The following is a 57,671-nucleotide window of genomic DNA, read 5'->3' on the forward strand; positions in this document are numbered from 1 at the left end:
ATCCGCATCGAGTCGGGAAAAGTCCGGCTGCCGAAGGTCGGGTTCGTGCGGTTCACACAACATCGCCCGTTCGAGGGCGTCATCCGGTCCGCGACGGTCTCGATGACAAGGACAGGCAAGTTCTTCGTCTCCATCCTCGTCAAACAGGACGATGAACCACGGATCCCAGCCAAGAACAAGGTCGGGATCGATCTTGGCCTGGAACACTTCGCCGTCATGACGAACGATGCGATGGTCTCCGAAAAGGTCGAAAACCCTCGCTTTCTCCGACAATCCGAAGCAAAGGTCAAGAAGGCACAACGCGCGCTGTCGCGAAAAAAGATCGGGAGCAAGAATCGTGAGAAGGCCAGGTTGATCCTCGCCAAGAAACACGAAAAGATTGCCAACCAACGCAAGGACTTCCTTCACAAACTATCGAGACGGATCGTTGACGAGAACCAAGTCATCGTCGTGGAGACATTGAAATCGAGCAACATAATGAAGAACCGACGCTTAGCCAAATCGGTTGGCGATGTCAGTTGGTACGAGTTCGTCCGTCAACTCGAGTACAAATCAAACTTCTTCGGACGAACGCTCATCAAGGCAGACCCTTGGTACGCATCCACTCAGATCTGTTCCACTTGCGGCGTGAAAGGTCAGAAGAAGGCGATGGATGTCCGTGAATGGACATGTGCCTGTGGCGCGCATCATGACCGTGACATCAACGCGAGCATCAATCTGTTGATGCTGGCAAACTAAAACGAATTCCTTCAGGGTGGGAACCACCCAACGAGCTTGGTAAACAACCGTGGCTGGTAAGAGCACGGTCTTCCCAAGAAGCTCCCCCTACAATTTGCGAAGCAAATAAGTGGCGAGTAGTTCACTCCAATCCCATTATACCTTATTTTCTGTCCCGATTCCTACCCGACCGAACGGGACGAAAAAACAGAGCGACACGCGGTCGCCCTGCTCCTCTTCACTTCGTCGAAATCAGTTTCGTATGGGCGAACTCGTCATGCGGCAACTCGAGATCTTTATTCGACTTCATCTGTTGAAGTGCTCGAATGAGTGGGATCCCAAGCGTCGCCGGATAGACGACATCTTTATAAAGCGTCCGTTTGATGACCTGCTCAAAGGAGAGCGGGCGTCCGTCCGCACTCACGACTTTGATTCCGACGACTCGGTCTCCAAGTGTCTGACCGTTTTGGTATAGCATACAGTAAACCTCTCCGGCCATCGTCACAACGGTCGGCAAGTAATACCGCTTCACTTCCTTGTCGGGCCATAACTTTTTACGGATAGCCTTTTCAATCAATTTGGCCGGCGTCTGAAAGACGACTTGGTCGATTTGACCGGCGACGGCTCGTTTCCAAAGTGGGACTGCCACAGCAATCATCCTTTCTCTCGGTTCTAGCCTTTTATTTCCTCTTTTACCGGCTGACGAAACCCAGAGAACGGACATCCGCTTCGTGCGAACAAGTTCGGCGTTTTGATGATGTTGTCGTAATGTTCATGGAAGACGTGCGTCGTCGCAGGTGATAGAGGGGAGATGAGCCAGCTCCACTGCCCGGTGACGTCACGCCCCGCTTCCCGTTCGTTCTTTTCGAATCGTTTGAATTGTTTGGCGGCGGTATGATGATCAACAATCGTGACACCTGCTCGCTCGAACGACTGGATGACGGCGATATTCAATTCAACGAGCGCGCGGTCCCGCCAAAGTGAACGCTCTTTCGACGTATCGAGCCCGAGCGAGCGGCCGACGAGCGGCAACAAGTCATAGCGATCGGTGTCTGCCAAGTTGCGGGCACCGATTTCTGTCTCCATGTACCATCCGTTGAACGGCACGGACGTAAAACGGAGACCGCCGATTTCAAGTTCCATGTCAGCGATGGCCGGAACGGCATGCCATTTAATCAGACGACCATCAAACAAGTCAAACTCCTCGTGAACGATGTCGACTTCGAGCACGGCATCATGCGGCAAGTCATATAAACGAACATCCTGACCGTCCGTAATCATGAGCGGCAAAAGATCAAACGGGGTGCCGGCCCCGACCCATCCGAGTTGTTCTGCCCGTTTCGTCATCGGCACGGACATCGGGTCCCCGATGATTCCGTCCGGTGTCTCATATCCGGCGTACCGAATCAGCTGCGTGTTCAACAGTTTGAACTCGTTCGGAAGAACCGTCATCGTCGAGCGGATTTTCCCACCGTTTGTGGCGAAATGAAGATGTTCCACAAGTCGAGCGTAGACGTCATCAAACGTTTTCGCATCCCGAGCATCGATCACATGAAGCGTCTGCCAAAACAATCGTCCGATGCAACGGTTCGAGTTCCGCCATGCCATTTTTGCGCCTTCACACAACTCCTCCGTCGTCAACGAATACGTACCCGTGCGTTCAATTTCTTGTTCGATTTCTCGCAAACGTTCGGAAGGATCGTCTTGCCACTGTCGCATCCACTCGCTCGCTTGTTCATACAAATTCATGTCTTAAGTCTCCTCATTTATTCTCTCTTCTCCATCTTAGAGAAAAGGAGACCTTCGTTTCAACTATCCGTTCTCGCTCGTGACAGGTTACGTCGTTACGAGCCATCTGCTTGATGCACGAGTTGCATGTAGTCGGAGAGCGTTTCATCCCCTGTCACTTCCGTCTCTAGGGAAGTTAGTTGTGCTTCGACCGTCGGACTCGATTCGTATGCAGCGGCATATTGGTAAACTCCATTCGTCACTTCCGTCATCCGACGCAAGCGAACGGGTAAATCCGCTCCAGACGCGAAACGAATGATGAACTCGACCTCGCCATCTAACGGAAGACGGAGCGCAGCGTAAAAATGAAGATGCTGGTCCGAACGCGATGTCAACACAATCGAAGAGATTCCGACCGATACGGGTTGCTCGCGAATCGTCGTGATGGTGATTCCTGCTTGAATGTAGCGATTTGTCGCCATCTCGTGATCATCGAGCGGATTGGCGAGCAGTTTCCCAGTATGCATCATCTTCTCGAACACCTCTCCACGGACAGGTGGACTGAATAGATACCCTTGAATCGTTTTGCATCCGAGTTGACGCAATAGTAATAAATCATCCATCTGTTCGATGCCTTCTACGACGACTTCGAGATCGAATTCTTTTGCCAAGACGACAAGACTATGGATGATGGCGCGGGCTTGCTTGTTCTCGGATACGCCGTGACCGAAAATCCGGTCAATTTTGATCGTGTTCACTTGGAATTGTTGCAAATAGGCAAGTGATGAGTACCCTTTTCCGAAGTCGTCGAGAGCGAGCTGAATCCCGAGTGCTTTCAGTGAGGAAAAGACGTTCATGATATGGTGCGTTTCATCCAGTTGCGACGTCTCGGCCACTTCGATTTCAATCCAATTTAACGAGACATCATGTCGCCGACTTGCTGCTTCGAACGTATGCAGCAACTGCTCGTGATACAAGTACTTCGGGGAGACATTCAACGAGATGGGGACCTTTTTCGGTAACGTCGCCAAGTAGCGAAACACCTCATCAATCAAATAGTCCGTCAATCGAATGAACAGATTGCTCTCTTCAGCGAGAGGGATGAAGTCGAGCGGAGACACCACACCCCATGTTGGGTGATCCCACCGCATCAATGCTTCCGCTCCCGTGATTTCTCCCGTCCACGCATTCACTTTCGGCTGATATAAGAGATAGAATTCATTTCGGTCAATGGCGTTCGGCAAATCACGCAACAATTCGAACCGCTTCAACTCGTCGAGATTCATGTGGGAGGCATACAACGAAATGGGAGACGCTCCCGACTTCTCGGCTCGCCCCATTGCCATATAACTACGGCGAATGAGTGTCGTCTCATCATCCGCGTCGTTCGGATAGCGACTGACCCCGACTTGCATATTCGGGTACACGGAATACGGTTCGAGTTGAAAACAGTATTTGGATAAAGTCGTGAGTCTCTTCCCGATTTGAAACAGCTGTTCATCCTCGTGATGACCCGGCATGATGACGAGATACGTGTCCCCGTCCAAATGACCGACGACTGCTTCGTCCGGCACACTCTGGAGCAAGCGATGACCCGTTTGAATTCGCCATTCATCGCCATATTCATAACCGAAAGCTCGATTGATGTCCCCAATTCGATTGAACGTGACCGTGAATAGGACGAATGCGAGCTCCGTCTGAATCAATCGAGTGATGGACTGAAACATCGTCTCGCGGTTCGGAAGATTCGTCATTGGGTCGAATTCAATCAGTCGAAGGACTTTCGCTTCTTGTTCCCTTACTTCGGTCAAATCGCGAATCAACGCCTGAAACCCTCGCACGCGTCCTGTCTCATCGTACAGATGCTGACGGAACTCCTGAATCCATTTCTGCTTCTTCCCGACAAAAATCCGATATTCAAGCTGGACTGGGGTCTCATGACGCGTTTTCTCATTTGCGCGATTGACCTTTTCCAAGTCATCCTGATTGATAACGACTTTCCAATAATCCGGATGGGCATTGAACTGTTTCACCGAAAAACCGAAGATGGTTTGATACTGCCCTGTCGCAAACTCGATTTGGCGCGTGTCGTAACTATAATCACAAATCGCCATGTCCGAAGCCTCGCAGACGCGACGCAACAGTTCATCTTTATCGGTCAATTCATGCTCGATGCGTTGTTGATCTTTCGTCGAAAAAAGAACGTACGTGAACACATTCCGTTCGAGAGACAGTGCACCCCGTACCGTTACAGGTAATTCTTCACGAGTCACCTGATGAAGAAGACGAATCTCGATCGCGAAGTCTGCCCCTTCTCCGGCTGTTCGCAATGTTCGAATCGCTTGTGTGAGTCGTTCCCAGTCATCAGAATGGACGATGTCACGAATTCCGTCTAGCGTCATATCCTTCAAGCGTCTTCTCGAAAGACCAAGGAATGATGACACTTGCGAAGAAAAAGAAAACGTATCCTCACCAAGATGTGCCTCGATCATCATGAGTCCTGGCACTTGTTCAAGCAATTCGCGTCCTACTTTCATAATGGCATAACGATTTTGCGTCTCCCATTCCGCGCTCATGTCTTTGACAATCCCATATACGCCTTGAATGAGTTGATCTTTATAAAGAGGGGTACACGTGACCGCAAGCTTTCGCTTTTGCCCCTCGTATGCTTTGACTAGTTCAAAATGAACCGTTTCTCCGACTAACGCCTGCCCATGATAGGGAGCAAATTCTTCTGACTCCGCCGGAGAAAGGGCGAGATTGTCAAACAAAAGTCCCATCTTTTCGTTTGAATCAATCAAGCGACCGTTTGTATCGAGTACGTAGATGGCATCAGGATATTGTTCAATCAACAGGGAGTCCACATGAAATGCAGGGATTGCTCCTTTAGAAAGGATCTCCGTGTCGTCTCCATTGACGCGATGAATCCACTTCTTGAAAATCGCCATACAATCTCTCCTTTCGAAAGAGATGGAAATTCCAAACGTAAACTCTCGTGTCCATACAAAAAGACTAGTTTTTAAAACATTAATTACCAAATACCCATAATCGTGCCATACGAAAACCCCACTCTTTTACAAGTGGGGTCAATGAATTAGTTACGCTCGAGGACAAACGTATGGTATGCAGGGACTGTGACTCTGCCCGTCGTACGTTTGATTGTCTTCGTTCCAGCGCGGTCCCCGTCGACAATCACGTTCCACGTTCCTTTTGGAAGTTTCACGGATACAGCGTTCGGGTTTGCGTTATGTGTGATGTACAAGTCGTTCTTTTGTCCTGGTGCGTCTTCATCAATCAAATACGTGATGACGTTCGCCTCAGACTTGTAGAATTTCAAGAAGCGCTTCACATCAACCGCTTTCGTCATGCGGAGACCAGGATTTGCTTTCCGCATCTCAATCAAGCCTTTCATGTATTGGACGTCCGCCTTACGGTCGGCTGCCCGTTTCCAGTCGAGCTGATTGATTGAATCCGGTGATTTGTACGAGTTATGGTCTCCTTCTTTCGTACGCATGAACTCCTGACCAGCGTGAAGGAATGTCGTACCTTGGCTCGTCAAGAGAATGCTTGAAGCGAGGCGGTGCATGTCTGTACGCACTTCTTCAGAAGCGTCAGGATTCGTCAACTCCAACTTGTCCCAAAGCGTATGGTTATCGTGTGCTTCGACATATGTGATTGCTTGCGTCGGTTCTTTCGTGAACCCTTTGATCACGTCGTTATACGTGATTTCCCCGACGATACCTGTCTTCACGCGGTTCTCCATACCTTCTTTTCCATTGATGAAGCCATTGTCTTCATCATAGAAGACGCTACCTTTCAATCCATCACGGATGTTGTCATTGAAGTGAGCAACACCAGGCATGTCGTAGGCGTTCTTTTGGTTTGCTTTGAGTTCGGCGTCAAGTGGCGTGCCGAGATCCCAGCCTTCACCGAAGACGAGAATCGATTTGTCGACTTTATTCAATTCTGCACGAACTTTGTTCATCGTATCGACATCGTGAATTCCCATCAAGTCGAAGCGGAAGCCGTCCCAATGGTATTCTTTTGCCCAGTAGACGACTGAATCGACAATAAGTTTTTGCATCATCGCACGCTCAGACGCCGTATCGTTCCCGACACCTGTTCCGTTTGCGAAGTCGCCACCTGCCGTATAACGGTAGTAGTAACCCGGTACGATTTTGTGAAGGTTAGATGCCTGCGCGTCGAACATGTGGTTGTAGACAACGTCCATGACGGCACGTAAATTGTTGTCATGTAAACCTTGAATCATTTGTTTCATCTCTGTGATTCGTACTTTTGCATCATAAGGATTCGTTGAATACGATCCTTCTGGCGCGTTGTAGTTTTTCGGGTCGTAGCCCCAGTTGTATGTCGCCATCGGGTTCGTTTCGTCAACCGATGCCGTGTTGAAGTCATAAACAGGGATGAACTGGACGTGTGTCACGCCAAGGTCTTTGACGTGGTCGAGTCCCGTCTTCGTCGCTGTTTTCTTCCCGTTCTCGATCAAGCGAGTTCCTGGTTGAACGACACCGAGGTATTTGCCTTTATAGCGGATTCCTGAATCATATGTGTTCGATGTGACATCAAAAATCGAGAAGTCGCGGACGTGTGTCTCATAGATGATGGCGTCCGTTGCGTTTTTCAACTTCGGCTTCATTGAGTTCCAACGTTTCGGATCTGTTTCTTTCAAGTCGACGATGACCCCTTGGTCACCGTTCACACCGACAGCTGTCGCATACGGATCGACCGCACGAACTTTCCCTGTCGCATGTGTCACTTGATACGTATACCCGACACCGTCGAGGTCGCCACGTACTTCAGCCACCCACGTGCCACGTTCCCCACGTTTCATCTGGATGACTTTTTTCAAGTCTTTGTCGTTCGCTGGTCGGTCTTTCGGCATGTTCCATAGCTCGAGCTCGACTTGTTGAGCCGTCGGTGCCCAAAGAACAAATTGTGTTTTTGATTTTTGGTATGTGATGCCGAGTTTTCCATTATAGGCATACTTCGCATCAAACTCTTTTGAACGAAGTACTTTTCCTGCTTGAAGCGTCTGTTCACCAAACTCAGGATGTGAAGCTTTGATGACTTTTGCTAAATCGATATCTTCTTTGAATTCAATTGTGACTGACTTGTCACCAGCCTTTGTGATGGCAGCGACAGTTGCACCATCTACCGTCACTTCATCGATGAACGCATCCGTAATGACGCGGTTCGTCGTGAGCGTTGCTTGACGGAACGTGTCCGCCGAGAATGAAACGAGTTTCGGTGAGCGATCGATTTCAGGCTCTGAATAGTAAATCGTCGAATCTCCTTCAACGAGCCAAATTTCTTTCGCTGAACCAAGAACGAAGCGGTCTTCCCCGTCTTTCTCCGTCCATTCTCCTTTTTTCGTGATCAAGCCCATAAGCTTTTTCGACTCCGGATTGGCGAGCTTGACGTTCGTCACGCCACCGAATGCATCCGTCTCGTCAAACGCGATGCTCTGACCGTCCCCACCGTCTGGCCAAGCCCATAGGCCCCAGTCCGTGTATGTATTGTCGTAACGGAAATAGTGAACTTTCATATCGATCTCCGTTGAAGCCGTCTCCCCGTCCGGGTTCGACGTATAAATCTTCGAATCACCTGACTTGATCCACACTTCTGCGACACCATCTTGAATCATGTCGCTCGTGATGAAGCGGTCGTTCTCTGACCCTTTATCTTTGTCCCAGTTGTCCGTTCGAACGATGAGACCAATTTTTTCAGGTGAATCGACCGGGAATTCGTAAGCCGCCACCTTTCCGAATGCATCTTCCCCATTAAATGTGAATCCTTTGTTCGGGAAGTAATCTGGGCCATTCGCCCAAAGCCATAAGTTCCAATCTTTTTCATTATCCGGCGCCTCTTGATAATGGACGACGACGAGTGTCGACTTCCCTTTATCTAAAGCGGACGTCGGCATCGGAAACATTGACAGAATTAGTGCAAACGTTAGCACAACTGCCCATACGGGTTTCCATTGCTTTTTGACCATGAGGGTCCCTCCTTGTAGCACTATTTTGAGAAAACGCTTACACAAAAATTGTAAACGGTTTCCTTTATCGAAGCAACGTTATTTTAGAAAAGAGTCAATTGGCATCATTCTTCTCACGGATTGTCTAAGGACAATGAACTAAAAAGACGGATGTCGCTCCTTATGGCACAATCCGTCAAAGTTTATTCCATTCCTCGAGTGACTCCAAATACCACCGATAGCTTATCTTGATTTCTTCGTCTGTCAAATCGGCTGGCAAAAGCGAACGTGGCACGAGACCCGTGAACTTGGCGCCTCCGACATGCGCAAAAATATAAGAGCCGACTTGCTCCGACATGTATCTCGTCAAAAAGCCGGTCACATACTTTCCATCCTTGCTCTCGAAGACGATGTCGAGTCGACGTCCTTCCTGTTCATCGATGATCAACTGGTTGTATCGCCGATGTTCTTCGTCCTTATGCTTATACACCGTCCCACGTCTTGCGTTGTCATCAATCTCCCACTGATGGTCTTTTCTCTCTTTCGCCGTGAAGATTTTCTCGAGTATTCTTGGGTCATCAATCGTTAAGCAACAAAAGATATGTTCATACGAGAGTTGATCGTCGTTTACCAAATCCATGATGTCCGTCTTCGGGATCATTCTTGCCTTATAGCGCACCATCACGCGGCGGACGACCTCTTCTTTATCAAAAATTAACCACTGCTTCCGACGTTCAAACTTTTCATGTAGTATCTTATAATTCATACGACTCACCTCACATTTCAGCATATCAAAAAACGACGCCCGCAATGGACGCCGCCTTATTTAGTTCCCGTATTTTTTGAACAACTGATAGTTCTTATTCCCGCCTGACAAGTTGTAGACGTCGGTGAATCCAAGGTTACGAAGCACGTTTTGCGCCGCGTTTCCTGTCACTCCACCGTTACAATAGACGACGGTCGGCTTGTTCTTGTCCATCTCTTTCGCAGCTTCGCGGAGGTTGCCGAGTGGGACGTTGACTGCACAATCGACACATGCCTTCTCGAACTGTGCTGCTTTCCGCGTATCGATGATTTGCATGTCTTCCCCTGCATCGATTCGTGCTTGGAGCTCGGCCGGTGTGATGAGTCGTGCCGCCTTATCGATACTGTTCGACAAGACCATCCCCGTATACATGACCGGATCTTTCGTCGTCGAGAACGGTGGTGCGTATGCGAGGTCAAGGTGGAACAAGTCATCCACTTTCGCCTTCAGGGTGATGGCCGTGACGAAGACGTCGATCCGTTTGTCGACTCCTTCAAACCCGACGATTTGAATGCCGAGCAATTGACGCGTCGAACGGTCCGCGACCGCTTTGATCGTCATGTCCTTCCCACCCATGTAGGCAGGCTTATCCGGTTTCGTGTTATGGAGCACCTCGATGTCAAATCCGTGTTCGCGTGCTTCCTTCTCGGAAAGTCCTGTCTGCGCCACCGCGAGTCCGAACACTTTGAAGATACCCGTGCCGAGGATACCGCGATGTTCGAGATGACCGCCCGTGATCACGTCCCCGGCGGTCCGTCCCATCTTGTTCGCTGTCGAACCGAGCGGGCGCCAAATCGGTTTTCCCGTCACGATGGAGAAGCTCTCCGCGACGTCTCCAGCCGCATACACGTCCGGGATGTTCGTCTCCATACGTTCATTGACGGCAATCGCTCCCGTCTCACCTAGTTCCACTCCCATGTTCATGGCAAGTTCGACGTTCGGACGTACTCCGACCGATAAGATGACGAAGTCAGTCTCGATCGTCTTGCCGCTCTCCGTGACGACACGTTCCACATGTCCATCACCGACAAGTTCCGTCACCGTCTCCCCAAGCATGAGCTCGATTCCATTCTTCTCGAGATGTTCCTCGACGCGGCACGCCATGTCTTTGTCGAGTGGTGGCATCACCTGCGGCACGCGTTCGATGATCGTCACGTCCACGCCACGAAGCTTCAACTGTTCGGCCATCTCCAAACCGATGAAGCCGGCTCCGATGATTGTCGCATGTTTCGGGTTCGTCGAATCGACGAACGAACGTGTCGCTTCTGCATGCTGAATGTTTCGAATCGGGAAGACGTTATCCGACTTCACACCCGGAATCGGTGGGATGATGCTCGTCGCCCCTGTGGCGAGGACGAGAACATCATACGAGTCCGTGAACGTGTCACCAGTCTCCAAGTTTTCAACCGTCACCGTCTTTGCGTCCTTGTCGACCGTCGTCACGTTATGACGCGTCATGACGTCGATGTTGTAGCGTTTCTTGAAGAACGCCGCGTCACGTGGTGTCAAATCGTCACGTGATTCTACTTCTCCACCGACGTAGTACGGAATGCCACAACCTGAATACGAGATATCATAATCCCGGTCGTAAATCGTAATCTGTGCGTCCTCGTTATTCCGACGCGCTTTCGCTGCGACCGATGTTCCGGCAGCAACGGATCCAATGATGACTAGTTTCATATAACCCACTCCTTAATAAAGTAATAAGCTGATATAGAGGCCGAGCAATGTGATGGCCAGTGTCGGAATCGTCAAGATGATCCCGACTTTGAAATACTCACCCCATCCGATTTTAAGGCCTTTCGTACGGAGCACATGGAGCCAAAGAAGCGTCGCAAGTGATCCAATCGGGGTGATCTTCGGTCCAAGGTCGGACCCGATAACGTTCGCATAGATTAAGGCTTCCCGAATCTGTCCTGACGTATACGTCAAGTCGATGGCGAGCGCATCAATCATGACAGTCGGCATGTTGTTCATGACCGATGACAAGATGGCAGCCAAGAATCCCATCCCGAACGTCGCACTGAATGCGTTCACTGCGAACCAATCAATGAAGTTGGCGAGTACTTGTGTCAGTCCCGCGTTTTGTAATCCGTAAACGACGATATACATCCCGAGCGAGAAAAAGACGATGGCCCACGGTGCACCTTTCACGACTTGAGTCGTCTCTACCGCAGATGATCGATTCGCCATCACGAGGAAGAACAAAGCGATGACACCAGCGACGAGTGAGACCGGGATTCCGAATAAGTCACTCGTGAAGTAACCGATAACTAGCAAAGCGAGTACGACCCACGACAAGCGGAACATCGTATGGTCTTTGATGACCGACGCCGGTTCGGCCAACTGAGACGCGTCATATTGTTTCGGGATGTCTTTTTTGAAATAGAGATACAAGACGAGCAGACTACCCGCGACTGCGAACACGTTGACGAATACCATCCGTGCCGCATACTCGGCAAACCCGATATCGAAGAAGTCAGCCGAGACGATATTGACCAAGTTGGAGACGATGAACGGGAGACTTGCTGTGTCGGCGATGAAGCCGGACGCCATGACATATGCCAACACGACCGCGTCCGGAAGTTTAAGTGCTCGTACCATCGCTAAAACGATCGGTGTCAAAATGAGCGCGGCCCCGTCGTTCGCGAACAATGCCGCGACGAGCGCGCCGAGTAAGGTGATATAGACAAATAGCTTCACGCCACCGCCTTTAGCGATTCGTGCCATATGTAAAGCGGCCCATTCAAAAAATCCAATCTCATCTAAAATGAGTGAGATGATGATAATCGCGATGAACGTAAACGTCGCGTTCCAGATGATTCCCCATACCGTTCCGACGTCATCGAGGTTAACGACGCCTGAAAGGAGGGCGATGACGGCCATCCCCATCGCCGAGTAACCGATGCCGAGGCCTTTCGGTTGCTTGATGATGAGAAAGAGCGTCACCAAAAAAATTAAACTAGCAATCCACTGCACAATGAGTTCCTCCAATAATCTCTATTTATTCTTTTAGCAAGTTGGTTGTAAACCGTGCAACACGAGCGTAATGCCATCTTCTGTCGATTCGACGTCGAGTGTCACGTTTTCCGCCATCGCCTCAGCATCCTTCGCAACGGCAAACGTGAGCGTGTCGAACTGCTTCACCTCGTCTGTCTCTTCTGGTGTCGCCACGACTAGACCGAGCGTCGGTCCACAGCAACCTGCCTCTGTGATGATGCGGACAGATTTTGTTTTTTCCTCTTCAAGTGCCGTCTTCAAAAAATTGATTGCTTCGTTTGTGATGTTCATTGTATTTTCTCCTTTAGCAATTTAGATAGCGCCGAGTATCCGACTGGCAGTTGTTCTTGCCATGCGAGAACCGTAGGACGCGGATAGTTGTTCACGCGCTCTAGCCAAATCGCCTCGCTCGCGACTTTCGATGTCAGCAGTTTGCTCGTGACGTCGAGTGGCGTAAACGATTGATTGACGACCCAAGCGAACGGTTGAATCGCTGCCCGTTGTAAGTCTGACGTTAGACGCTCCGCTTCATATACCGGCGTCGCCTCAGGCAGTGTCGTGATGATGACGTGCGTTTGTTTTGGGTCACGCAGTTTCGGTAGTAACGTTCGGACCGCTTCCGGAACGACGCCGGTCGACCGTTCGAGTTCGCGATGATAGCTCTCCGTCGCATCTAATAACAGAAGCGTATGTCCCGTTGGAGCTGTATCGATGACGACGAAGCGGTCTTTCGCTTTCGCCACTTGATCAGCAAAGGCACGGAAGACGGCGATCTCTTCCGTGCACGGTGAGCGCAAGTCCTCTTCGAGCATCAACCGTTGCTCATCGTTCATGTCTCCGGCTTCCTGGAACACATCCGCCCGATACTTCTCAATCTCGGTTTTCGGATCAATAGCATCGACGGTGAACGTATCTGAAACGTCCGCTCCAATCGTGAGTGCAACGTGCGCGGCCGGGTCTGTTGTCGTCAAATGAACAGCATGTCCTCGTTCGTGAAGCGCGACAGCAAGAAGCGAGGCGAGTGTCGTCTTCCCGACGCCACCTTTCCCCATCGTCATGATCACGCTTGGACCGTCAGCTTCTACTTCGTCGACGAGTTGGTCGATTGAGCCGTAACGACTCGTGTCATAGCGTGCATTCGAAATCGTGACTGGCATCCCGACTACAAAACGTTGGAGCGCTGATATCCCGACGAGATTTTCATATGCATACGGAAGCGTGAACGTCTCAAGATCGACGATTCCGTGCGGGAGAGTGTCGAGTGCTTGTTGTTGGCGTTCGATGAACCGCTTCGTGTAACGGTCTGTCCCTTCACCTGAGTCGACGACACCGTTGATGATGAGCTGCATTCGCTCGATGCCGATGGCGCGAAGTTCTGTCGCGGCACGTGCTGCTTCGACGAGTGTCGACTTCTCGGGACGAGCGACGAGCAATAACGTCGTCTCATTGTCATCGATGAGCGTCTCGACGGCTCGTTTGTACTGCGCTTGCTTATCCGCAAGACCAGCCAATGGACCAAGACAAGACGCACCCGTCGTATTTGTCTCTAAAAATTCATCCCATGCGCTCGGTAGGGTTAATAATCGGAGCGTATGCCCGGTCGGTGCCGTATCAAAGATGACATGGTCGTATCGTTCCCGTGCCGCCTCGGACGTCAACAGCTCCGTGAATTGATCGAACGCCGCAATCTCTACCGTACATGCGCCAGACAACTGTTCTTCCATCGATTGAATCGCAACGTCCGGTAAAACGCCCCGATACGGACCGACCATGCGTTCCATATACTGTTTTGCCGCCTGTTCCGGGTCAAAGTTGGCAATCGCAAGCGTCGTTCCTGTAACGAGACGCGGTGTCTCATCGAGCTCCATCTCAAAGACGTCTTGTAGATTACTCGCCGGATCGGTCGAGACGAGTAAGATCTGTTTTCCACGATTGGCGAGCGTCAAGGCGAGACTCGATGCCGTCGACGTCTTCCCAACGCCACCTTTCCCGGTCAAAAACACATAGCGGGTCGGTTCAATCGTCTGAAAATCAAATGGCTTCACTGTGAGCATCTCCTTATTTTTTGAGTGAGATTCGAACTTTCGGTTTTTCTCCATCTTGTTTGGCGAATGCGGCAATTGGTAATCCTGTCAACTCCGCCATCTCTTCATTTGACAAATAAGCGCCCCGCTTCACAATTTCTCCGTCGACGAGCGTCATCGGGAGCACGTCGAGCCCGTTCATGATTTCATCTTGGACGATGGCATTCTCGACGAATCGGTTCGGTTCCGATGCGAGATTATAGCGCGACACATCAAAGCCGCGTTGTTGTAACACGTAATGGATGGTCGCCACCCGTGTCAGTTCCGGGTCGATGGACGGTCCACACAATCCCGTCGGACAACACATGGCTGGTTCGAACACTTCAAGTTTCATCTTCATCTCTCCTTAAATGGCACAATTCGGCTCACAATCACAGCTCGGCTCATTCGTCTCTAAATTCGCTAATAAGCCGGTGACGAGCGGATAAAACGGACTCGTCTCGTTCAATCGATAATGAATCCACTGTTTGTCCCGACGCTCGAGCAAGAGCCCCGCCTGGCGTAACATCTTCAAATGGCGACTGATCGCCGGTTGCGAAATATCGAAACAATCGACGAAACTACAGGCGCACTGTTCGCCTGCTTCCATCTGTTTCAACATCGTCAATCGGGTCGGGTCACCTAGCACTTTGAGAACTTTACTTAATTCTTCCACGGTATACATGACTACTCCCCACCTTTCATATAACTTTTCCGTTATATAACCTATACGTTATGAAATTACCATAGTTTTTCACACGAATCAATTGTCATTTTGGACTAGATTCGGTATGATGAAACACGTTGAAAATGAACGGATTCCATTATTTTGATTTTCGTGAGACTCGAAAATCAAATCATTTTATACAGAAAGGTGTGTTCTTTTGGAAAGATTGAATACGTTGAAACATGAATGGTTCGGAAACGTCCGAGCCGACATTTTAGCCGGGATTGTCGTCGCTTTGGCGCTCATCCCGGAAGCCATCGCCTTCTCCCTCATCGCAGGGGTCAACCCGATGGTAGGGCTTTATGCCTCATTCATCATCGCCATGGTCATCTCAATTGCCGGAGGTCGTCCAGCCATGATTTCCGCTGCGACCGGTGCGATGGCGCTCGTCGTCGTCTCGCTCGTCGCCGACCACGGTCTGCAGTACTTGCTCGCTGCCGGTATTTTGACCGGAATTATTCAAATCGTCCTCGGTTATCTCGGCATCGCCCGCTTGATGAAATTCATTCCCCGTGCCGTCATGGTCGGTTTCGTCAACGCGCTTGCCATTTTGATTTTCCAAGCGCAGTTGTCAAACTTTGAAGGGGAAAGCTGGATCATCTGGGCAATCGTCGCGGCGTCACTCGCCATCATCTTCTTGTTCCCACGTGTCACGAAAGCAATCCCTGCGCCGCTCGTCGCCATCGTCGTGATGACGATTCTCGCGATCACGCTCGGTCTCGATACGAAAAACATCGGGGACATGGGAACGATCTCGGCGACACTTCCGGACTTCTTATTCCCGGATGTGCCGTTCACGCTTGAGACACTCATGATCATCTTGCCGTACTCGATCTCACTCGCGTTCGTCGGCTTGATTGAATCGCTCTTGACGGCCCAAATTGTCGATGACATGACAGGAACGGACTCGAATAAGAACCGCGAGTCGCGTGGCCAAGGGATTTCGAACATCATTGCCGGATTCTTCGGTGGGATGCCAGGATGCGCGATGATTGGTCAATCGGTCATTAACGTCTCCTCAGGTGCGCGCGGTCGTCTCTCGACATTCACCGCAGGACTCGCCCTCTTCATCATGATCATGACGATCAGTGATGTGCTCATGCTCATCCCTGTCGGCGCGCTCGTCGGTGTCATGTTCTTCGTATCGTATGCGACGTTTGACTGGGGCTCGCTCAAAGCGATGCGTACCGCTCAAAAGTCAGACACGGTCGTCATGCTCGTCACGGTCATCGTCACGGTCTTCACGCACGACTTGTCACTCGGTGTGCTCGGTGGAATTTTGACGGCTGCGATTTTGTTCGCTGCCAAAATTTCGAAAATCGACCTCGGTCGCCACGTCACGTCGCATCGCGTAGACTATACTGTAAACGGACAATTGTTCTTCGCCTCGACATCTGAATTCGTCAACCAGTTTGATGTGGCAGAAGACGTGGAGGCAGGTGTCAACCAGGTCACCATCGATTTTGCGAATACGCATCTTTGGGATGACTCGGCCATCGGCGCCATCGATAAGGTCGTCTTCAAATACCGTGAAGTCGGAATCGAACCTGAACTTCTCAATTTGAATAAAGACTCTGAAAAACTGCTCAACACGCTCGCGCTCCACTTGAAACAACAAGACGGAAACGCAGGGCATTGATTCGGCATTCCCCCGCTTCACCAAATCACCTATACTAAATGTAGAACGTGCGAAAGAGGAGGAGTTTTCATGGGAAAGGTATTTTTAGCGGCAGATGGTTCTGCCCACTCGAAACGTGCGCTTGAAAAGGCGATTCAACTCGCAAAGGCGTCTAATGCGTCGATTGACATCGTCCATGTGATCAGTGCGAAAGAATCCAAAGAGGCCGCCCTCAACTCAACGGGCAAAATCGACTTGGAAACGAAGCGGAAGCAGATGCTCAAACCGTTATTCGATTTGACGGAAGCTGAAGGCATTCCATACGAGTACATCGAACTCCGTGGTGAGCCGGACGTCGAACTCGTCAAATATGCGAATCACGAACCATATGAATATGTCGTCGTCGGATCGCGCGGCTTGAACACGTTCCAAGAGTTCGTGCTCGGAAGCGTGAGTCATAAACTCGCCAAACGTGCACTCGCTCCTGTCATCATCGTTAAATGATTCATCTTCCCCGTCTCTTCGCGAGATGGGGATTTTTTGTGTCTCATACAGGGGACGCCCTGTTCGTGTAGAATGTGTTAAGGACAGTCTATTTACTAAAGGAGGTTCTCGCTATGGACATCGCAAACGACCCGAATACACTTTTTCTCATCCTGTTACCTGTCCTCATCCTGCAACTCATCTTGCTCGTCGTCGCTTTGATTGACTTGTTCAAACGGGACGTGACGAACGGCCCGAAATGGGTATGGCTCCTCGTCATCGTCTTCATCAACATTCTCGGCCCGATCATCTACTTCTTATGGGGACGGACGCCGCGATGAAAGTCACACGGTTAACCAAACGATTCGGTTCCTTCACGGCCCTCGATGATGTCAGCTTTGAGCTACGCCCAGGTTGCACCTCGTTACTCGGAGAAAATGGTGCCGGGAAGACTACCTTGTTGAACTTGCTCGCCCGCGTCACGAACCCGACGAGTGGCGATATGAGCGGACATGACCAGATTCGGGTTGGCTATTTGCCACAACGCCCTGCCCTCTATCCGTCCCTCACGCCTGTCGAGACGATTCGCTACGCTGCTGAATTGACGGGAACGAAACACATTGATCCTATCCAACTATTAAAACGCGTCGGTCTTGAGCCGGTCGACCGTCCAGCCTCGAACTTATCGGGCGGGATGCGTCAGCGTCTAGGCATCGCCCAGGCACTCGTCCATGACCCTGAATTACTGTTACTCGACGAGCCGGTCTCAGCTTTAGATCCACGCGGTCGACGGGAAGTACTCGACTTGTTGAGCGACTTGAAACGAGAGCGAATGATTCTCTATTCGACACACGTCCTCCCAGATGCTGAAGAAGCGAGCGACTGGGTGCTCTTGCTTCGACAAGGTAAACTACTGATGGAAGGCACGGTGACCGACTTGCTCGGATCGAAATCCACGATTGAATTACGTCTCTTCGACGACCCGACGAGCGGGACAGATTGGAATACGCTAGCCGGTGTGCGTCGTGTGACGAAGAATGGCTCGACGTGGACGTTCGAGTCGACGGACCGGGATATCGCTGAACGTGCAATCTTGAAGCGAATCCTTGAACTGAACGTCACCGTCCAATCGTTACACGTCGGGCATCCGTCACTTGAGTCCTTGTTCTTGGAGGTGAACGCCTGATGCGCACGGCAATTTTCAAACAAGAATGGCGGGAGTCTTGGGCGAACAAGCGAGTCATCTGGATTCCGATCGCTCTCATGCTCCTCGCCTCCATGCAACCGCTCACGCTTTATTTCTTACCAGATATCCTCGCTTCCGGCGGGAACTTACCGGACGGTGCCGTCATTGAAATTCCGACACCGACACCGGAAGAAGTATTGATTTCTGTCAGCGAACAGCTTCGCCAAATCGGGCTCCTCGTCGTCTTATTGTCGGCGATGCATACGTTCAGCCATGAACGGACGAACGGGACCCTCGCCTGGCTCAAGTCGTTACAAATCCCGACGTCGCGCATCGTCGTCAGTAAATGGGGACATTACGCCCTACTAAGCGTCGGCAGCATCTTGCTCGCACAAACGACAGCTGCCTATTATACGGTCATTTTATTCGACGCATTCGATGGGCTCGACTTTCTCATATCGACCACACTCCTCATCTGTCATTTTGTCGTTCAGTTATCAATTTTCTTCCTCATCGCCGCGATGTTGGAAAGTGGTGTCGTCGCGGTCGTGTTGACGCTCGGTCTTCATTTCGTCATGTCGCTCCTCATCGGTTGGGTCGACCTCGATTGGATGCCTTGGATGCTCGGTCCGCTATCGAGCGAAGTGCTCCTGACAGAAGTAGATTTCATGTGGCCGCTCGTGACCGGAATGCTCGTCGTCATCCTCTCGCTTTATGTGGCGTCGAAGCGTCTTCGGTTTATGTCCGATTCATCATAAATTTTCTTGCAAAATGAGTCTTTCGCCACTACTTTTTATTGGATAAAAAAGGTATATTTCTTTTGTGCTAGATACACGATTTGGAGGCTCGATCGTATGAGATGGAAAACTTACACAAAAATCAGTATAGTCGTTGGCTCGTTGGTAATGTTACCCTTGATCACCCATGCAGAAGGTTCATTTGAACAAAGGAACGTTGGCATCATCTATACTTCAAATGATGGAAGTGTGTTAACAGGTTGGCAACAAATCGATGGAAATACTTACTATTTAAATGAGAATGGGACTGTTATCACAGGTTGGCAACAAATCAATAACGCTACATACTTTTTCGAGGCAGATGGCCGACTCGTCACGAGAACGGTATCGATTGAGGGAAAGACCTATCACTTTGCCGAAGACGGTAAACTATTGACCGGTTGGCAAACGTTCAACGGACAAGTCTACTATTTTGATGCGACAGGTATACCCATCCCAGGGTTCCAATCGATTGATGGCAAACGCTATTATTTTTCGAATGATGGGATGCGACTATCCGGTTGGCAACAGATTGCCGGGGCAAAGCATTATATCTTTTCAGATGGGACGATTCGTACCGGAGTATATACGCTCGGTGGAAAATCGTATTTCCTGCTGAATGATGGTAAAGTCGCGACAGGATGGCAGACACTTGGCGCGCGTCGCTATTATTTCGGGGATGACGGTGCACGTCGTCAAGGATTAACGCGTATCGACAATCAAGTGTATGGACTCCATCCTACGTACGGTTATCTCCTTTCAGGGCTATATAAAATTGACTCGCACTACTATTTATTTGATACGAGAGGGAAGCGGCAATACGGTTTGCAAAAAGTGAATGGCAAGACGGTTGGATTTCATCCAACATCCGGATATCGTTTAACAGGAAAATTTAAAATAGGCAAACACACCTACTTTTTTGATTCAAACGGTATCCAACAAACAGGATGGAGGTATTCAACAAGCTATGAATACTTTGCACCTGCATTGACTAAAAAAACCGATTGGCAGTCTATCAATGGAAAATGGTATTTTTTTGATTCAAATGGCCGAATGTATCAAAATAAACGAGTAGGGAATGCTAAATTTGATGCAAAAGGTGTCTATTCTCGTACTATGCCTGTCTATAAAATGAATGTTCCTTTATATCGTCAGTTCCCAATGGGTTATCCATCCGGATGCGAATTTTTCTCGCTCAAGATGGCCCTTGAGAAGAAAGGGCGCGTCGTCAGCGCCTCCACACTGTATCGTGAAATGCCAAAAAGTGTGTGGAATGCACGATATGAGAATCGTTCCTATCGTTGGGTCGACCCGAACGTCATGTTTACTGGGGATCCTCGCAAGAAACTCAGTAAATATAAAAATTACGGAATCTATCCAAAAGGCATGGTTGGCTTCGCAAGTAAATATCGTCCTGTAAAAGATGTGTCTAACCAAGGAATCAGTTCAATTGAACGAGAATTGTCGATGGGCAACCCGGTCATCGTCTGGGCGAGTGTCGATTTCAAAAAACCCTATGGTTACTTCAGTTGGTACACATCCTCGAAGAAAAAATATACGGGATTCACTAATTATCACGTAATGCTTGCGACCGGGTACGATCAATCAACTTTCTATATCAATGACCCCTATCGCGGACGTCTTGTCGTTCCTAAAGCAAAAGTAAAGGCCGTGATGGGCGCAACGGGTTGGAAAGCCCTATCTGTCAGATAGAGTCGTATGATTTTATAGGAGTATTCAAAAAGATGAGTTCGCAGAAAATGCGAGCTCATCTTTTTGATGCATGCTATACAATCGAATTCCCACCATTAAACCAATCATTCCTGACTATCTGAGTATCTTGGTAGTGAATTGACGGGTATCATACTTCATGCTCTTTCACGAGCACACGAAAACGCGGTCGGACAGTCAATTCGATTGACGTCACGGTCCGCTTCCGGTCTTCCGCGAGGACGATCAATAGCTCCGCATGGTCACGACGGTCTTCTAAGATTTCGACCTTGCTGACGGTCCGAAGCAACTGATAGTAAAGGAGTTCCCCGTCTCGGTCTTTCACATTGATTTCAAACTCGTGATAGCTCGGGGAAATTTTAAAGTAGAACGTCTCCTCTTTTTTATTGGTGAATCGAAAAATCGACTCGTCATAATAAAACGGTAACGTCGAATCCATCCGTTTCGGTTCGACTGTACAAAATGCAGACAGTACGATTTCGTCCGGGAATAACGCCCCCTCATGTTTATTGAATTGCCACCCTTTCATCCCAATCCCTCATTTCAACACAATAATTATCTGAATAATTAGATTATTGCACATTTTAGTCGATTCTGACAGGTAAATTCGTGACAACCCACGAACACCTTTGTGTAGAATGATGAGTCTTTCACATGAGAAAGGAGTACATCTATGTCGATCATCTCGCTCGAGCATGTCACGAAACGGTTCGGTGACACCATCGCCTTGAACGACCTTAGTCTGAAGGTCGAAGAAGGCGAACTGTTCGGCCTCCTCGGTCCGAACGGTGCCGGTAAGACGACGGCCATTTCCGTCATGTTGAATCTATACGAGGCGGATTCGGGATCCATTCACATCTTTGGACAATCGATGCCAAAAGACGAACTGTCCATCAAGCGACGTGTCGGGATCGTCCCGCAGCACGTCTCCGTCTATGACCAGCTGACCGTGTATGAGAACATTCAATTCTTTGCCGAATTGTACGGATTCAGTCCAAAGGAAGCGAAACAAAAGACCGAGGCCGCGATTGCATTCGTCGAACTCGATGCCCATCAAAAGAAACGCCCACCTGAACTGTCCGGCGGTCTCCTCCGCCGCCTCAACATCGCATGCGGAATCGTCCATGAACCAGAACTCATCTTCATGGATGAGCCGACCGTCGCCATCGACCCACAATCACGAAACACGATCTTAGAGAACATCCGTGAACTGAACCGTCGTGGTGCCACCATCATCTATACGTCACACTACATGGAAGAGGTCGAGCTGCTCTGCGACCACATCGCCATCGTCGACGAAGGAAAAATCATCGCTGAAGGGACACAAGATGAGCTGAAAGACCGCGTCATGACGCTCGAGACAGCCCGCATCAAAGTTGATGCGCTCACGCCTCATCTGCTCGAACGGCTCGATGCACTCGACCACGTCCAAAAAGTGCAATATGAGGAACCGTATATCGACGTGTCGCTCGATAAAGATACACCGCTCGCTCCGCTCCTGGATACGCTTCATCAGGAACATGTTCACTTCACGTCCATCACGGTCGACCGTCCTTCCCTCAATACCGTCTTTTTGGCATTGACCGGGAAGACGCTCCGAGAATAGGAGGTCCTTTCATGTGGACATTTATCAAATATGATGTGAAACAGCGGCTCCGAGATCGTGCGACACTTTTTTGGATGCTCCTCTTCCCGCTCATCCTTATCTTCGGACTCGGGACGATGCTATCGGCTGTCTTCAGTGACACGTTCAAACTCCCCGTCACGAACGTCGCGTATGTCGAAGCATCGACCGACCAGTATCGAGAACCGCTTGAGAACTTTTTGAACGACGAAGACATTCAGGCGTTCATCCGTCTCGTTCCTTATGAAGACATCGCGTCAGCCGAGCAAGGCGTGAACGACGGGGATGCCGACGTCATCTTACGACTCGATGGCAGTGACATCACGCTGCTATACGAAGAGCCGACGACCGTCGAGTTTGACGTCCTTGAAGCCATTCTCGGTCAGTATACGGCAATCGCCAACCAACAGATCACGCTCGCAGAGTCCGGTCTATCGGCCCCGTATGAGAATGAGGCGTGGCTTGATACGGAAAGTGTCGATTTGGAGGGGCGGACCCCGACATCGCTTGAATACTTCACTGTCACCATCTCCATCATGACCGCTTTGTTCGGGTCGTTTTATATCACGGCGATGGCAAGGGAAGAACAACCGAACACAGGTAGCTATCTACGGATTCAAGCCGCTCCTGTCCGAACGGTCCAATATCGGCTCGCACGGACGTTCAGCCGCTACGTCATTATTTTGCTTCAGCTCATCTTGTTGTTCTGGTTCAGTCATTTCGTCTATCGGACGTTTGATTTGGCAAATATCCAGTTCGGTTATTTAATTCTTGCCTGGCTCGCCTTGACCGCGTACGGGGTCGCCATCGGGTTTGTCATCGTCAACCTGCCGAAGTTGAGTACGACGACGAAAGATGCGGTCGTCAACGGCTTCGTTGCCATCATCATGATTTTATCAGGGGGCTACGTCCCCGGATTCGATCAAGTGACGCTTAACTATGCGCCGTGGGCCGCGTATGTGTTCATGCCGATTTTCATGCGCGACGGGATGCTCGCCGTCATGCTTCGGGGAGGCGATATGAGCGTTTATTGGGAAAGTCTCGGTCTACTCGGCATTCATTTACTTATTTTCATCGCACTCAGCTATCTTCTGTCGAAAGGGGTGAGACGTCATGGTACTCATTAGGCACGTCGCCAAACGGATGCTCCGAAAGAAAGGGCTCTGGGTATTCACGTTTGTCTCGATGTTCGGGTTTGCGCTCATCCTCTCCTTCGTAGGGGGAACGTCGAGTCTCAATGCGTCGATTGGCATTGTCGATGAGGACGGGGATATTCTCGCCGAGCGCCTCATCGAAGAAGCCGAACGTTTCGGTCGCGTCACCATGCTCGAGACGAGTGGCGAAGATGTCTTGTTAGAAGGAGAAGACATCGTGCTTCTCATTCCTGAAGATTTTACAGAACAATCGTTCAATGGCGATATGCCTCGCCTCTCGTTCTCCGCAATCGCCGGCAGTGACGCTTCTTTAGTCGAACAGGCATTGAACGGCCACTTGTCACGTGAACGCCAGCTTCTTGAGGCGAGTGAATATGACGAAGCCACATTCACCAAACTCGCGACCGAGGAGACAGATAACGGATACACGCTCTCTAGTGAACCGTTCCAAGAGAGCGTCGCGACGACCGCACGCACACAAGCGTTTTTCGGTCTCTTGTCGTTCATCATGATGTCGACGTTCCTCCAGTTCATTCCGATGTTTGTCGCGGATGACCGAGACGAGAAGATTTATGCCCGCCTGTTCGCCTCACCGGTGTCACCACGGCGGTATTTCGCATCACTTCTTCTCGCCTTCTATCTCGTCGGCTTCGTCTATGTCATGCTGTTGATTGGCGTGAGCCTTGCGCTTTACGGTCAAGACGTGTGGACCCATCTCCCGACCGTCTTCGCCTTATTCTCGGCCTATCTGCTCGTCTGTCTGGCATTTGGTGGCCTCATCGCGGTATTTGCGACGAATCGAGAGAAGGCGAACATCTTTCAAATATCGGTCACGATGGCATCTGCCATTACCGGAGGCGCGTTCATCAGCCTGCTTTGGTTACCGGATTCATTGAAACTTGTCGGACGTTTCCTACCGACCTATTGGCTAAATAACGGGGTCATCACGATGTACGAAGGACAATTTCCGTTCCTTTCTATCCTCGTCATGATTGGCATGACCGCCGTCGTCTTCGTGTTGACGGTTCTCGTATTGAAGAAACGTCCACTCACCGTTTGAAAAAGCGAGTCCTCTCAAAATAAGAGAGGACTCGCTTGTTTATTGTTGTAGTGTCGGAACGACTTTTTCAAAGAAGACATCGACGAGCGTCGGATCGAACTGTTTGCCCGCCTCTTGTTGAATGATGGCAAGCGCCTCATCAATCGACTTCGCCTGTCGATAAGGACGACCCGTCACCATGACGTCGAACGTGTCGGCGATCGAGATGATACGGGAAGCAAGTGGGATTTCGTATTCCCTCATCCCTTTCGGGTATCCTTTCCCGTCCCATCGTTCGTGATGGGCCAAAACAATTTCAGACAAGGCGACATATTCAGGAACCGTACTTAAAATATTGTAACTGACCTCAGGATGTCGTTTGATTTCGCGCCACTCGGATTCAGTCAAGGCACCCGGTTTATCTAGAATATCGTTACTAATCGCCACTTTCCCGATATCATGCAAGATGGCGGCCGTTCGGATCTCGTTCACTTCGGCGCTCGTGAAGCCCATCGCTTCTGCGAGCTTCCCAGACAAATTCGCAACACGCTGGGAGTGCGCTTCTTCCCGGGGAATCTTTTCATACAATGTACGCATGATCAGTTGAATCGAGTGATGGCGACGGCTTTGTTTCTCCGATACTTTATGGTGATACATCCGGTCTTCCGCTAAATTGAAGACGTCCGTCAATCCGATGGACGCGTCGTGCTTCACCGCCTCACCGAACGATGCGGAAATCGGAAGTCCCTCTACCGTTCGTCCGAGGAAGAGTCGGCTCAACCGATCGGACAAGTGCTTCGCCTCGTCGAGTGTCGTGTTCGGCGAGATGACGACGAATTCATCTCCACCGATACGTGCCACTTCATCTTTCGCTCGCAATTCATTTCGTAAAATATTCGCCGCTTCGACGAGCAACCGGTCTCCAATTAAATGTCCGAACGCGTCGTTCGTCAACTTCAGTCCGTTAATATCGATGACGATTAGTGACAATGGATAAAACGCATCGTCGTCATAGCGATCCAACGCTTCTTCAAAGTACCGACGGTTTTTCACACCCGTCAATTGGTCGTGATAGCTCAAGTACTCGATTTCTTTCTCGTATTTTTTCTTCTCCGTGACGTCACCGATATATCCGTGCCAGAGGACGTGACCGTCAGTAATCTTCTCTGGGCGGGATGATCCTAAAATCCAAATCGTTCGTCCATCTTCGGTCAAAATACGAAACTCCGCGTCCCAAATCGTCAAATTCCGATACGATTCATCAATCGACTGCATGACATGAGGATAGTCATCGGGATGCATTCGTCGGAAAACGAGTCCGGCATCTGCCTGCACCTCTTCAGCAGTAATTCCTAACATATCTTCAAAGCCCCGACTGAAAAATGGGAAGTTGAAGCTACCGTCCGGCAACAATTCAAACTGATAGATAGCACCTGGAATTTGGTCAGACAGTTTCGTCAACAGACGGTCCCGTTCGGCCAATTTTTCTTCCAACTGAACGCGGTCCGTTACATCTTTGGCGACAGCGTAAATATAGTTCCCTTGAAGTTTACAGTGCCATTCGATGGAGCGATATGTGTCGTCAATCGTTCTGAAGCGATTGACGAAACGGAACAGTTCCCCCCGTTCCTCGAGTTCTGCAAATGCAGCTTCTGTGATAACATCATCATCTGGATGAATCAAACTGAGAAAATCCATATTTTCAAGCTCATCAAGCGAGTAGCCAAGCACCCGTTCCCACGTATCATTCAAATGTAAGACTTGGCGTGTATTGAGCGTCATGATGCATTCAAGGTCAAGTGTTGCAAACCCATCGAACATCGACTTCTTCGTCTCACCGACCTGATGTTCGGCCTTGACTAGCTGTTCAAGCACATGAACGAGATACAACTCGACAAGTCCAAGTCGATTCGCCACTTTCCCTTCTTGCATCACAATCGTCAAATCTCCATATAGTACTCCATCCTTCTCAATTTTGAAGAGGACGACCTCTCCGAGAGAGAAGATACGAAGTAAGTTTTTGACAAGTCGTTTGGGTAAGACTCCATCAATCAATGGATCAATTCCATCGAAGACGAGCGGATTCGGTCGATTGAACAGTTCCCGGCGCTGGGCGGTCATCGGCCACTTCTTCCCGACCGGATGAAACCCTAACACATCGAGACTTCGTTCTAACATCTCATCGATGCCGGATAAGGCGACCGTCGTATACGTCTCTCCGTCGCTTTCCATCAAATTGAGCGCGACCGCTTTCGCCCCAGTGAAATCGCGAATCTGGTCAAGGAACTGTTGGTTCATCAACAAATCACTACCGGTGGAAACGAAACGATGCGACACGTTCACGAGCTGCTTCAAGGCATTGTTTTCTTGTACATGTCGCGTGATGTCATGGAACATGACAGAGACAAAGCCTTTTCGTTCACTAAAGACGGACATCTCGTACCAAGATTTATTACGGCGAGAGAAATGTTCAAACGTCACCGTACCGCCATCGCTGACGACGTGTGCCACTTGAATCATCCATTCACGCTCGCTATATTCAAAATCCTTCAGTGCCGCTGACACTTTCTGTCCGATAAAATGTTTTCGTTTTCCCTTCATCATCTTCTCAAAGGCAGGATTCACTTCAAAAAATTCATAATCAATCGGCTCCGAAGCGTCGTCGTAAATCACTTTAAACTCGACGTAGCCTTGGGGCATATGGCGCAACAATGTATCGTATGAAGAATGAATGGGGTTTGTCACGTCACTTCCTCCTCAGCAAATAAACTCAATACCTAGTTTACCTCATTTGTGATAGATTCCCTATTTTTTCCGAACTCATTCCCTTCTTCTCGTTTTAAGTTTTTGTAAACTGCATACAGATTCCTTGTCACCTTCTCGGACATTTGTTAGACTGATTTCGAAAACCGATATCGAAATTCGATAACAAGGAGATGACACGTATGGAAGACCGGGTTCTACGGAAACTGTTCCTCGGATTCATTCACATTCATATTTTGCATCATGCCGCTGAACATCCGGTGTACGGGGCATGGATGGTCGATGAGTTAAGAGAGCACGGATATGAAATCAGTGCCGGTACGCTCTATCCGATTTTGCACGGGATGGAGAAGGAAGGTCTCCTCGTCCGCGAAAACGAGACCGTCGACGGACACGTCCGCAAAAATTACGTAACGACTGAAAAAGGGCTCTCCGTGTTACAAGAAGCCCGTCAAAAAGCTTATGAGTTATTTAAAGAAATTAAGGAGTGAAGATATGACGACACAACGTGTGACGTTCAAGACGTTACTAGAGATTTTATTCGTTTCGACCCGGCTCGGGCTGACATCGTTCGGAGGACCGGTCGCCCACCTCGGCTATTTCCATGAGGAATATGTGAGACGGCGCAAATGGATGGATGAGAAGGCATACGCCGATCTCGTCGCCTTATGTCAATTCTTACCTGGACCTGCAAGTTCGCAAGTCGGGATCGGCATCGGCATCGTCCGCGGCGGGATATTGGGTGGGATCACCTCATTCATCGGCTTCACGACCCCGTCAGTCGTCGTGCTCATGCTGTTTGCTTTGGTCCTATCCGGTCTCGACGTCTCTGATGCCGGTTGGTTATACGGTTTGAAAGTCGTTGCCGTCGCCATCGTCGCCCATGCGATTTTAGGCATGGCGAGTAAGCTCACACCTGATGCGAAGACGAAGACGATTGCCTTCTTCGCACTTGCCGGCGTATTGCTTTGGCAGACGACGTTCAGCCAAGTGCTCGTCATTCTCGTCGCTGCTGTCGCTGGGTTCTTGTTGTTCAAGCCAGATCGTCTCGATGCGAAATCAAGCACGTTCCCGATTTCAAAACGACTCGGTGCCGTCTTACTGTCGGTATTCGGGGCACTTCTCGTCATCTTACCGATTTTACGGGAAACGTTTGAAAACCAAGCGATCGCCTTATTCGATAGTTTTTATCGCGCCGGGGCGCTCGTCTTCGGTGGCGGACACGTCGTCTTGCCGCTTCTCGAGCGTGAACTCGTCCCTGCAGGCTTCTTGAGTGAAGAAGCGTTCCTCGCGGGATACGGTGCCGCCCAGGCCGTTCCGGGACCATTGTTCACATTCGCTTCTTACCTCGGGACAGTCATCAATGGGATTCCGGGTGGGATTTTGGCGACGGTCGCTATTTTCTTGCCGGCGTTCTTGCTCATTCTCGGGGCACTCCCGTTCTGGGATGCGCTTCGCCACAACCCGAAAGTCGCTGGAGCCTTGATCGGGGTGAACGCTGCGGTCGTCGGTATTTTGATTGCGGCATTCTACAGCCCAATCTTCACAACTACCGTAAACGGTGCGGTCGACTTCGTCTTTGCCGCTTTCTTGTTCGTCATGATCGCCTACTGGAAATTACCACCTTGGGCACTTGTCATCGCTGGCGTCATCGGCGGAATGTTGATCAATATGGTGTAATCACCAAGGGACCTTGTGTCCCTTTTTTTGTGGATTTTTTCGCTCAGTTGATTGTTAATCTTTTGAAACCATTCCCTCTCCCCCACTCGTTATACTGAAGAATGGATTCTAAAAAAAGGGAAATGTCCGCTTTAACTAGAAAGGAAGTGGGGGCATGAAACCACTTAAACATACAACGTATATGCCCGGTCTGGACGGCTTACGCACGTTCGCCGTTTTGGCTGTGATTTTATATCATTTAAACGTACCTTACATATCCGGGGGATTCCTCGGTGTCGATGTCTTCTTCGTCTTGTCCGGTTATTTGATTACCGGTATTCTCATTCGAGAGTGGACGAAGACCGGCACGATTGACTTGAAAAGATTCTATATCGCCCGTTTCCGTCGCTTACTCCCAGCGCTCGTCTTGATGTTGTCTCTCGTGATGACATACGTCACGCTCTTTGACCGCTCGTTGCTTGAGACGGTACGGCAAGATTCACTCGCTGCGCTCGCTTACGTGAACAACTGGTGGTACATCTTCCATGAAGTGTCATATTTCGAGAGCTTCGGGAAACCGTCACCGCTTCAAAACTTGTGGTCCCTCTCCATCGAGGAACAATTTTACGCGGTCTGGCCGCTCATTCTACTCGTCGGCCTCGCCTTCCGGAAACGGTTGCTTCAATTGGTCGCAGCACTCTTAATCGTCTCCGCGACCTGGATGGCGTTCCGCTACGTTCCAGAAGCGGACCCGAGCCGTGTCTACTACGGGACGGATACCCGCCTGTTCGGTCTGCTCATGGGTGCCATGCTCGCATTCGGCTGGCGGCCAGATACGTTCAAAGCGGTCATCCCAAACATCGGACGACATATTTTGAACGTGGCTGGTACAATCTCTCTCATCGGAATCGTCGGGATCATCGTCACGGTGAATGCGTATGACGCGTTCCTCTATTATGGGGGCTTCTTACTCGTCGCCTTCTTGTCCGCAATCTTGATTGCCGCCGTCGCCCATCCGGCGACGATCTGGTCACGCCTATTCGGAAGCGCTTGGCTTCGTGTGATCGGCACGCGGACGTACGGGATTTATTTATGGCACTATCCGGTCATCATCTTGTCGACACCGCTCGAACGACTTGGAACGTTTTCACCGCTCCTTGCGGTCGGTCAGGTCGCACTCACGTTTTTGATTGCCGAGTTGTCGTATCGCTATATCGAGACACCGATTCGTCGGAACGGGTTCATCGCCTCGTTCCGTCAACTCGTCTCGACACCGACACATCCAAGTGCTCGTTTCGCGGCTACGGCTTGTGCGACGGCACTCTCACTCGTACTCGTCGGCAACTTGACCATCTTGGCCTTCTCTGAATCGAAGCCGGCACAAGATGAGATTCCGATTGTGAAAGTGCCAATGTCAAAAGAAGAGACACATGACCTGCCAAAAGAACCCGAAACAGACGATTCGGAAGAAGCGACTACAGAGGTAACGCCTCCAGCAACTGAAACGCCAGAAGAAAAGAGTTGTCCACCAGCGCTTGCGATTGGTGATTCAGTCATGCTCGGGTTGAACGAATACTTGGCAGATGCGTTTCCGAATATGACCATTGATGCTGAAATCGGACGCCAAGTCCGTGATGCCATTCCTGTCGCATCTCAGTATGCATCGTATAATGCGCCAGGACATGTCGTCTTCCTTCACCTCGGAACGAACGGGGCGTTCAAGATGGAACAACTCGACACGCTCCTCAAGCAGTTTGAGCGCGCGGACCATATTTATTTGATTAACACCCGCGTCCCTCGCCCGTGGGAGAGCGAGGTCAATGAGAAGCTCGTTCGGGCAAGTGAACTTCACGAGAACGTTTCCCTTATCGATTGGCATGGTCAATCCGTCGGGAAGGAATCATATTTCGAGAGCGATGGCGTCCATCTGAATGTGGAAGGCGCCGAAGCGTTCGGTGAAGTTTTAAATCAAGAAATCGGCTGTCAATCAAACTAGGCTCTTGCGGATGCAAGAGCCTAGTTTTTATCTTTGAATAGATAGCGGACGAGTAGTTTCACATAAGCTAACGCTTCACGGATCACGTATCGCCCTTTTGCGAGTGGCGGAGTCGGTGCATACAGGGCATCGCTCTCGAGTTGGAAATAGAGCTTCGCAATGAGACGGGCCCGCGGGACATGAAAGTCATTCGTCACGATGGTGATTCCCGTCTCGCCTTCCCAAAACGGTCGACTGTGCTGAAAATTCTCAATCGTTGAGGTAGAGGTCGCTTCGACATGGATGCGATGTGGTTCAATGCCATACGTCATCAGTTCTCGTTCAATCACAAGCGCCTCGGCCATGCCTTCGTCAGGTCCCTGCCCTCCTGTTGCAATGAGTTCTACAGTTGGATGCGCCTTCGCATAATCAGCCGCGACGTCAATCCGATGTCGGAGCGCTCTCGATGGAGAGGTGCCGTTGACCTTTGCTCCGAGAATCAATACGAAGCGATAATTACCATTCCCATTGATTCGTTTCATTTTTAACCCACCCATAAAGAACAAGAGAACCTGATTCAACTACCATCAGGTTCTCTTATGTCTTATATTATTTTACATCGAGAATACGGCCTTCGACAGAAGGTGTAACCGTTTGAAGCTTAACCAAGTAATCACGCATGATTTCCCAGTCAATCACTCCTAAGTCATTGACGCGGCCTTCTTCGTACGCTTTTTTAAACTCAAGGTAGTTATCTCCACCTTTAGCTGCGAAGTAGTTCGTCGCAATTTTATACGTTTCCGTCGGCACGACATCCACATATTGACCATCTTTGAGGACTTGGGCTTTGACGATACGGCTGTTAGCAGGTTTCGAGCTATCGAACTCGACTTTCATACCTGACATGTGCAAGAATCCGCCACTTTCAATCGGATAAACGCTAACACTACGCTCGAGCGCTGACAATAGTTCAGAACCATCAAGTGTCATAACAGCCAACGTGTTACCGAATGGAAGTGTCGTTAATACTTCACCCGTTGTAATTGGACCAGCATTGATTGGTGCACGGATACCGCCCGCGTTTTGAATCGCAGCAACGACTTCTCCGTCCATTTGTTTCGCGCGGTCGAGCATACCATCTGTGATCAAATTCCCTAAAGCTGTCTCGTTTTTACGGACACTCGACTTCGTGACATCACCTGCATCACGCGGATTTTCGAATGCTGCAGTTGCATCTGCTCCGATTTCAGCATTGCGAATGCTTTCGATTTCTTGTGCGAACGGAGCTAATAGACTGACTGCAGTCGGATCAGCAGCATATGTTTTCACATCAATCAACTTCCCTTGATGAGAAACAATTTTACCTTTTTGGTCAAACACGACGTCTAATGTTCCTAAGAAGTCGCCATATTGGTAAGCCTGGACGATTACCGTTGGCTCAGCTCCATCTGCTACGACTACTGGTTCATTTAAACGAGAATGTGAGTGTCCACCGATGATGATATCGATGCCTTCTACACGTTTTGCCAATTCCAAATCGTTATCGACAGCTGGGTTATCATCAAAGCCTAAGTGTGATACTGCCACGATTTGATCGACACCACGTTGTTTGAATGATTTGACGGCTTTTTCTGCCTCGTCGATGTAGTGCTGGAACAGAACCGGACCAGGACTCGCGATGTTTGCTGTATCTTCAGTCGTCAAACCGAAGAATCCTACTTTTTTCCCATCGATTGTTTTGATGACACCTTCATACAATTTTCCATCGACAGGTTTACGCGTCAACTCTTCAGAGTAAAGCTCATTCAAGTATTGGTCACCACTGTAATCAACGTTCGAACTGACGAACGGGAATTCAGCGTTTTGAATGAACTCTGCGAATTCAGGGTGTCCTGCTTCTGTCCCGAGGTCAAACTCATGGTTTCCTGGAACCATCAAGTCGTATTGCATATAATTCATTAATGTGAGGTCTGCTTGTCCTTTAAACTTGTTAAAGTAGAGCGAACCTGAGAACACATCTCCTGCATCAATCAACAGACGATTTGAATTATCTTCACGAAGCTGATTGATGGCCGTTGCACGTTTTGGCGCATTGTCGAGTGAGGCATGCGTGTCATTCGTGTGCATAATCGCTAGCTCATAGCCTTCTACCGTGTAAGGAACATCCAATGTGACGGCTTGTCCCTTATGAGAATACGATGCCGTAGCTGTAAATTCACCGATTGTAGACGTCGATAGATTCGACCAACGAACAGGCTGTTTTTTGACTTTCCCATCAATCTTCACATTAAGGATACGGTGTTTCCCATTCAACTTTTCCCCTTGCTTGAAAACAAGTGGTGAAGCTGGTGCTAAAATCTCAATCGCTTCCTGTTCCTTCGCTTGATATGTAACCTTCTCACTTTGCTTGGCTTCAACAGAAGCCAACGGAGTCACTGCTGAAACGGCCAATGCCGCAGCAATCATCCCAGTAAATAAACGTTCTGATTTTGATGAAAACATTTACTTTTCCCCTTTCGAATTTCCCCTAATTCAATGACAGGACGACATGTAGAGTTCATCTAAAGTATAACTTCTCTACTAATTTAAAGTATAAAATATTACAAAGGGAAACAACATAATTTCAATAACTTTTTTTAAAATATCTGTAAATATAATTGTGTGCACCATTAAATTATATAAATGAACATATGCCTAATTGAGTATAAGAATCAGTTTCTTCAATGATTTTTATATCTTATAAAAAGGATCATGGATGAATTTAATCTGCTTAATTATTAAAATCATCCATCAAACAAAATGGTATATGATTTTAATATACTTTTTAAAAAGTGTTTCTCTCTTAATAATTTATTGTTTGTAAATTTCCGTACATTACTCTTACTTAAGATTTAGTGATCAGTTATCTGTGTAGTATTTATTTCTTACCCTTATTCCTTAGTAGCTTTTTTTATTATAATCATGTAATTACTGTGACATTCGCATGTATTAAATATATTGTTATAAAGCTGTAACTCTATAAACTTGATTGAATAGTTTGTAAAGCTTATAATAATCTTTGTTTTGAATTTTAGATTCTATAATAAACTCTTTAAATTAATGAAAGAATAACTGTTTATTTTATTAGAATTTACATTTGATAAAGGAGCTTATTTATACTATGAAAATTTGTACTGTAGGTTTAGGATATATAGGTTTACCAACGTCAGCTATGTTCGCACATCACGGTGCAAATGTAATTGGTGTTGATATCAATATTGATATTGTTAATACATTGAATTCGGGTAAAATTCATATTGAAGAACCAGGTTTAGAGGAGCTAGTTAAACAAAACGTAGACAATGGAACATTTAAAGCCTCTACAGAGCCAGAGAATGCTGACGTGTTTATCATTGCAGTACCTACTCCAAATTTAGATGATAAATATAAATCTTGTGATTTGACTTATGTAATTGACGCCGTAAATATGATCATCCCTTATTTAGAGAAAGGGAACGTTGTAATTTTAGAGTCGACAGTTGCTCCAAGAACAACAAGTGACCATGTTAAACCACTCATCGAAAAAGCAGGTTTCAAGGTGGGAGAAGATATTAGTTTAGTTCATTGTCCAGAACGTGTACTTCCTGGTCAAATTTTAATGGAGCTTGAACACAATAACAGAATTGTTGGCGGCATCACTCCAAAATGCGCAGAAAAAGGTGCACACGTATATGAGTTATTCGTAAAAGGAGAAATTATCAAGACCGACGCCAGCACAGCAGAAATGTCTAAACTTATGGAGAACACATATCGCGATGTGAATATTGCACTTGCTAACGAGCTAACCAAGATTTGTCGAGATTTAAGCATCAATGTTCTCGATGTGATTGATATGGCCAACAAACATCCGCGAGTAAACATCCACTCACCAGGTCCAGGTGTGGGAGGACATTGTTTAGCTGTAGATCCTTATTTTATTATTGCAAAATCTCCAGAGAATGCGAATATTATTAGTGCTTCTCGAGAAACAAATCGTTCAATGCCGCGTTTCATCGTAGAAAATGTTCGCGAAATTTTATCAGATAAGATTGAAGATAATCCAACAGAGACAGTAAAAATCGGAGCACTAGGAATCACTTATAAAGGAAACGTAGATGATGTGAGAGAAAGCCCTGCTCTCGAAATTATCGACTTATTAAAAGCGGAAGGTTTCGAATTGTCCGTTCATGATCCTCATGTAAAATTAGAACAGATTCACGGTCTCGAATTAAAAGAATTAAAAGAAACCGTTTCAGAGTCAGACTTGTTACTAGTTCTTGTTGATCATAATGAATTTAAAAATATTGATTTTGATGCTTTATTGCTTGAGCAAACGACTCCTTTAACAGTTTTTGACACTAGAAATATTATCGATTCACATGACAAAATCAAAGTGATCAACTTTGGAAACTTGCCATCAAAATCATTGCTTACAAAATAATCGATAATTGAAAATATTATTTTATGTGAAGAGGTAAAGGATTTTTTCCTTTACCTCTTCACATAAATAACGAAAGGAATACCCTAATGTTGTCACCTATTAAAGTAATTAAAGAACACCTTGAAAACTTATATATGATTGGTAGATTAGCTCGCTATGAAACGAAAGCGCAGTATTCTACGCACATTCTCGGAGTGCTATGGGAACTATTGAATCCTTTGTTCCAAATAGCGACTTATTGGTTTGTTTTTGGTTTGGGATTGAGAGGTGGAAGACCTGTCGACGGTCAAATTGACTATTTACCCTGGTTAGTAGCCGGTTTAGCTTTATGGTTCTTCATCAGCAAATCGATTGTTCAAGGGGGAAACTCAATTTACGCACGAATTAATCTTATCTCGCAAATGAATTTTCCGATAAGTATTATTCCATCATTCGTGATTGTAACTTTTCTAACAGAACATATGTTTATGCTTGTTATCGTAGGCTTCATTATGGTGAGTTATGATATACCTTTCACAATTCATTTAATTCAGTTACCTTATTACTTGTTTGCAGCTTTTTGTTTTAGTTATTCTGTAGCATTACTATTTTCAACATTTTCATCAATCGCACGTGATTTCCAGACTTTACTTCAATCGGCAATTCGTATGTTACTTTACTTGAGTCCAATTTTATGGAGCATCAATTCTATGCCTGAATATTTGCAGCCATTTTTAAAGTTAAACCCACTTACGTATTTAATTAATGGTTACAGGGATTCACTGTTTTTCGAAACATGGTTCTGGGAGCTTCCACAATTAACAATTTACTTTTGGACATTCACGTTATCGATATATTTCATTGCATCAATATTGCATGTGAAATTTAGAGATTCTTTTGCAGATTATTTATGAGTTAAGGAGATTGATTATATGTCTGACTACGCAATCGAGTTTAAAAATGTTTCAAAATACTTTAGAGTTTACAAAGGAACTAAAGACAAAATCTTAGATTTGATTTCTCGGAGTGGCTATGGAGAACGATTCATCGCACTTAACGATATTTCTTTTCAGCTTCCTAAAGGCGAAGTGTTAGGAATTGTAGGAATTAACGGTTCTGGTAAATCCACAATGAGTAATGTTATTGCAGGTGGTTTAAAGCCCGAGAAGGGTGAGGTTATAATTAATGGAGATGTTTCGTTGGTTGCCATCTCTGCTGGATTAAACACACAATTGAGTGGGCGAGACAACATCGAGTTAAAAGGCCTTATGATGGGGCTATCACGTTCAGAAATTAAAGCTTTAGAACCTTCTATTATTGATTTTGCAGATATCGGAAGATTTATTGATCAGCCAGTTAAAACCTATTCAAGTGGAATGAAATCTAGATTAGGGTTTGCTATATCTGTCCACATTAATCCTGATATTCTTGTAATTGATGAAGCACTATCTGTCGGTGACCAAACCTTTTATAAAAAATGTATTGATAAGATGAATGAATTTAAAAATGAAGGAAAAACAATCATTTTCATTAGTCATTCTACTGCTCAAGTTAAATCTTTTTGTACACAAGTTCTATGGCTTGAATTTGGAAAAGTTAGAGAGTACGGTCCCGTAAATGAGATTGTTGAACACTATTCGAAATTTTTAAATGATTTTAACAAGTGGACTGCTCAAGAAAAGTCTAACTATCGTAAAGAAAAACTAGATGAACAGTATATTTTGTTGAATCGCAAAAAGGCACATAACTGAGGTGTAAAAATGCTAAAAGTAATGACAATTTTCGGAACTAGACCTGAAGCAATAAAAATGGCACCGCTAATTCTAGAATTAAAAAAACATCCTGAGCATTTTGAGTCAATTGTCGTGGTGACTGCACAACATCGTGAGATGCTCGATCAAGTTTTAGATGCTTTTCATCTGACTCCTGATTTCGACTTGAACATTATGAAACCTAATCAAACTCTGACATCAATTACCTCAAAAGTATTGGAAAGCCTCTCTGAACTTTTTGATGAGACTAAACCTGACATAGTGTTGGTACACGGTGACACAACCACCACCTTTGCTGCCTCATTAGCAGCTTTTTATAACCAAATACCTGTAGGTCATGTTGAAGCTGGATTAAGAACCTTTGACAAGCTTTCTCCATTCCCTGAGGAATTAAATAGACAATTAACTGGAGTAATTGCTGACTATCACTTTGCTCCAACAGAACAAGCAAAACAAAACCTGTTATTAGAGAACAAACCAGCTTCTTCAATCATCGTTACTGGTAATACAGCAATTGATGCTTTGAAGACCACGGTTCAAAAAGACTACGAGCACCCTATTTTGGAGTTATGTGAAGAACACAATTATAAAATGATTCTGCTTACTTCCCATCGCCGAGAAAATCTAGGTGTACCGATGCGCCAGATTTTTAATGCCGTAAAAAAAATTCATGATTCTCACTCTGATGTGTTTATCGTATTCCCTGTACATTTGAATCCACTTGTACAAGAACTTGCCAATGAAATTCTCGGGGAATCGGAGCGCATTCGTTTAATTCCACCTTTAGAAGTTATTGACTTTCATAATTTCGCAGCGAAATCTCATTTAATCCTGACTGATTCCGGTGGTATACAAGAAGAAGCTCCCTCTCTAGGAAAACCAGTTCTCGTTCTTCGAGAAACAACTGAGCGACCGGAAGGTGTTAAAGCCGGGACTTTGAAATTGGTCGGCACTGATTCTAGTAAAATCTTCGAAGAAGCTCATCGTTTATTAACCGATGAGTCTGTCTATCATTCAATGTCAAACCTATCTAATCCTTATGGAGACGGAACAGCATCAGAGAAAATTGTTGATTTTTTAACCCATTCATTATTAAAAAAGTAAATTTTGAATAAAAATCATCATAAACAATTCAGTATACTCCTTAATTGATAAACAGATGAACTAAAAAATCTGTTATTCTAAATTTGAACTGCACCTCCACTTGTCAGACACATCTAACAAGTGGAGGTGCAGTTTTTATGACTAGATTTACTACTCATCGAAAATTAAACACCGTCATGGCCTATCGGGAAGAGACAGATAGTATGAATGACATCGCGAAAATCCCTAGGGACAGACACGACCTTGGTGTGTAACTGGGGCAAGCAGTTCGACTATCATGAGCCGATGGCCTTTTCCAAACCCTATACACCTTACCCCGCACAGTTTAAACTGGACGTACTTCAAACATGAACAAGAATGGCGTGTCAGTAAACGGAGCGGCTGTAATCTTCAATATTGCCTCTCCCTTCTCACAGTCCGAAAATGGGAGAGGTAACTGAGGAGGGTAGTGCGCGCTAATTCCTAAGAAGAAAGGACCGCCACCGATGAAAGATATGACAGGCAATGAAAAGCGTCGAATTCCGGCAGAATGGAGAGTTGAACGCCTTAGTTCGATCCAAGGGAAACGTCACTAAGGAAGACAAAGTAAAGGTCATCTATCGTCAACATTCTCGGAGAACAATCCTTTTAGAGAGCAGTTTGTTGAGTTTATTGAGTGGAATGAGTGCGATTGTCAACAGCGGTTTAAAATTGGTTCTTCCTCACTTTTTATGAAGCACGTCCTCGGGAATTAATTCACTAAAATGATTGAAGGGATTAATATGTTAGATGGGTTTCTTCCAGAACTAGAAGTGGTCGATGCAAACCATTCCATCGAAGCATATCAGATCATTTGTCATCGGAAAAAGTTGTGCGCTCACAAAGTTCTCATACCGTGTCCACAGCAGATACATCAGGACGTTGAGGGATGAGCGTGTGTTTGGGATGGATACAGTTTCGGGTTCAGGTGAGACGCTTCTTCTGCGACGATTCTGCCTGTTCAACGAGTATCTTCACGGAAAGGTTTTCTTCCGTTTGTCGTTCACATTTTCGCAGAACAATTCGTTTGGAGCGCAGTCTGTTGAGACTATTGAGTGGGTTGAGTGCAATCGGGCTGGAACATATTTGAACAACATCAGCGACAGTACGCTACTCTGAATGTTGAAACGATCGGAACATCATGTGAAAAAAAACTGCTCCTCGCGTTATCGGCATTGACGACTGGGCCTGGAGAAAACGAAAAATATGGGACAATCATCTGCGATCTTAAGACCAGACACCCAATCGCTTTACTCCCCTCTCGGGATGTGAACACTGTCCCTACCTGGATTCGCTCACACAATACCATCCAGGTCGTGGCACGGGACGGATCTGTCGAGTTTCGGGAGTCAATCCGCTTGACCGATGAAAAGATTCAACAGGTGAGCGACCGATGGCACCTGTTTCATAATTTAGGAAAGAAAATTGAAGAAGTTTTGAAACGACAACTTCCATCAAACGCAAAGATTGTTCTCGAACCGGATAGTCTAAGTGTCGAACGTGAGCTGACAGATGCTGAAAGAAGGAAATGGACACTTATTCTAGCCGTACAGTATGATGCAAAACAAGGTGACCCAATCTCCAAGTTGGTCAGAACCCGAAGACGCGTATGAGATATTTGAAGCTGACAGAGCCACCAAAAGTCAATCAGTCACATCGACGTCACAGTGCAGACATCCATAAACAAGATATCGCCAGATGAATCCGCTAAGGCAGGATGACAGAATGGGTGCATCGGGCATTGAAACGAAAGTGGAATCAGTGCATTTCGTTCATATGTCGCAAAGTTAAAAAAACAATCCCTCACGAAAAAATCATTAATCGAGGAATCATCCAGATAGTCCTTTGGGGAGATGAGCCTTCTAACAAGCCACTTCTCCTAAAGATACTTGGCCTCTATCCTTTCCTGAAGCAATTGAACGAGCTTGTCCGTTCGTTCAAGGAACTTTTCGGGGAGACGACGTCTGAACTGGATATCTTAAAGTGGTGTGAACAGGCAGAACGGATGAACGAAACACCACTATCCTCTTTCGCGACCTATATAGGAGGCGACGTCGACGTCATCCGTGTCGGGATGACGCTGTTCTGGGCAAATGGCATGTGCAAGGGACAGGTCAATCGACTGAAAACAATCAAACGTCAAATGTATGGTCGGGCGGGATGGGAACTGTTACGCATCAAAATATTGAGTATCAGTTGAATCCTGATGTTCTACTGATATATAAATCGATATAGATTCAAGGCTCTTAAGATTTATCATCGACTATCGTCCCTCCCTCAATCATAAATCGTTTTAAAAAATAAACGGCATAAGCTCTTTTGAATTAGAGACTTATACCGTTAATTATAGTTTGTAATTAATTTTTAAATAGTTTAAATAAACATAATCTTAATCTGAAGAAGAAAACTTAGATTAATTCACTTTTCAACTCGTTTTCTACAACTGCAATATGCTCAGGCAAATCTACTCCAATACTCTGGAAAGGTGTCTCTAAAATTTTGACTGGTAAATTATTTTCAATAGCTCTCAATTGTTCTAATTGTTCCATTGTTTCTAAATAGGATTGATTAAGCGAAGCAAATTCTTTTAGAAAACTAGGTTTATATCCATATACACCAATATGTTTAAAATACTCAGTTTTGTCATGATTATCTCGATTAAAAGGAATTGTTGATCTAGAAAAATAAACAGCAAAGTCATCAGTCGTCTTCACTACTTTTGCAATGTTAGGATTATTTATTTCTTGCTCATCCTCGATACGCTTACATAACGTTGCGAACGAAACGGCCTCATCCTCGAATGCTGAAATTAATGTGTCAATCATTTCTTCTTTTATCATTGGCTCATCACCTTGTATATTAAGTACAAGGTCGTAGTCAGTCTTAATTTCGTTAACTGCATATGCAATTCGATCTGTTCCAGAAGGTAAATCAGAGGGTGTCATTATTGCTTTCCCACCAAATGAAGACACGCATTCCATAATACGTTCATCATCTGTAGCCACATATACTTCGTCAATCTTCTTCATTTTTTTTACTCTTTCATAAACCCATTGAATCATAGGTTTATTATGAATGAGGGCCAATGGTTTTCCAGGAAAACGAGTAGATGCATATCGAGACGGTAAAACTGCAACAATTTTATTCATCTTCAATCTCCTTAACTTTAGTTAACAATTATTTGAATCCAAATACATCGTGAAGTGTAATAATTCCTTTGACTTCATCATTTGCATCATGAACGACTAGGTTACTGATTTTATTACTATCCATATATTCTAATGCGACGTTTGCCATTTCAGATTCCAAAATATGCTTATACTTCGGACTCATAATTTCATTCGCAGTTACTGACGATAAATCTTTTAGTTTCCCAATTACTCGTCGAATATCTCCGTCGGTAATAATACCTACAACTTTTGTATCTGAATAAACAAGAGTCAACCCTAGTCGTTTTGAACTAATTTCATAAATAATATCTTGGATATTCGCATCATAGTCCACTTTAGGAATTTCAGTATGCATTAAGTCACGAACTCTTGTTAACAATCTACGACCTAGAGCTCCACCCGGATGATACACAGCAAAACTTTCCGGCTTAAAATCTCTCTTTTTAATCAGTGCTACTGTTAGTGCATCACCCATAACTAATGTTGCCGTTGTTGAAGACGTTGGTGCCAAGTTAAGTGGACATGCCTCTTTATCAATACCAATATTTAAAACTACATCAGATGCTTTTGCTAAAGGAGAATTAACATTTCCAGTCATAGCAATCAATTTACTACCAATTTGTTTAATGGAAGGGATTAAGTTTAATACTTCTTGAGATGATCCACTGTTTGAAATTGCAATCACAATATCATCTTTATAGACCATTCCTAAATCACCATGTAATCCTTCTGCAGCATTCATAAAGAAAGATTGAGTTCCTGTAGAAGCTAAACTAGCAGCAATTTTCTTTCCGATGATACCTGATTTCCCAATACCTGTAATCACTACTCGTCCAGATGTATTAAAGATTAAATCAACTGCATCAACGAACTCATTACCAATTCGATTTTTCATTTTTTCTAGTTCTGAAATCTCAAGTTCAATCACTTCTTTGGCAATGTCAACAAAATTTAGATTTTTAATCGATTCCACGTTAATTCATCCTTCCTCATTGACCACGACTAGCATAGTTAGTTACAATATTTCCCCATTTACCTGAAGCTTCAAGAACGGAAACGATAATTTCTCTTACCGCACCTTCTCCTCCGTTAAATTGGGACACGATATTTACATATTCTCTTACTTCTTTGGCAGCATCTTTTGGGCAAGCCGAATATTTGCAAGCTTTCATAGCATCGATATCATTAATATCATCACCAACAAACATAAAGTTTTTTAACTCAATATTTAATTCATCTGATATTTGATTCAATACACTTACCTTTGAATGTATTCCTTGAAATACTCGTGAAATCCCAAGCTCTTGAGCTCTTTTAGAAACAGCATCAGAACTTCTCCCAGTGATTAGAATGATTTCAATTCCAACCTTGATGGCTTGGGCAATAGCCAAGCCATCTTTTACATTAAAAGCTTTGATTTCTTCACCAGTGCTGGAATAAAATAATTTTCCGTCAGTTAGTGTCCCATCTACATCAAGTGCGATTACTCTAATATCATCCATTCTTTGTCAACTCGTCATATTTTACAGCTTCACTTAACAACGCTTTAATACCTTCAAGGTATAGTTGGTTAGGTCCATCTGAAAAAGCATTATCTGGATCAGGATGTACTTCTGCGAAAATGGCATCGACACCAATCGCTAGTGCCGCACGCATTAATGGAAAGACAAAGTCTCTATTGCCTCCAGTAGATGTTCCTTTACCACCTGGTTTTTGAACTGCGTGTGTAGCATCAAATACAATCGGATATCCAAATTCCCGCATTTCGATCAATCCAGTCATATCAACCACTAAATTATTATATCCGAAAGAGCTCCCTCTCTCACAAAGCATAATTTTCTCAGTACCTGCCTCTTCGAGCTTAGAAACTACGTTCTTCATGTCCCAAGGAGCCATAAATTGACCTTTTTTCACGTTTACAACTTTCCCTGTTTCCGCTGCAGCAACTAGCAAATCAGTTTGGCGAGCAAGGAAAGCAGGAATTTGAATAGCATCTACAACTTTAGCAACTTCTTTACATTGCCATGGTTCATGGACATCAGTAATTACAGGCACTCCTACTTCATTTTTTACTTTTTCTAAAATTTTTAATCCTTTTTCTAAACCTACACCACGAGGTGCATGAATTGATGATCGGTTAGCCTTATCGAAAGATGATTTAAAAATAAAATTAATCCCCAATTCGTCACAGATTTCTTTTAACTCATGTGCTACTTGTAAACTCATTTCTTCACTTTCAATTGCACAAGGACCTGAAATTAATGTGAATCTTCCGTTCCCGATTTGAAATTCTCCATTTACATCTACTGATTTGACCGATTTAATGCCTCTCATAATTAATACCTCCAGTTATATGATATTTTTCATTTTATACAATATTGAATTATTTATTAAAGTTTATTAAATCATTATACGAATGAATATATTCGGAGATAATTTCATCCCATTTTTTCACGCTTGCTGATTGTACTGCGTTACATCCCATTCTTTTGATCTCTTCAGGATTTTCAACGAGGTACTTCAGGGAATCATACAATTCTGTACTATCACCGTAAGAAAAGACTAAGCCTTCGTTCATATGTTCAACAAAATCAGGAACGAATCCACATGGAGTGCTAACGATTGCCAAACCCGTAGCCATAGCTTCAGGTAGCGAGGCGGGACCACCTTCTGCCTCAGAAGCAATTAAAAATACATCCATTTCTTTGTATTTTTCCGGATAATCCTTGTACTCTAAATTCTCAAATACCTCACACTCAATACCAAAATGATCAAAGACACCTTTATCAATGCTTCTATCTTTTCCAATCAAGATAAACTTAATAGGCAAATCTTTTAAATTTTCAAGAGCATCATAAATAGTGTTTTCACCTTTAATTAAACGTCCATATCTTCTACTTGAAATACCAATAACCATTTTATTGTTGAAATCAAAGCTTTCATTATAATTACTTTTAGGTGTAAACATTTCGTCCACACCATGTGGTACGACTCTGATACTATTTTTATTATTAACATATCCTTCTAACAAAGATTTCTGACTGTGATTTAAAGTCAATATCATATCTGAGTTACGATAACTGTCAATAAAATGTCGCAATTTCAGTGACTCAGAATCTCGTTCTAAATCATGATGTACAGTCGAAAGTGCAGGATGTCTCATTTTGTTTAATGGAACCTTGTTCGGACGCCAGTAATGATATACATCTGCTTTATAAATAGGATTATTGGATACAACCATTAACATCTTATTTTCTAGCAATTGCTTCTCAAAACGTTTCAGCATATGTTCAAATATTTGACTATTAGCACCTCCTCCCATCACCATATTGATTATTTTATAATCTCTGTAATGGAATTCGTATATTTTCCTCTTAAAGAGTTTATAACTATTCTTAGGATTATGGTAAACATACTGAATCCATCTAATTAATTTCACATTACTATACTTTACATCTTTCTTCTTTTTTAACTTTTGAGGTGAGTTAATAGTATAAGGTATATATGATACTTTTCTCACTTTCTTTTCAAAGTCAGTTTGCGGAAGTTCTCTTAACATTAGAATGTCTTCTACAATATGATAAAGGTAGTTTTTCACTTCTTTTTGTTCTTCGTCATTCAAATGGGGAATCATTACTAGTTCCCTAATTTTTTGATCAAGATCAAAACGATTCTTTACGTCAATCGTCCACCCCTTATTAGAATAATAAGCGTTACCTACCTGTAGCACCCTTTTTCCCGCATAAAGCATTTCGAGTCCACTTTGGCTACAAGAAGTAATTGCGCATTCTGAAAACTCAATTAAAGATTCAATATTAATATCGTAATCAATGGAGGTGTTCTTCAAATCACCAAAAATTTTATTTAATACTTTTTTGCTTACACCTTCGACATTATGTTGTTTAGAGTTTTCCCATGGATGAAGTTTAACGAACAAATGATATTCATCTTGTTGTTCAAAATAATTTATAACAGATTGATAGAAATCAATTGTACTGTTGAAGCTGGTCAGGTCCTTAGTAATTGAAAAGTCATTTATAACTTGTCCAATTAACAAGACAATTTTTTTATCAGAAGGTATATTATACTTGTCGTAAAATTCTTTTTTAGAAATCTTACTAGGCTGAACTACGTTTAGATTTGTTCTAGAAGACATTAAATGATCTAGTTTCAATATTTGAGAATCTTCTAACTCTAAATCTTTAATCTTTTGCCAAAAAGAATTATCTCCTGCTCTGTGGTTATTAGTGATAATTCCTGAAGTATTATCTGCAAAATGGAACTGCTTTAAAAAGAAGCCTTCAAACGCTATCGCATTTATTTTATATTGATGTGCAACTAACCCTGCAACCCTTGAGTAAATTGAAGTTCCACCGTAAAGGCATACATTTAAAATTTCACGATTTTGAAATTCTTTTTCAAAGTGATCAATCCAAAAAGATGCAACAATCAAGCTATTTCTTACAGCATTTTTTATACTTTCATCTGTACCAAAATAGTTCGATTTGAAAATACTAAGAACATCTACATCTTGATTTTGCAATGTCATTTCTTCTGCTAGTACCAAATCGTAATACTTTGAAGATAAGTACAAAAGTAGCTCCGGTTTTACTACTGGATATAGTTTTATACCTTTATATTTGACTAACTTTAATTTATCTATATCACATTTGTTAATATCTTCGAATTCGGAATACATATTTACATATTCATCAATTTTCTCCAGGTTTTCAATATGTTTGAAATAATACATCCCAAATGAATTTTTTAATCTTGGAAAATAGTTGTTAATGAAATACGAATGATTATTTTCCACGTATTGCATAAAGTTAAAGAAATTCCGCTTATGAAAGTTTGTTTTATCTACAAAATAATAGTCAATAGTTTTATTTTTCATTTTTAACTCCTAAAATTCTATCAATTAAATTTTCTATTTCCACTTCAGAAGGATATCGGCGATTTATGACACAAAAATAATCATATCGTAAATAGCAAACAAATTTTTTTACTAAATCCGTGTTCACGTCAAAATTTAAATAATCTTCAATAATTTTAGCATCTGTATTCTCTTCATAATTTAAAGTTAACCCTTCAATATTATAAAATGCATTTCCAAAAGTAACTACTTTTTTAAATCGCTCAATTGCTTCAAAGCCAACCGTAGAGTTAATTGTAAATACACATTCGGTTTTTTCTAACAAATCAGACGTATTTTTATTACTCTCAAATAAAATTTCACAGTCTTTTTTTAAACTCTCGATTTTTTTGTAACTCTCTAAGTGAGCTTCGGCAATATACAATGGGTGTTTTTTAAAAATAATCTTTAAAGGAATTTCATTTTTTCTAACTAAAGAATTATTAATTTCAGTAACTAAATTGACAACCTTACTTAAAAAATCATATAGAGAATTAATTTGAGGGGCATTTTTGATGATTTGCATATCAGTTTCTAATTGTAATGGAACAAAAATATACCTCTCATTTTTCATAATTAACTTTTCAGATATTGTTTTTACACTAACTGAATCTTTTTCTTTAGGTTGACCTGTTAATATTATTCCTAGCTCTTTATAATACCAATTCCGATATTCCTTTACACGGTTAATAACTTGATTTTGAATTTGAGGAACAGTACGACGATTATCATATAATGTTTCTAAATCCTTAAATTCTAAATTCTCGTAAAACTTTTTTTGTTTTGGAATTGAAGATTCCGCATTAACGCCTGTATGATCAACCATAAGTGTAAAAGGTCTAAAATAACCATTTTCAAGTGAAACACATCGCACATTTTTTTGATTCGCAATTAATCTAATTACCGAGCTTTCAAGTGAATCTCCAAATACAATAAATAAATTAATTTTTTCGTTATCAATTAACCAATCGATTCTATTGATAAGTTTATAAACTCTTAATCGTATTTGAGTAATATCACTCCTTCCCAGCATTTTTAAATTAAATTCATATGTTTGATGTATAATTTTTTCTACACTTTCCCGTTGCTTTTCATCTAACTTCTCAAAAGCTCCAAGTGTACTCTCTCTTATGGAATGAAGATTATACCTTTTAACATTTGTGTCAAGAAGATAAAAATATTTTTTTAAATTTATACCATCTCCTATAGGATTAAAAAGATAACAAACTTCGTTATCAGTATTTTTGTTTATCTTTTGAATTAAGCTCTTCAAAAGATAAACATCATTGATTTCTTCATTTCTATAATCCATTCCACTAAAACCAGAGAAAGCGATTTTATAAAATCTTTTCATTTCGTAAAAATCACCTTTCTAGCTATATTTTTTTCCAACTTTTCCTTGTAGGATTGATTCAAGTCTTGTATTGCATTTGGTGATATTGTGAATATATTTGAGAGCATATCTAACTGATCAACCGTAAAATTCTTCAATAAAGATTTTTTTATAATGATTTTCTTTTTAAAGTAACTCCATTTCTTTAGAGATATAGCTTCTAAAAAAAAGTCACAAGGAGGTGCTACTTTAATGTTACTTAAAGGAATTTTGACTATAAAAGATTTAAAATTTTGAACCCCAAAAATACTTATCAATTCCTGACGATTTAGGTGTTCAAATTGTATTCGCTGAGCACTTTGTCTACTAGAAATATAGAAATGGTAAGATAGTTCAGCACAGTTTCTTCCATGAACATGACCAACGAGAATCGCGTCCCCAGATTTTTCATCTATAAAGAATTCTTCGATTTCTAAAGATATTTCATCTTTATTCTTATTTAAAAACAATTTTTTCAAAACTGTAAGTACTTGATGCTTAACTTGCCTCATAACTGAGATATCCTTTCAAAAGTTTGTTTTGCTATCTCTCTATTTTCTTTTTCACTCTTAGGATTATTTTTAGCATAGTCATTATTTTGTAACATCTTTTGAATAGCAGAAATAATTTCTATTTCATCAATTAATGAAATTCCAAATTCTTCACCTGGTTTTCTCGGGCCCTTATTATAGTGTTCAGAAAAGAAGCGATCGTAATCAAATGGGCAAAAAAGTACTGGTTTGTTCAAATAATTAACGTCATATGAGACAGAAGAATAATCGGTTATTAATAAAGTACATTTTTCAAGATACTCTTTAACTTCGGATCCTTTTTCAGCAATTTTTATATATTTTTTATCAAACAAAACATCTTCTTGAATTGCATTTATATATTCCTTCATCAAATAGTGAGGAAAGAATATTAGCTCAGCATTATTCGATTCTAAAACTTTCGCTAAATGCTCAGAATCCATTAATTTACGGTAATAAGCCCAAAAATCAGATTTTACAAAGTCTTCTTCATTATGAATCCAATGTCTCCAAGTAGGCATTAAAAGTATTTGCTTTTTTTCAGTAAATTGCGATTGATCATGAAGTTCATCCCAGCGTACTAAACCTAGATCTATAACTTCGCTCTCACTATATCCGTACTCTTCTATAATATGAGTCATCTCTTGCTTAGAGGAGGTTATAAATAAATCATATTCTGCTCTGTTTTTATGCAATACATGATTTAATCTACTAAATCCAATAACACCATGTTGCAAAAATACTTTTTTTCTTATTGTTAATTTCGGAAAAATTTTCGAGATTTTCTTATAAGAATCAGAGTACATGTTAGCTGTTTCCAAATAACTATTTATCGAAATTTTAGAATTTAATAGCGCTAGTGTATGTTTGAGACTATCAAAAGTTATAACGTTTCCATAGTCTTTTACTTTACCATAATCCTTAGCTTGCTTCTCAATGAGATAATACACTGGAACATCTGGATGATTTAAGCGTATATACTTAAATAAATGAAAAGAATTATCTTGGGCAGAATCCTTTCTTTCAGCAATAATCCAAATTTTCTTTTCTCTTCTTACTAGCTTTTGAGCGAAAATTAACATTAATGCTAACAGAGTTTTATAGTCTTTGTTTCGAATCATTTTTAACAGATGGCCACTTATATTACGCGTTATTTTTAATTTCACATCTATCTTATTTAAAAAAGTATTTTCAACTCTATCAATTTCGAATCCATTCTCAAATTTAGGAACATATATCGAGTCGTTATAATCACAAGGTCTAATATTATTTTTAAGTTCAGATGTGAGAATTTCCAAAGGGAAAGTTACGATTTTACCATTTATCAACTCTACCTCTAGGGAAAAAGTATTATTACCGTAAACTAAAAAATCGTTTAAAGGAAAATTAACTTCTTTAAAACCATAGAAATTATAGTTAATTTTATTGTTACTATATAGAAAACTTAAGTCAGTTCTGTAGTCTTCTTCTAAATAAATCTTTTTTTTAGATTTATGTTTGCTTTTAATTACGATATAGCGATTCTTAATAAATTCAGAGGAGACTTTTTCTAATCCAAAGTACCCTTTAAGAATTAATTTCCCATCAAAAATTTTAATTTTTTCAATTTTTGAAAATTTCGATAGATTGTTGATTTGAAGATATTCTACTAATTTCGGAACCACATTTGAAATAGAGGACAATATCATACCATCTTTTATAATAATTCTCTCTTCACCATATTTACTCAATTCTTGTAATATACTTTCAGTTTCCTCAATTGATACAAGTTCTAAAATCTTGAACAACGATGGAATTTCTAAATCTTTATTCTTTATCAATGCACTAAAGTTTAAAAAAGTTTCGGGTATTTTTTTTATTAAGGTAGCAAATTTCAAAAAATCTCGCTTATCTGTATTAGATAAAATTTTGTAAAATAAAGTAGATATATAATTGATTTGTCTTTTCTCTACAAAAAAAGCGTTTTCTGGATTCGGTAAATAAAGTTCACTTATTTTTTCTTCTAAAATCATTAATTGTTCAAAAAAAGTTAAATTGTATTTTCTAGATAAAGATTTACTTTCCTCTAAAACTCGATAATTCAAGAAAATTTTAGGCGTTACAAATACAGCATTTGTATACTGATAGAATGTTTGTACAAAAAGTAAGTCTTCGCCGATATGTTGAGTAGTGTCAAACTTAAGATTATTTTGATCAATGACTTTTTTAAGGAATATCTTATTGCACACAGACGGTGTTAAATGCAATTCAGGATTTTCATTTATTGTTTTAGAACCTTCATATTGATCATTAAATATATTCTTCATGGAAATAGAAAACCACTTCTTTGATTTATTGAAAGATTGAATATTACCTATTATCAGTGAGTATTCCTCATTATTCCCAATCTTTTTTAATGTATCTTCTAAATTATTAAATGAAATATAGTCATCTGCATCTATAAAGGTGACATATCTCCCCGTAGAAATTTCCAAACCTAAGTTTCTACAGGCTGAGACGCCCATATTATTACTATTCAAAATAACGTGCAGATTAGATGAAGCAGATGATTGCCTTAAATTCATCAAATATTCTTTACTAAAATCAGTTGAACAGTCGTCAATGGCAATAATTTCTACTAAGTGATTCTTGAGTGGTAGATTTTCGAAGCACTCTGCAATATAATCACCTTTATTAAAATTTGTTATTATGACTGAAAGAATTGGTTGCATCATATAACTCCTCTAACTAATTCAAATAGTGTTTATTGAACTATTTAAACTCCACCTCACGGGTGATTATCAATTTATTTTCATGATATTCTTGCAAAACTAATTACAAAAAATGTGATTGTACATTTAGATACAAATTTCTTATTATTTATTATTTTAATTCTTCATGATAATGAAAACTAAAATGAATCATATCACACCATATCATGTTCAGAGAATTTCATTTTTATTAAATTCATAAAAATTAGCATTAATATATGAAATATTACTTTATTACTTTATTACTTTATTACTTTATTACTTTATTACTTTATTACTTTATTAATTTGCTTCATTAATCATCGTGGCCTGTCCACCTTGCCAGAACCACGTATCATTCTCTTTTACATATAGATGAAGCGCCCAAAAACGACCTTCATATGCATTTGTACCTAAAATAAAACGTTCCTCGAGCAAAAGTTGGACAACAGCTAAGTCCCCTTTAATTGTTTCCTCAAATGTAATGGTGTCTTGTGCAATCCATTGAATAGTTGTCGAATCAACATATTGATCCAAAAATGTTTCTTTATCGAACTGACGTCCACTCGAATCGACATAGCGGAACGAGTGATGCATCAATGACTCGACCGCTTCAATATCTCCACTTACTTGAAAAGCTGAGCGTTCATCAGAAAGTTGTTTCATGTTGAGTGTCTCCATAGTTGTCCCTTCCTTTCCTCGCCTATCATACCACAACTTGAATCTATCCTAAATCACCCCCGTTTTACTCACATACCGAAACGTATTCCCCTTATGATGAAAAGACAAAAGCATATATGAAAAGAAAGGCTGTATACTAAAAAATGGAATTATCATTCTGAAAATTACTATACAAACGAGGTGTAAACCGTGAAACGCATTTTTAGTCTATGGCTTTTGATTTTATCTTTTTCACTATCCTCTGTCTCTGCAGAGGAATCTAACGTCATGATTTTAGCTGGAACAACGATTTATGAAGATATTCAAGAAACTATCATATTACAAGAAACACAACATGACGTCATCGCGTATGTACAATCTATTTCACAAACGCATACATTCGTACAAATCGGGGATGTAAAAGGATTTATTCGAAACGAGAATGTTCAACACTCAAAAAGCATGTATGTCATACGTGAAACGACGATGAAAGATAATGATCACCAATCGGTTACTTCATTACCGTTTCATTCAATTGTTCAAGTGTTTGATGTAGGAACGCAGCCACTTGTTCAAACGATTGAAGGTACATGGGTTGATCGCTCTGCCCTCTCGGATAATCCCGTCACTCCGACAACCTACTATATGAAGTCAAACAGTGATGTTTATCTTTTGGCCGGTGAACAGGAGATTAATTCCCTTACGTTAGGACAATCTGTTCAAGGATATGGTGAACTCGAAGGGTACCTTCGGATTAAATTAGATGGACAGTTTGTATTTATCTCCATACAGAATGTGAGTGACACCCCTGTTCAAACCGGACAACAATTTGTCTTTTCTTCCACACCGTATTATCAAGACCTCGGTCAAACAACTCTCGGCTCATTCTCTCGTGGCGAGCTAGTCACGACTTATGGGATTGAACAAGGATTTGCTCGTGTTCTTACGAAGAATGGATTTGTCTTTGTGAAACAAACTGATTTGATTGATAAAATGCCGACATATAGCAAAACGGGATCTCGTTACGTACAGGCTGACATTCCTATTTATCGTGATCTTGATAGAAAAGAAACTGTCGGTACATTTAAACGTGACCAAAAGATAGACGTATACGGAACAGATTACAATTTTACTCGGGTATTTATCAACGGACAATTTTATTTCGTTGAATCCAACAAACTTGGAACGAAACGTCCACCGTACTTATCAACCGGAAAACGTTATGTATTAAAGAATACGCCACTTTATTCAAGCGCATCCAATTCGTTCAAAACTACTTTATCTTTTAAGCGTGGAGAACAAATCACAATCTACGGAACATCTGGAGCCTATACCCGCGTTCAGGTAAAAGGAACATATTATTTTGTTCCAACGAGTATACTTGGAACAAAAAAACCTCCGTTATATGACGCAACAGGAAAACGATATATTCGCTATGACAATGTAAGCATTTATTCTGCCCCTTCAACGTCGAAACGCGTCTCTCGTCTCAAGCGTGGACAAATCGTTGAAACATTCGGTACGACTGGTTACTATACACGAATTCGCGTCAATAACAGTTATCGATATATCGCGACGAACTACTTGACTCTTAATAAACCGGTCGCAAAACCAAAAGCAGGAACTGTTTTTTATGTTCAATTTAATGGAACGCCATACTTCCATACTGATGTTGCGTATACACGACCTGCAGGAACGCTTGCGCGCGGAACAAAACTGATTGGTATTCGCTCGATTGATGATGATTTTTGGTATGCTCGCCTATCGTCTGGTAAACGCGTGTACGTTACAAACCCTTACATTTCAAAAACGAAGCCAAATGCGGTCACGCCAAAATGGGTCAATCCAGCTCGTCACTATGGAACTACGAAACGTACCGCGTTTTATGCCAATCCGTATGATAAAAAACCAATTGGTTATTTAGATGCTAATCGACGTGTCTATCCTCGCAGTCAACATGGCGACTCATATTTAGTGCAATACAATTGGCGTCCGGTATACGTAAAGACGTCACAGATTCGCGTCAAATCGGATCCACTGGTCATAAAACGAAGTAACTCAAGGAATGAGCGATTCATCGCCTCTGCGGTCAATTATTTAGGAACCCCTTATACATGGGGCTCACAATCGCCTCGAAATGGAGGCTTTGATTGTTCCGGATTAATTCATTACGCATCAAACCAGGCTGGTAAAATCGGTGGGCGTTCAAACGTTTCAGGCTACTGGTATGGTAGCCACTTCAAGAATAAACGAATGAGTCTAACAAGTGGTCGACGTGGAGATATGATTTTCTTTGCGGGAACATATCGAAACGGTCCATCGCATATTGGAATCATGCTGAGCAACGAGTTCTTCATCCATGCAGGTGGCGAAACACTTCAAATTAACTCGATTCATGATCCACAATGGCGTCCATATTTCCTCGGCTATAAATCGCTCTGATGAGGTGCATACATGATGTTTGAATATATTGATCCTTTCTTATGGCAACTTGTCATCGTTCCGTTTCTCACCATTGGTGGTGGTGTCATGGTCGCAATGACTACGAAACGGGTCTGGGTTGGTCCGCTGGTAACGTTCTTATTTAACGCTATGATCGAATTGACGTACTTTGCCGTCTATTATGACCACAGTCCATTCGATGTCAGTCATCTCAGTTCGTGGAATGTCATCTTCCCGCTAATTTCACTCTTGTTTTCGTTCATATTCGTCGGATTGTTGAAAACATCGAAATCTGCCTGATGTGTCATGTCTAATCGTTAATAGGAGGACTCTCTATGTTTCACTATATCGACCCGTTCTTATGGCAACTCGTGATAGTCCCGACTTTTACGATTGGACTAGGGGTCGCTATCGGACTGCGCCTGAGGCGTTTGTCTATCACACCACTAATCACGCTCTTGGCATATTTAGGATTGGAATGGTTCATGTATCGTGGCACTCTCTTCTTTTTTACAAAGTGGTGGCTACTTCCACTCATAGCATTAGGTATTACGTTTACCTTTATCGGAAAACGTCAAATCGATCAACCTTCGACGAAATGACGCTTGACAATATAGCTTCATCCCGTTAAAGTAACGATAACATTCATACGAACTCGCGATGAGAAAGAAGAGTAGCGCGAAGGGACGTCTCCAGAAAGCCGGTGGTCGATGGGAACCGGTGTCGTGCCTTGCGTGAATGGGCTTTTGAGCGTTCAGACCGACATGTAGGCTCTGACGGGTCCTCCCGTTATCGGGGACAGCGAATGATGGTTCGCGATGAGTGGGAAGACAAGGCGTCTTTCAACGAAGGTGGCAACACGGGGAATCTCCTCGTCCTTCATGTCCGATTGGGCATGTGGGGCGGGGAGATTTTTTTAGTTTAAGGAGGAGATTTCGATGCAACAACTGATCATCAATGGCGACGAATTGACACCGGTGGCAATCTTTCACCGTCTACAAGGTGAACGTAAGGTCCTGCTCGAGAGTCGGGCGGAAGGCAAGCATGGCCGCTACTCCATCATCGCGGCGAATCCGGTCGAGACGATCCGGGTCGACGGGAACGACGTGACAGATTCAAGTGGCACGGTTTATGCGGACGACCCGCTCCACGCCCTATCTGAACGCATCACGTGTGACGACATCGCTGCACCGTATCCGTTCATCGGGGGTGCCGTCGGCTATATCGGCTATGACTTACTCCGAGTATATGAACCAATCCCGAACACGCCCACCGAGACACGTGATTTACCGGACGCCCTCTTCCAGCGCTATGAGACGGTCGTCTTATATGACCATCTCGAAGAACAGGTCGTCTTAATCGATACGAGCGAAACGGATGCTACGATGCGACTCGAGTCCATCCGTGAACAGCTCGAGACACCGGAGACACACGCCCTCGAACCGGTCGTCCGGACGAGCGAACAGCTTTTGACGACAAAAGATGAGTTCATCGACCGTGTCCTCCAGGCGAAAGAGGCAATCCTCGCCGGAGAGGTGTTCCAACTCGTCTTGTCACAACGCATCGATGCCACATTCACCGGTGACCCGTTCCACTTTTATCGGACGCTCCGCAAACAAAATCCGAGCCCGTACTTATTCTATATCGACCTCGGGGAAGCGATCGTCCTCGGCGCCTCACCCGAGAGTCTCGTCCGAGTCGAAAATGGTATCGTGACGACGAACCCAATCGCCGGCACACGTCCACGTGGAAAGACGGTCGAGGAAGATATGCGTCACGCGGAGTCGCTGCTGCAGGACGAAAAGGAACTCGCCGAACACCGGATGCTTCTCGACCTCGGACGGAACGATATCGGTCGTGTCGCTAAAGTCGGCACAGTCACGATCCCAAAACACATCGAGCTCGAACGGTTCAAAAATGTGATGCATCTCGTCTCCGAAGTCGAAGGTGAACTACGGGCAGACGTGACGCCAATCGATGCGCTCCGCGCCTGTCTTCCAGCCGGTACCGTTTCGGGTGCCCCGAAGATTCGGGCGATGCAACTCATTGACGAGCTCGAGACGGTCAAGCGCGAAGTGTACGCCGGGGCGGTCGGCTATCTCGACGTCCGAGGTGGATTCGACTTTGCTCTCGCCATTCGGACGATGGTCATCCAAGGTGACACGGCCCACGTCCAAGCTGGTGCCGGCATTGTCTATGATTCGGACCCCGTATCAGAATACGAAGAAACGCTGCATAAAGCCAAATCCCTATTGGAGGTGTTCGCATGATTCTCCTCATCGACAACTATGATTCGTTCACGTATAACGTCTATCAGGACGTCGCCCGATTTAGTGACGTCTGTGTCATTCGAAATGATGAACATACTATAGAAGAAATCCGTCGTATGAACCCGAGTGGGATCATCCTTTCTCCAGGTCCTGGTGGTCCAAAAGATGCAGGTGTCTCGCTTGCGGTCGTTCGACAATTGTCCGGGTACGTTCCGATTCTCGGGGTCTGTCTCGGTCATCAGGTCATCGCTGAGGCGTTCGGCGGTGTCGTCGGTCGGGCGAACGAGGTCATGCACGGGAAAGTGTCGCGCATCAATACGTCACCGAGTGTCTTATTCGAAGGCTTGTCGATGGATGTCATGCGCTATCACTCGCTCGTTGTACAAGAGACAGAACTGATTGTCACGGCAGAGACGACAGACGGTGTCATCATGGCACTCGAACATCCGACCCATCCGACGTATGGCGTCCAGTTCCATCCTGAGTCGATCGGTACACCAGATGGTCGCAGTATCTTTGAACGTTTCGTCCAGCTGTGCACGAAAAAACCGGGGCGAATGTCCCCGGTTTGAGTATCAGCCTAAAAAGTCTTCACGCTGAAAATCGTGCTTGTCGATTTTGATGTTGTCACAGGCTACCCCGTTCGTCCGGAGCACGTGAATCGTCTCGCGTAACAGTTCGTCACTGCCGACGATATAGAATAATCCATCTGGATCGGCAGCCAACGCTTCAATTCGTTCATAGTAGTCTTTCCGACTCGGCACGAACTCTGACGTGAAGTGCTCGTTCGATTCGAAGACGTCACTGAACAGATACGCTGTCGACGAATCGACGTTCAACGAATGGAGATGCGGCACACCTTCCCCGTTCGCCAAGTACTCGAGGACGATCGGACGGAATGTCGCAAGTCCGACACCCGCCGATAACAGATAGACGTTCTTTCCACTCCGCTCGAGCGGGACGTTCGAGTGTGTCTTGAACAAGGCGACCTTGTCCCCCGGCACCATGTCGCGAAGGATGGATTTGAACGTCGAACATTCTGACTTGATGCGGGTCGTGATGCCGATTGCCCCTTCGTACGGCAACGTCGAAATCGACATATGGCGAACGAGGCTTCGGTTCGGCTTGTCCCCGGCGTTGAATCCTTCGAGCGCGAGATGCGTATGCGCCCCTTCTTGCCACGTGAACTCAGGAGGTAACGCGAGATG

General features: G+C 44.3%; 49 protein-coding genes and 1 other annotated feature (1 of these 50 running past the window's edge). Of the genes, 24 read left to right on the top strand and 25 right to left on the bottom strand.

Going from position 1 to position 57,671, the window contains the following annotated elements:
• Positions 1 to 738 (top strand): RNA-guided endonuclease TnpB family protein (locus tag KNO99_RS00005; RefSeq protein ID WP_214744150.1); only part of this gene is annotated, 738 nt, incomplete at its 5' end.
• A 217-nt stretch (positions 739 to 955) separates the two neighbouring features.
• On the opposite strand, the gene KNO99_RS00010 is transcribed toward KNO99_RS00005, so the two are convergent.
• The 11 genes from KNO99_RS00010 to KNO99_RS00060 all read right to left on the bottom strand — a co-directional run bounded on the left by KNO99_RS00010 (position 956) and on the right by KNO99_RS00060 (position 14,993).
• Positions 956 to 1,375, bottom strand: a complete 420-nt coding sequence (locus tag KNO99_RS00010) for an RDD family protein (RefSeq protein ID WP_214744152.1) — start codon at positions 1,373 to 1,375, stop codon at positions 956 to 958.
• 14 nt (positions 1,376 to 1,389) lie between these two features.
• Positions 1,390 to 2,466 (bottom strand): nitric oxide synthase oxygenase, encoded by a 1,077-nt coding sequence (locus KNO99_RS00015; protein ID WP_214744154.1) that lies wholly within the window; start codon positions 2,464 to 2,466, stop codon positions 1,390 to 1,392.
• Between the two features lie 95 nt (positions 2,467 to 2,561).
• Entirely contained in the window at positions 2,562 to 5,393 is a 2,832-nt protein-coding gene (locus KNO99_RS00020; protein ID WP_214744156.1) for an EAL domain-containing protein, read from the bottom strand.
• Positions 5,394 to 5,539: 146 nt separating this feature from the next.
• Positions 5,540 to 8,461, bottom strand: a complete 2,922-nt coding sequence (gene pulA, locus KNO99_RS00025; RefSeq protein WP_214744158.1) for a type I pullulanase — start codon at positions 8,459 to 8,461, stop codon at positions 5,540 to 5,542.
• Between the two features lie 175 nt (positions 8,462 to 8,636).
• Complete coding sequence (locus KNO99_RS00030) at positions 8,637 to 9,206, bottom strand: hypothetical protein (protein ID WP_214744160.1); 570 nt, start codon at positions 9,204 to 9,206, stop codon at positions 8,637 to 8,639.
• Positions 9,207 to 9,266: 60 nt separating this feature from the next.
• Entirely contained in the window at positions 9,267 to 10,925 is a 1,659-nt protein-coding gene (locus KNO99_RS00035; protein WP_214744162.1) for an FAD-dependent oxidoreductase, read from the bottom strand.
• Positions 10,926 to 10,937: 12 nt separating this feature from the next.
• Positions 10,938 to 12,224, bottom strand: coding sequence for an arsenic transporter (locus KNO99_RS00040; protein WP_214744164.1), 1,287 nt, complete (start codon positions 12,222 to 12,224; stop codon positions 10,938 to 10,940).
• Between the two features lie 33 nt (positions 12,225 to 12,257).
• Positions 12,258 to 12,536 carry an iron-sulfur cluster biosynthesis family protein gene (locus KNO99_RS00045; RefSeq protein ID WP_214744165.1) on the bottom strand — a complete coding sequence of 93 codons (279 nt, stop codon included), beginning with the start codon at positions 12,534 to 12,536 and terminating at the stop codon, positions 12,258 to 12,260.
• Positions 12,533 to 14,299 (bottom strand): arsenical pump-driving ATPase, encoded by a 1,767-nt coding sequence (gene arsA / locus KNO99_RS00050; RefSeq protein ID WP_214744168.1) that lies wholly within the window; start codon positions 14,297 to 14,299, stop codon positions 12,533 to 12,535. The genes KNO99_RS00045 and arsA overlap by 4 nt, the downstream gene beginning before the upstream one ends.
• A 4-nt stretch (positions 14,300 to 14,303) precedes the next feature.
• Positions 14,304 to 14,663 (bottom strand): arsenite efflux transporter metallochaperone ArsD, encoded by a 360-nt coding sequence (arsD, locus tag KNO99_RS00055; protein ID WP_371743010.1) that lies wholly within the window; start codon positions 14,661 to 14,663, stop codon positions 14,304 to 14,306.
• 12 nt (positions 14,664 to 14,675) lie between these two features.
• The gene (locus KNO99_RS00060; RefSeq protein WP_214744172.1) at positions 14,676 to 14,993 is read right to left on the bottom strand and encodes an ArsR/SmtB family transcription factor; all 318 of its coding nucleotides are present in this window, start codon (positions 14,991 to 14,993) and stop codon (positions 14,676 to 14,678) included.
• A 199-nt stretch (positions 14,994 to 15,192) separates the two neighbouring features.
• Between KNO99_RS00060 and KNO99_RS00065 the strand changes: the two genes are divergently transcribed.
• From KNO99_RS00065 to KNO99_RS00090, 6 genes are all read left to right on the top strand, one after another.
• On the top strand, positions 15,193 to 16,674 hold the full coding sequence (locus KNO99_RS00065; protein WP_214744174.1) for a SulP family inorganic anion transporter: 1,482 nt from the start codon (positions 15,193 to 15,195) through the stop codon (positions 16,672 to 16,674).
• A gap of 69 nt (positions 16,675 to 16,743) precedes the next feature.
• Complete coding sequence (locus KNO99_RS00070; protein WP_214693889.1) at positions 16,744 to 17,157, top strand: universal stress protein; 414 nt, start codon at positions 16,744 to 16,746, stop codon at positions 17,155 to 17,157.
• Between the two features lie 113 nt (positions 17,158 to 17,270).
• Positions 17,271 to 17,477 carry a PLD nuclease N-terminal domain-containing protein gene (locus KNO99_RS00075; protein WP_214683707.1) on the top strand — a complete coding sequence of 69 codons (207 nt, stop codon included), beginning with the start codon at positions 17,271 to 17,273 and terminating at the stop codon, positions 17,475 to 17,477.
• Positions 17,474 to 18,322 carry an ABC transporter ATP-binding protein gene (locus KNO99_RS00080; RefSeq protein ID WP_214744176.1) on the top strand — a complete coding sequence of 283 codons (849 nt, stop codon included), beginning with the start codon at positions 17,474 to 17,476 and terminating at the stop codon, positions 18,320 to 18,322. Before KNO99_RS00075 ends, KNO99_RS00080 begins: the two co-directional genes overlap by 4 nt.
• Positions 18,322 to 19,080, top strand: a complete 759-nt coding sequence (locus tag KNO99_RS00085) for an ABC transporter permease (RefSeq protein WP_214744178.1) — start codon at positions 18,322 to 18,324, stop codon at positions 19,078 to 19,080. Before KNO99_RS00080 ends, KNO99_RS00085 begins: the two co-directional genes overlap by 1 nt.
• Before the next feature lie 96 nt (positions 19,081 to 19,176).
• Entirely contained in the window at positions 19,177 to 20,811 is a 1,635-nt protein-coding gene (locus KNO99_RS00090) for a C39 family peptidase (protein WP_214744180.1), read from the top strand.
• 148 nt (positions 20,812 to 20,959) lie between these two features.
• Here the strand turns inward: KNO99_RS00090 and KNO99_RS00095 are convergent, their stop codons facing one another.
• The gene (locus KNO99_RS00095) at positions 20,960 to 21,358 is read right to left on the bottom strand and encodes a hypothetical protein (RefSeq protein ID WP_214744182.1); all 399 of its coding nucleotides are present in this window, start codon (positions 21,356 to 21,358) and stop codon (positions 20,960 to 20,962) included.
• A gap of 144 nt (positions 21,359 to 21,502) precedes the next feature.
• Between KNO99_RS00095 and KNO99_RS00100 the strand changes: the two genes are divergently transcribed.
• From KNO99_RS00100 to KNO99_RS00110, 3 genes are read left to right on the top strand one after another with little or no spacing between them, the layout of a single operon-like run.
• A complete protein-coding gene (locus tag KNO99_RS00100; RefSeq protein WP_214744184.1) occupies positions 21,503 to 22,435 on the top strand; it encodes an ABC transporter ATP-binding protein in 933 nt (310 codons plus the stop codon).
• A gap of 11 nt (positions 22,436 to 22,446) precedes the next feature.
• Positions 22,447 to 23,580, top strand: coding sequence for an ABC transporter permease (locus KNO99_RS00105; protein WP_214744186.1), 1,134 nt, complete (start codon positions 22,447 to 22,449; stop codon positions 23,578 to 23,580).
• Positions 23,567 to 24,667 carry an ABC transporter permease gene (locus KNO99_RS00110; protein ID WP_214744188.1) on the top strand — a complete coding sequence of 367 codons (1,101 nt, stop codon included), beginning with the start codon at positions 23,567 to 23,569 and terminating at the stop codon, positions 24,665 to 24,667. Before KNO99_RS00105 ends, KNO99_RS00110 begins: the two co-directional genes overlap by 14 nt.
• A 39-nt stretch (positions 24,668 to 24,706) precedes the next feature.
• On the opposite strand, the gene KNO99_RS00115 is transcribed toward KNO99_RS00110, so the two are convergent.
• Positions 24,707 to 27,391 carry an HD domain-containing phosphohydrolase gene (locus KNO99_RS00115; protein WP_371743011.1) on the bottom strand — a complete coding sequence of 895 codons (2,685 nt, stop codon included), beginning with the start codon at positions 27,389 to 27,391 and terminating at the stop codon, positions 24,707 to 24,709.
• A 200-nt stretch (positions 27,392 to 27,591) separates the two neighbouring features.
• Here KNO99_RS00115 and KNO99_RS00120 point away from each other — a divergent pair, with 200 nt between their 5' ends.
• The 3 genes from KNO99_RS00120 (at position 27,592) to KNO99_RS00130 (ending at position 31,064) form a co-directional block, all read left to right on the top strand.
• Positions 27,592 to 27,900 (top strand): PadR family transcriptional regulator, encoded by a 309-nt coding sequence (locus tag KNO99_RS00120; protein ID WP_214744190.1) that lies wholly within the window; start codon positions 27,592 to 27,594, stop codon positions 27,898 to 27,900.
• Between the two features lie 4 nt (positions 27,901 to 27,904).
• Entirely contained in the window at positions 27,905 to 29,089 is a 1,185-nt protein-coding gene (gene chrA / locus KNO99_RS00125) for a chromate efflux transporter (RefSeq protein WP_214744192.1), read from the top strand.
• Between the two features lie 154 nt (positions 29,090 to 29,243).
• Positions 29,244 to 31,064, top strand: a complete 1,821-nt coding sequence (locus KNO99_RS00130; RefSeq protein ID WP_214744194.1) for an acyltransferase family protein — start codon at positions 29,244 to 29,246, stop codon at positions 31,062 to 31,064.
• Between the two features lie 20 nt (positions 31,065 to 31,084).
• On the opposite strand, the gene KNO99_RS00135 is transcribed toward KNO99_RS00130, so the two are convergent.
• The gene (locus tag KNO99_RS00135) at positions 31,085 to 31,585 is read right to left on the bottom strand and encodes a YdcF family protein (RefSeq protein ID WP_214744196.1); all 501 of its coding nucleotides are present in this window, start codon (positions 31,583 to 31,585) and stop codon (positions 31,085 to 31,087) included.
• Between the two features lie 67 nt (positions 31,586 to 31,652).
• On the bottom strand, positions 31,653 to 33,545 hold the full coding sequence (locus KNO99_RS00140; RefSeq protein WP_214744198.1) for a bifunctional metallophosphatase/5'-nucleotidase: 1,893 nt from the start codon (positions 33,543 to 33,545) through the stop codon (positions 31,653 to 31,655).
• Between the two features lie 658 nt (positions 33,546 to 34,203).
• On the opposite strand from KNO99_RS00140, the gene KNO99_RS00145 reads away from it, so the two are divergent.
• The 6 genes from KNO99_RS00145 (at position 34,204) to KNO99_RS00170 (ending at position 40,575) form a co-directional block, all read left to right on the top strand.
• Complete coding sequence (locus KNO99_RS00145) at positions 34,204 to 35,502, top strand: nucleotide sugar dehydrogenase (RefSeq protein WP_214744200.1); 1,299 nt, start codon at positions 34,204 to 34,206, stop codon at positions 35,500 to 35,502.
• Between the two features lie 86 nt (positions 35,503 to 35,588).
• Positions 35,589 to 36,395 (top strand): ABC transporter permease, encoded by an 807-nt coding sequence (locus KNO99_RS00150; RefSeq protein ID WP_214744201.1) that lies wholly within the window; start codon positions 35,589 to 35,591, stop codon positions 36,393 to 36,395.
• An 18-nt stretch (positions 36,396 to 36,413) separates the two neighbouring features.
• Complete coding sequence (tagH, locus tag KNO99_RS00155) at positions 36,414 to 37,232, top strand: teichoic acids export ABC transporter ATP-binding subunit TagH (RefSeq protein ID WP_214744203.1); 819 nt, start codon at positions 36,414 to 36,416, stop codon at positions 37,230 to 37,232.
• Between the two features lie 9 nt (positions 37,233 to 37,241).
• Entirely contained in the window at positions 37,242 to 38,357 is a 1,116-nt protein-coding gene (gene wecB, locus KNO99_RS00160; RefSeq protein ID WP_214744205.1) for a non-hydrolyzing UDP-N-acetylglucosamine 2-epimerase, read from the top strand.
• A gap of 1,082 nt (positions 38,358 to 39,439) precedes the next feature.
• Entirely contained in the window at positions 39,440 to 39,988 is a 549-nt protein-coding gene (locus tag KNO99_RS00165; protein ID WP_214744207.1) for a transposase, read from the top strand.
• A 116-nt stretch (positions 39,989 to 40,104) separates the two neighbouring features.
• Positions 40,105 to 40,575, top strand: coding sequence for a transposase (locus tag KNO99_RS00170; protein ID WP_214744209.1), 471 nt, complete (start codon positions 40,105 to 40,107; stop codon positions 40,573 to 40,575).
• Positions 40,576 to 40,783: 208 nt separating this feature from the next.
• Here the strand turns inward: KNO99_RS00170 and kdsB are convergent, their stop codons facing one another.
• The 9 genes from kdsB to KNO99_RS00215 form a co-directional block, all read right to left on the bottom strand.
• Positions 40,784 to 41,524 carry a 3-deoxy-manno-octulosonate cytidylyltransferase gene (kdsB, locus tag KNO99_RS00175; RefSeq protein WP_214744211.1) on the bottom strand — a complete coding sequence of 247 codons (741 nt, stop codon included), beginning with the start codon at positions 41,522 to 41,524 and terminating at the stop codon, positions 40,784 to 40,786.
• A 28-nt stretch (positions 41,525 to 41,552) separates the two neighbouring features.
• Positions 41,553 to 42,518, bottom strand: coding sequence for a KpsF/GutQ family sugar-phosphate isomerase (locus KNO99_RS00180; protein ID WP_214744213.1), 966 nt, complete (start codon positions 42,516 to 42,518; stop codon positions 41,553 to 41,555).
• A 16-nt stretch (positions 42,519 to 42,534) separates the two neighbouring features.
• The gene (locus KNO99_RS00185; RefSeq protein ID WP_214744215.1) at positions 42,535 to 43,047 is read right to left on the bottom strand and encodes a KdsC family phosphatase; all 513 of its coding nucleotides are present in this window, start codon (positions 43,045 to 43,047) and stop codon (positions 42,535 to 42,537) included.
• Entirely contained in the window at positions 43,040 to 43,879 is an 840-nt protein-coding gene (kdsA, locus tag KNO99_RS00190; RefSeq protein WP_214744217.1) for a 3-deoxy-8-phosphooctulonate synthase, read from the bottom strand. Before kdsA ends, KNO99_RS00185 begins: the two co-directional genes overlap by 8 nt.
• Before the next feature lie 49 nt (positions 43,880 to 43,928).
• A complete protein-coding gene (locus KNO99_RS00195; protein WP_214744219.1) occupies positions 43,929 to 46,442 on the bottom strand; it encodes a glycosyltransferase in 2,514 nt (837 codons plus the stop codon).
• Positions 46,432 to 47,814 carry a capsular polysaccharide export protein, LipB/KpsS family gene (locus tag KNO99_RS00200; protein WP_214744221.1) on the bottom strand — a complete coding sequence of 461 codons (1,383 nt, stop codon included), beginning with the start codon at positions 47,812 to 47,814 and terminating at the stop codon, positions 46,432 to 46,434. Before KNO99_RS00200 ends, KNO99_RS00195 begins: the two co-directional genes overlap by 11 nt.
• Positions 47,811 to 48,344 (bottom strand): hypothetical protein, encoded by a 534-nt coding sequence (locus KNO99_RS00205; RefSeq protein WP_214744223.1) that lies wholly within the window; start codon positions 48,342 to 48,344, stop codon positions 47,811 to 47,813. Before KNO99_RS00205 ends, KNO99_RS00200 begins: the two co-directional genes overlap by 4 nt.
• Positions 48,341 to 51,073 carry a CDP-glycerol:glycerophosphate glycerophosphotransferase gene (locus KNO99_RS00210; protein WP_214744225.1) on the bottom strand — a complete coding sequence of 911 codons (2,733 nt, stop codon included), beginning with the start codon at positions 51,071 to 51,073 and terminating at the stop codon, positions 48,341 to 48,343. The genes KNO99_RS00205 and KNO99_RS00210 overlap by 4 nt, the downstream gene beginning before the upstream one ends.
• A 321-nt stretch (positions 51,074 to 51,394) precedes the next feature.
• Positions 51,395 to 51,772 carry a nuclear transport factor 2 family protein gene (locus tag KNO99_RS00215; RefSeq protein ID WP_214744227.1) on the bottom strand — a complete coding sequence of 126 codons (378 nt, stop codon included), beginning with the start codon at positions 51,770 to 51,772 and terminating at the stop codon, positions 51,395 to 51,397.
• Positions 51,773 to 51,961: 189 nt separating this feature from the next.
• Here KNO99_RS00215 and KNO99_RS00220 point away from each other — a divergent pair, with 189 nt between their 5' ends.
• The 5 genes from KNO99_RS00220 (at position 51,962) to KNO99_RS00240 (ending at position 57,035) form a co-directional block, all read left to right on the top strand.
• Positions 51,962 to 54,193, top strand: coding sequence for a C40 family peptidase (locus KNO99_RS00220; RefSeq protein WP_214744229.1), 2,232 nt, complete (start codon positions 51,962 to 51,964; stop codon positions 54,191 to 54,193).
• Positions 54,194 to 54,205: 12 nt separating this feature from the next.
• The gene (locus KNO99_RS00225; protein ID WP_214744231.1) at positions 54,206 to 54,493 is read left to right on the top strand and encodes a hypothetical protein; all 288 of its coding nucleotides are present in this window, start codon (positions 54,206 to 54,208) and stop codon (positions 54,491 to 54,493) included.
• Between the two features lie 35 nt (positions 54,494 to 54,528).
• Positions 54,529 to 54,795, top strand: a complete 267-nt coding sequence (locus KNO99_RS00230; protein ID WP_214744233.1) for a hypothetical protein — start codon at positions 54,529 to 54,531, stop codon at positions 54,793 to 54,795.
• 49 nt (positions 54,796 to 54,844) lie between these two features.
• Positions 54,845 to 55,076: a binding site (T-box leader), on the top strand.
• A 55-nt stretch (positions 55,077 to 55,131) separates the two neighbouring features.
• Positions 55,132 to 56,463 carry an anthranilate synthase component I gene (gene trpE / locus KNO99_RS00235; protein WP_214744234.1) on the top strand — a complete coding sequence of 444 codons (1,332 nt, stop codon included), beginning with the start codon at positions 55,132 to 55,134 and terminating at the stop codon, positions 56,461 to 56,463.
• A complete protein-coding gene (locus KNO99_RS00240) occupies positions 56,460 to 57,035 on the top strand; it encodes an anthranilate synthase component II (RefSeq protein WP_214744236.1) in 576 nt (191 codons plus the stop codon). Before trpE ends, KNO99_RS00240 begins: the two co-directional genes overlap by 4 nt.
• Positions 57,036 to 57,038: 3 nt before the next feature.
• Here KNO99_RS00240 and KNO99_RS00245 read toward each other — a convergent pair whose 3' ends face one another.
• On the bottom strand, positions 57,039 to 57,671 hold the 3' portion of the coding sequence (locus tag KNO99_RS00245; RefSeq protein WP_214744238.1) for a dihydropteridine reductase. The gene runs 63 nt beyond the window's last position; 633 of the gene's 696 nt are visible here — the last part of the coding sequence; its start codon lies beyond the right edge, outside the window; the stop codon is at positions 57,039 to 57,041.

This window comes from Exiguobacterium sp. s189 (assembly GCF_018617615.1).
Classification (GTDB): Bacteria; Bacillota; Bacilli; order Exiguobacteriales; family Exiguobacteriaceae; genus Exiguobacterium; species Exiguobacterium aestuarii_A.

Coding starts and splice junctions, on each gene's coding strand:
- KNO99_RS00010 (WP_214744152.1), bottom strand. CDS start 1,375: ATGATTGCTGTGGCAGTCCCACTTTGGAAACGAGCCGTCGCCGGTCAA.
- KNO99_RS00015 (WP_214744154.1), bottom strand. CDS start 2,466: ATGAATTTGTATGAACAAGCGAGCGAGTGGATGCGACAGTGGCAAGAC.
- KNO99_RS00020 (WP_214744156.1), bottom strand. CDS start 5,393: ATGGCGATTTTCAAGAAGTGGATTCATCGCGTCAATGGAGACGACACG.
- pulA (WP_214744158.1), bottom strand. CDS start 8,461: ATGGTCAAAAAGCAATGGAAACCCGTATGGGCAGTTGTGCTAACGTTT.
- KNO99_RS00030 (WP_214744160.1), bottom strand. CDS start 9,206: ATGAATTATAAGATACTACATGAAAAGTTTGAACGTCGGAAGCAGTGG.
- KNO99_RS00035 (WP_214744162.1), bottom strand. CDS start 10,925: ATGAAACTAGTCATCATTGGATCCGTTGCTGCCGGAACATCGGTCGCA.
- KNO99_RS00045 (WP_214744165.1), bottom strand. CDS start 12,536: ATGAACATCACAAACGAAGCAATCAATTTTTTGAAGACGGCACTTGAA.
- arsA (WP_214744168.1), bottom strand. CDS start 14,299: ATGCTCACAGTGAAGCCATTTGATTTTCAGACGATTGAACCGACCCGC.
- arsD (WP_371743010.1), bottom strand. CDS start 14,663: ATGAAACTTGAAGTGTTCGAACCAGCCATGTGTTGTCCGACGGGATTG.
- KNO99_RS00060 (WP_214744172.1), bottom strand. CDS start 14,993: ATGTATACCGTGGAAGAATTAAGTAAAGTTCTCAAAGTGCTAGGTGAC.
- KNO99_RS00070 (WP_214693889.1), top strand. CDS start 16,744: ATGGGAAAGGTATTTTTAGCGGCAGATGGTTCTGCCCACTCGAAACGT.
- KNO99_RS00075 (WP_214683707.1), top strand. CDS start 17,271: ATGGACATCGCAAACGACCCGAATACACTTTTTCTCATCCTGTTACCT.
- KNO99_RS00080 (WP_214744176.1), top strand. CDS start 17,474: ATGAAAGTCACACGGTTAACCAAACGATTCGGTTCCTTCACGGCCCTC.
- KNO99_RS00085 (WP_214744178.1), top strand. CDS start 18,322: ATGCGCACGGCAATTTTCAAACAAGAATGGCGGGAGTCTTGGGCGAAC.
- KNO99_RS00090 (WP_214744180.1), top strand. CDS start 19,177: ATGAGATGGAAAACTTACACAAAAATCAGTATAGTCGTTGGCTCGTTG.
- KNO99_RS00095 (WP_214744182.1), bottom strand. CDS start 21,358: ATGAAAGGGTGGCAATTCAATAAACATGAGGGGGCGTTATTCCCGGAC.
- KNO99_RS00100 (WP_214744184.1), top strand. CDS start 21,503: ATGTCGATCATCTCGCTCGAGCATGTCACGAAACGGTTCGGTGACACC.
- KNO99_RS00105 (WP_214744186.1), top strand. CDS start 22,447: ATGTGGACATTTATCAAATATGATGTGAAACAGCGGCTCCGAGATCGT.
- KNO99_RS00110 (WP_214744188.1), top strand. CDS start 23,567: ATGGTACTCATTAGGCACGTCGCCAAACGGATGCTCCGAAAGAAAGGG.
- KNO99_RS00120 (WP_214744190.1), top strand. CDS start 27,592: ATGGAAGACCGGGTTCTACGGAAACTGTTCCTCGGATTCATTCACATT.
- chrA (WP_214744192.1), top strand. CDS start 27,905: ATGACGACACAACGTGTGACGTTCAAGACGTTACTAGAGATTTTATTC.
- KNO99_RS00130 (WP_214744194.1), top strand. CDS start 29,244: ATGAAACCACTTAAACATACAACGTATATGCCCGGTCTGGACGGCTTA.
- KNO99_RS00135 (WP_214744196.1), bottom strand. CDS start 31,585: ATGAAACGAATCAATGGGAATGGTAATTATCGCTTCGTATTGATTCTC.
- KNO99_RS00140 (WP_214744198.1), bottom strand. CDS start 33,545: ATGTTTTCATCAAAATCAGAACGTTTATTTACTGGGATGATTGCTGCG.
- KNO99_RS00145 (WP_214744200.1), top strand. CDS start 34,204: ATGAAAATTTGTACTGTAGGTTTAGGATATATAGGTTTACCAACGTCA.
- KNO99_RS00150 (WP_214744201.1), top strand. CDS start 35,589: ATGTTGTCACCTATTAAAGTAATTAAAGAACACCTTGAAAACTTATAT.
- tagH (WP_214744203.1), top strand. CDS start 36,414: ATGTCTGACTACGCAATCGAGTTTAAAAATGTTTCAAAATACTTTAGA.
- wecB (WP_214744205.1), top strand. CDS start 37,242: ATGCTAAAAGTAATGACAATTTTCGGAACTAGACCTGAAGCAATAAAA.
- kdsB (WP_214744211.1), bottom strand. CDS start 41,524: ATGAATAAAATTGTTGCAGTTTTACCGTCTCGATATGCATCTACTCGT.
- KNO99_RS00185 (WP_214744215.1), bottom strand. CDS start 43,047: ATGGATGATATTAGAGTAATCGCACTTGATGTAGATGGGACACTAACT.
- kdsA (WP_214744217.1), bottom strand. CDS start 43,879: ATGAGAGGCATTAAATCGGTCAAATCAGTAGATGTAAATGGAGAATTT.
- KNO99_RS00195 (WP_214744219.1), bottom strand. CDS start 46,442: ATGAAAAATAAAACTATTGACTATTATTTTGTAGATAAAACAAACTTT.
- KNO99_RS00200 (WP_214744221.1), bottom strand. CDS start 47,814: ATGAAAAGATTTTATAAAATCGCTTTCTCTGGTTTTAGTGGAATGGAT.
- KNO99_RS00205 (WP_214744223.1), bottom strand. CDS start 48,344: ATGAGGCAAGTTAAGCATCAAGTACTTACAGTTTTGAAAAAATTGTTT.
- KNO99_RS00210 (WP_214744225.1), bottom strand. CDS start 51,073: ATGCAACCAATTCTTTCAGTCATAATAACAAATTTTAATAAAGGTGAT.
- KNO99_RS00215 (WP_214744227.1), bottom strand. CDS start 51,772: ATGGAGACACTCAACATGAAACAACTTTCTGATGAACGCTCAGCTTTT.
- KNO99_RS00225 (WP_214744231.1), top strand. CDS start 54,206: ATGATGTTTGAATATATTGATCCTTTCTTATGGCAACTTGTCATCGTT.
- KNO99_RS00230 (WP_214744233.1), top strand. CDS start 54,529: ATGTTTCACTATATCGACCCGTTCTTATGGCAACTCGTGATAGTCCCG.
- trpE (WP_214744234.1), top strand. CDS start 55,132: ATGCAACAACTGATCATCAATGGCGACGAATTGACACCGGTGGCAATC.
- KNO99_RS00240 (WP_214744236.1), top strand. CDS start 56,460: ATGATTCTCCTCATCGACAACTATGATTCGTTCACGTATAACGTCTAT.